Source organism: Pseudomonadota bacterium, from assembly GCA_018817425.1.
Taxonomy (GTDB): Bacteria; Desulfobacterota; Desulfobacteria; order Desulfobacterales; family RPRI01; genus RPRI01.
In genome coordinates this window covers 1-57,671 of sequence record JAHITX010000096.1, presented here as the reverse complement: position 1 = coordinate 57,671, position 57,671 = coordinate 1, and the positions used below count along the sequence as shown (strand labels likewise).

Annotated in this window: 59 protein-coding genes (1 of these 59 running past the window's edge); 26 read left to right on the top strand and 33 right to left on the bottom strand. The window is 38.9% G+C overall.

Annotation, left to right across the window (positions count from 1 at the left end; genetic code table 11):
* The 6 genes from KKC46_16715 to KKC46_16690 all read right to left on the bottom strand — a co-directional run.
* Positions 1–508 carry the 5' portion of a hypothetical protein gene (locus KKC46_16715; protein ID MBU1055443.1) on the bottom strand. 1,277 nt of this gene lie to the left of the window's left edge, so 508 of the gene's 1,785 nt are visible here — the first part of the coding sequence; the start codon lies at positions 506–508; the stop codon falls past the left edge of the window.
* Positions 509–880: 372 nt separating this feature from the next.
* Complete coding sequence (locus tag KKC46_16710; GenBank protein ID MBU1055442.1) at positions 881–1,282, bottom strand: hypothetical protein; 402 nt, start codon at positions 1,280–1,282, stop codon at positions 881–883.
* A 264-nt stretch (positions 1,283–1,546) separates the two neighbouring features.
* Positions 1,547–2,551 carry a hypothetical protein gene (locus KKC46_16705; GenBank protein ID MBU1055441.1) on the bottom strand — a complete coding sequence of 335 codons (1,005 nt, stop codon included), beginning with the start codon at positions 2,549–2,551 and terminating at the stop codon, positions 1,547–1,549.
* 34 nt (positions 2,552–2,585) lie between these two features.
* Positions 2,586–4,997, bottom strand: a complete 2,412-nt coding sequence (locus KKC46_16700; protein ID MBU1055440.1) for an MMPL family transporter — start codon at positions 4,995–4,997, stop codon at positions 2,586–2,588.
* A gap of 1,060 nt (positions 4,998–6,057) precedes the next feature.
* Positions 6,058–7,233, bottom strand: coding sequence for an acetyl-CoA acetyltransferase (locus tag KKC46_16695; protein ID MBU1055439.1), 1,176 nt, complete (start codon positions 7,231–7,233; stop codon positions 6,058–6,060).
* A 25-nt stretch (positions 7,234–7,258) separates the two neighbouring features.
* Positions 7,259–8,668 carry an OB-fold domain-containing protein gene (locus KKC46_16690; protein ID MBU1055438.1) on the bottom strand — a complete coding sequence of 470 codons (1,410 nt, stop codon included), beginning with the start codon at positions 8,666–8,668 and terminating at the stop codon, positions 7,259–7,261.
* A 334-nt stretch (positions 8,669–9,002) separates the two neighbouring features.
* On the opposite strand from KKC46_16690, the gene KKC46_16685 reads away from it, so the two are divergent.
* From KKC46_16685 to mutL, 6 genes are all read left to right on the top strand, one after another.
* Positions 9,003–10,667 (top strand): arginine--tRNA ligase, encoded by a 1,665-nt coding sequence (locus KKC46_16685; GenBank protein MBU1055437.1) that lies wholly within the window; start codon positions 9,003–9,005, stop codon positions 10,665–10,667.
* 62 nt (positions 10,668–10,729) lie between these two features.
* On the top strand, positions 10,730–11,440 hold the full coding sequence (locus KKC46_16680) for an SPOR domain-containing protein (protein MBU1055436.1): 711 nt from the start codon (positions 10,730–10,732) through the stop codon (positions 11,438–11,440).
* A gap of 10 nt (positions 11,441–11,450) precedes the next feature.
* Entirely contained in the window at positions 11,451–11,738 is a 288-nt protein-coding gene (gatC, locus tag KKC46_16675) for an Asp-tRNA(Asn)/Glu-tRNA(Gln) amidotransferase subunit GatC (GenBank protein MBU1055435.1), read from the top strand.
* A 5-nt stretch (positions 11,739–11,743) separates the two neighbouring features.
* Positions 11,744–13,207, top strand: a complete 1,464-nt coding sequence (gatA, locus tag KKC46_16670; protein MBU1055434.1) for an Asp-tRNA(Asn)/Glu-tRNA(Gln) amidotransferase subunit GatA — start codon at positions 11,744–11,746, stop codon at positions 13,205–13,207.
* 24 nt (positions 13,208–13,231) lie between these two features.
* Positions 13,232–13,405, top strand: a complete 174-nt coding sequence (locus KKC46_16665; protein ID MBU1055433.1) for a hypothetical protein — start codon at positions 13,232–13,234, stop codon at positions 13,403–13,405.
* A gap of 68 nt (positions 13,406–13,473) precedes the next feature.
* Positions 13,474–15,264: a DNA mismatch repair endonuclease MutL gene (mutL, locus tag KKC46_16660; protein MBU1055432.1), complete on the top strand. Its 1,791-nt coding sequence runs from the start codon at positions 13,474–13,476 to the stop codon at positions 15,262–15,264.
* A gap of 88 nt (positions 15,265–15,352) precedes the next feature.
* Here the strand turns inward: mutL and KKC46_16655 are convergent, their stop codons facing one another.
* Together KKC46_16655 and KKC46_16650 are read right to left on the bottom strand one after the other, a co-directional pair.
* On the bottom strand, positions 15,353–15,820 hold the full coding sequence (locus KKC46_16655) for a response regulator (protein ID MBU1055431.1): 468 nt from the start codon (positions 15,818–15,820) through the stop codon (positions 15,353–15,355).
* Between the two features lie 271 nt (positions 15,821–16,091).
* On the bottom strand, positions 16,092–16,331 hold the full coding sequence (locus KKC46_16650; protein ID MBU1055430.1) for a hypothetical protein: 240 nt from the start codon (positions 16,329–16,331) through the stop codon (positions 16,092–16,094).
* A gap of 289 nt (positions 16,332–16,620) precedes the next feature.
* Between KKC46_16650 and KKC46_16645 the strand changes: the two genes are divergently transcribed.
* The 4 genes from KKC46_16645 to KKC46_16630 all read left to right on the top strand — a co-directional run bounded on the left by KKC46_16645 (position 16,621) and on the right by KKC46_16630 (position 19,293).
* On the top strand, positions 16,621–17,193 hold the full coding sequence (locus KKC46_16645) for a diheme cytochrome c (GenBank protein MBU1055429.1): 573 nt from the start codon (positions 16,621–16,623) through the stop codon (positions 17,191–17,193).
* Positions 17,194–17,260: 67 nt separating this feature from the next.
* The gene (locus tag KKC46_16640) at positions 17,261–18,328 is read left to right on the top strand and encodes a hypothetical protein (protein ID MBU1055428.1); all 1,068 of its coding nucleotides are present in this window, start codon (positions 17,261–17,263) and stop codon (positions 18,326–18,328) included.
* A gap of 147 nt (positions 18,329–18,475) precedes the next feature.
* Positions 18,476–18,781 carry a hypothetical protein gene (locus tag KKC46_16635; GenBank protein MBU1055427.1) on the top strand — a complete coding sequence of 102 codons (306 nt, stop codon included), beginning with the start codon at positions 18,476–18,478 and terminating at the stop codon, positions 18,779–18,781.
* A 179-nt stretch (positions 18,782–18,960) separates the two neighbouring features.
* Positions 18,961–19,293: a histidine triad nucleotide-binding protein gene (locus KKC46_16630; GenBank protein ID MBU1055426.1), complete on the top strand. Its 333-nt coding sequence runs from the start codon at positions 18,961–18,963 to the stop codon at positions 19,291–19,293.
* Here KKC46_16630 and trpA read toward each other — a convergent pair whose 3' ends face one another.
* The 7 genes from trpA to KKC46_16595 all read right to left on the bottom strand — a co-directional run bounded on the left by trpA (position 19,294) and on the right by KKC46_16595 (position 26,224).
* Complete coding sequence (trpA, locus tag KKC46_16625; protein MBU1055425.1) at positions 19,294–20,097, bottom strand: tryptophan synthase subunit alpha; 804 nt, start codon at positions 20,095–20,097, stop codon at positions 19,294–19,296.
* An 87-nt stretch (positions 20,098–20,184) separates the two neighbouring features.
* Complete coding sequence (gene trpB / locus KKC46_16620) at positions 20,185–21,417, bottom strand: tryptophan synthase subunit beta (protein MBU1055424.1); 1,233 nt, start codon at positions 21,415–21,417, stop codon at positions 20,185–20,187.
* Positions 21,417–22,106, bottom strand: coding sequence for a phosphoribosylanthranilate isomerase (locus KKC46_16615; GenBank protein MBU1055423.1), 690 nt, complete (start codon positions 22,104–22,106; stop codon positions 21,417–21,419). Before KKC46_16615 ends, trpB begins: the two co-directional genes overlap by 1 nt.
* Positions 22,106–22,906 (bottom strand): indole-3-glycerol phosphate synthase TrpC, encoded by an 801-nt coding sequence (gene trpC, locus KKC46_16610; GenBank protein MBU1055422.1) that lies wholly within the window; start codon positions 22,904–22,906, stop codon positions 22,106–22,108. Before trpC ends, KKC46_16615 begins: the two co-directional genes overlap by 1 nt.
* Positions 22,906–23,922, bottom strand: coding sequence for an anthranilate phosphoribosyltransferase (gene trpD, locus KKC46_16605; protein ID MBU1055421.1), 1,017 nt, complete (start codon positions 23,920–23,922; stop codon positions 22,906–22,908). The genes trpC and trpD overlap by 1 nt, the downstream gene beginning before the upstream one ends.
* Positions 23,923–24,029: 107 nt before the next feature.
* On the bottom strand, positions 24,030–24,599 hold the full coding sequence (locus tag KKC46_16600) for an aminodeoxychorismate/anthranilate synthase component II (protein ID MBU1055420.1): 570 nt from the start codon (positions 24,597–24,599) through the stop codon (positions 24,030–24,032).
* Positions 24,600–24,742: 143 nt separating this feature from the next.
* Positions 24,743–26,224, bottom strand: a complete 1,482-nt coding sequence (locus KKC46_16595; GenBank protein MBU1055419.1) for a chorismate-binding protein — start codon at positions 26,222–26,224, stop codon at positions 24,743–24,745.
* A gap of 826 nt (positions 26,225–27,050) precedes the next feature.
* Between KKC46_16595 and KKC46_16590 the strand changes: the two genes are divergently transcribed.
* The 8 genes from KKC46_16590 to KKC46_16555 all read left to right on the top strand — a co-directional run bounded on the left by KKC46_16590 (position 27,051) and on the right by KKC46_16555 (position 34,034).
* A complete protein-coding gene (locus KKC46_16590; GenBank protein MBU1055418.1) occupies positions 27,051–27,257 on the top strand; it encodes a type II toxin-antitoxin system HicB family antitoxin in 207 nt (68 codons plus the stop codon).
* Complete coding sequence (locus tag KKC46_16585) at positions 27,250–27,474, top strand: type II toxin-antitoxin system HicA family toxin (GenBank protein MBU1055417.1); 225 nt, start codon at positions 27,250–27,252, stop codon at positions 27,472–27,474. The genes KKC46_16590 and KKC46_16585 overlap by 8 nt, the downstream gene beginning before the upstream one ends.
* A 532-nt stretch (positions 27,475–28,006) precedes the next feature.
* Positions 28,007–28,759, top strand: coding sequence for an abortive infection family protein (locus KKC46_16580; GenBank protein ID MBU1055416.1), 753 nt, complete (start codon positions 28,007–28,009; stop codon positions 28,757–28,759).
* A gap of 82 nt (positions 28,760–28,841) precedes the next feature.
* Positions 28,842–29,306 carry a hypothetical protein gene (locus tag KKC46_16575; protein ID MBU1055415.1) on the top strand — a complete coding sequence of 155 codons (465 nt, stop codon included), beginning with the start codon at positions 28,842–28,844 and terminating at the stop codon, positions 29,304–29,306.
* 87 nt (positions 29,307–29,393) lie between these two features.
* Complete coding sequence (locus KKC46_16570) at positions 29,394–30,170, top strand: DUF4393 domain-containing protein (GenBank protein ID MBU1055414.1); 777 nt, start codon at positions 29,394–29,396, stop codon at positions 30,168–30,170.
* Between the two features lie 441 nt (positions 30,171–30,611).
* Positions 30,612–30,887, top strand: coding sequence for a transposase (locus KKC46_16565; protein MBU1055413.1), 276 nt, complete (start codon positions 30,612–30,614; stop codon positions 30,885–30,887).
* A 1,138-nt stretch (positions 30,888–32,025) separates the two neighbouring features.
* Positions 32,026–33,210: a YncE family protein gene (locus KKC46_16560; GenBank protein MBU1055412.1), complete on the top strand. Its 1,185-nt coding sequence runs from the start codon at positions 32,026–32,028 to the stop codon at positions 33,208–33,210.
* A gap of 104 nt (positions 33,211–33,314) precedes the next feature.
* Entirely contained in the window at positions 33,315–34,034 is a 720-nt protein-coding gene (locus KKC46_16555) for a hypothetical protein (GenBank protein ID MBU1055411.1), read from the top strand.
* 310 nt (positions 34,035–34,344) lie between these two features.
* Here KKC46_16555 and KKC46_16550 read toward each other — a convergent pair whose 3' ends face one another.
* On the bottom strand, positions 34,345–34,782 hold the full coding sequence (locus KKC46_16550; GenBank protein MBU1055410.1) for a universal stress protein: 438 nt from the start codon (positions 34,780–34,782) through the stop codon (positions 34,345–34,347).
* Between the two features lie 607 nt (positions 34,783–35,389).
* Complete coding sequence (locus tag KKC46_16545; protein ID MBU1055409.1) at positions 35,390–36,346, bottom strand: IS110 family transposase; 957 nt, start codon at positions 36,344–36,346, stop codon at positions 35,390–35,392.
* A gap of 202 nt (positions 36,347–36,548) precedes the next feature.
* On the opposite strand from KKC46_16545, the gene KKC46_16540 reads away from it, so the two are divergent.
* Positions 36,549–36,803: a type II toxin-antitoxin system Phd/YefM family antitoxin gene (locus KKC46_16540; GenBank protein MBU1055408.1), complete on the top strand. Its 255-nt coding sequence runs from the start codon at positions 36,549–36,551 to the stop codon at positions 36,801–36,803.
* The gene (locus KKC46_16535) at positions 36,800–37,087 is read left to right on the top strand and encodes a type II toxin-antitoxin system RelE/ParE family toxin (protein MBU1055407.1); all 288 of its coding nucleotides are present in this window, start codon (positions 36,800–36,802) and stop codon (positions 37,085–37,087) included. Before KKC46_16540 ends, KKC46_16535 begins: the two co-directional genes overlap by 4 nt.
* Before the next feature lie 18 nt (positions 37,088–37,105).
* On the opposite strand, the gene KKC46_16530 is transcribed toward KKC46_16535, so the two are convergent.
* Entirely contained in the window at positions 37,106–37,462 is a 357-nt protein-coding gene (locus tag KKC46_16530; GenBank protein MBU1055406.1) for a hypothetical protein, read from the bottom strand.
* 96 nt (positions 37,463–37,558) lie between these two features.
* Between KKC46_16530 and KKC46_16525 the strand changes: the two genes are divergently transcribed.
* Both KKC46_16525 and KKC46_16520 read left to right on the top strand, forming a co-directional pair.
* Positions 37,559–37,771 (top strand): RNA-binding S4 domain-containing protein, encoded by a 213-nt coding sequence (locus KKC46_16525; protein ID MBU1055405.1) that lies wholly within the window; start codon positions 37,559–37,561, stop codon positions 37,769–37,771.
* 54 nt (positions 37,772–37,825) lie between these two features.
* Entirely contained in the window at positions 37,826–38,125 is a 300-nt protein-coding gene (locus KKC46_16520; protein ID MBU1055404.1) for a YkgJ family cysteine cluster protein, read from the top strand.
* Between the two features lie 25 nt (positions 38,126–38,150).
* Here KKC46_16520 and KKC46_16515 read toward each other — a convergent pair whose 3' ends face one another.
* Entirely contained in the window at positions 38,151–39,770 is a 1,620-nt protein-coding gene (locus KKC46_16515; GenBank protein ID MBU1055403.1) for a B12-binding domain-containing radical SAM protein, read from the bottom strand.
* 144 nt (positions 39,771–39,914) lie between these two features.
* On the opposite strand from KKC46_16515, the gene KKC46_16510 reads away from it, so the two are divergent.
* The 4 genes from KKC46_16510 to dusB are packed head-to-tail and all read left to right on the top strand — an operon-like array spanning position 39,915 to position 41,674.
* Positions 39,915–40,142: an addiction module protein gene (locus tag KKC46_16510; GenBank protein ID MBU1055402.1), complete on the top strand. Its 228-nt coding sequence runs from the start codon at positions 39,915–39,917 to the stop codon at positions 40,140–40,142.
* A complete protein-coding gene (locus KKC46_16505) occupies positions 40,139–40,438 on the top strand; it encodes a type II toxin-antitoxin system RelE/ParE family toxin (GenBank protein ID MBU1055401.1) in 300 nt (99 codons plus the stop codon). The genes KKC46_16510 and KKC46_16505 overlap by 4 nt, the downstream gene beginning before the upstream one ends.
* A gap of 37 nt (positions 40,439–40,475) precedes the next feature.
* Positions 40,476–40,706 carry an AbrB/MazE/SpoVT family DNA-binding domain-containing protein gene (locus KKC46_16500; protein ID MBU1055400.1) on the top strand — a complete coding sequence of 77 codons (231 nt, stop codon included), beginning with the start codon at positions 40,476–40,478 and terminating at the stop codon, positions 40,704–40,706.
* Complete coding sequence (gene dusB / locus KKC46_16495; GenBank protein MBU1055399.1) at positions 40,703–41,674, top strand: tRNA dihydrouridine synthase DusB; 972 nt, start codon at positions 40,703–40,705, stop codon at positions 41,672–41,674. The genes KKC46_16500 and dusB overlap by 4 nt, the downstream gene beginning before the upstream one ends.
* 121 nt (positions 41,675–41,795) lie before the next feature.
* Here the strand turns inward: dusB and queF are convergent, their stop codons facing one another.
* The 14 genes from queF to KKC46_16425 all read right to left on the bottom strand — a co-directional run.
* Positions 41,796–42,200, bottom strand: a complete 405-nt coding sequence (queF, locus tag KKC46_16490; protein ID MBU1055398.1) for a preQ(1) synthase — start codon at positions 42,198–42,200, stop codon at positions 41,796–41,798.
* Positions 42,201–42,205: 5 nt separating this feature from the next.
* Entirely contained in the window at positions 42,206–44,080 is a 1,875-nt protein-coding gene (locus KKC46_16485; protein ID MBU1055397.1) for a DUF4445 domain-containing protein, read from the bottom strand.
* A 216-nt stretch (positions 44,081–44,296) separates the two neighbouring features.
* Positions 44,297–45,268, bottom strand: coding sequence for a rhomboid family intramembrane serine protease (locus tag KKC46_16480; GenBank protein ID MBU1055396.1), 972 nt, complete (start codon positions 45,266–45,268; stop codon positions 44,297–44,299).
* The gene (gene nadC / locus KKC46_16475) at positions 45,268–46,092 is read right to left on the bottom strand and encodes a carboxylating nicotinate-nucleotide diphosphorylase (protein MBU1055395.1); all 825 of its coding nucleotides are present in this window, start codon (positions 46,090–46,092) and stop codon (positions 45,268–45,270) included. Before nadC ends, KKC46_16480 begins: the two co-directional genes overlap by 1 nt.
* Before the next feature lie 21 nt (positions 46,093–46,113).
* Complete coding sequence (locus KKC46_16470; GenBank protein ID MBU1055394.1) at positions 46,114–48,783, bottom strand: valine--tRNA ligase; 2,670 nt, start codon at positions 48,781–48,783, stop codon at positions 46,114–46,116.
* Between the two features lie 406 nt (positions 48,784–49,189).
* Entirely contained in the window at positions 49,190–49,753 is a 564-nt protein-coding gene (locus tag KKC46_16465) for a hypothetical protein (protein ID MBU1055393.1), read from the bottom strand.
* A 224-nt stretch (positions 49,754–49,977) separates the two neighbouring features.
* Positions 49,978–50,769 (bottom strand): DUF2807 domain-containing protein, encoded by a 792-nt coding sequence (locus KKC46_16460; GenBank protein ID MBU1055392.1) that lies wholly within the window; start codon positions 50,767–50,769, stop codon positions 49,978–49,980.
* 117 nt (positions 50,770–50,886) lie between these two features.
* Entirely contained in the window at positions 50,887–51,186 is a 300-nt protein-coding gene (locus KKC46_16455; GenBank protein MBU1055391.1) for a hypothetical protein, read from the bottom strand.
* A 172-nt stretch (positions 51,187–51,358) separates the two neighbouring features.
* Positions 51,359–52,102, bottom strand: a complete 744-nt coding sequence (locus tag KKC46_16450; GenBank protein ID MBU1055390.1) for a hypothetical protein — start codon at positions 52,100–52,102, stop codon at positions 51,359–51,361.
* A gap of 93 nt (positions 52,103–52,195) precedes the next feature.
* Positions 52,196–52,753: a hypothetical protein gene (locus tag KKC46_16445; GenBank protein MBU1055389.1), complete on the bottom strand. Its 558-nt coding sequence runs from the start codon at positions 52,751–52,753 to the stop codon at positions 52,196–52,198.
* A 62-nt stretch (positions 52,754–52,815) separates the two neighbouring features.
* Positions 52,816–54,177: a DUF4384 domain-containing protein gene (locus KKC46_16440; GenBank protein ID MBU1055388.1), complete on the bottom strand. Its 1,362-nt coding sequence runs from the start codon at positions 54,175–54,177 to the stop codon at positions 52,816–52,818.
* A 75-nt stretch (positions 54,178–54,252) separates the two neighbouring features.
* Entirely contained in the window at positions 54,253–54,585 is a 333-nt protein-coding gene (locus tag KKC46_16435; protein MBU1055387.1) for a hypothetical protein, read from the bottom strand.
* Between the two features lie 274 nt (positions 54,586–54,859).
* Positions 54,860–55,678: a hypothetical protein gene (locus tag KKC46_16430; protein MBU1055386.1), complete on the bottom strand. Its 819-nt coding sequence runs from the start codon at positions 55,676–55,678 to the stop codon at positions 54,860–54,862.
* Positions 55,679–55,918: 240 nt separating this feature from the next.
* A partial coding sequence (locus KKC46_16425; protein ID MBU1055385.1) for a hypothetical protein occupies positions 55,919–57,671 on the bottom strand: 1,753 nt, incomplete at its 5' end.

Here is a 57,671-nt window from a genome sequence, read left to right as displayed (position 1 = left end):
CATCATTAAGGGTTTCAAGCTGACCTTCGCCCCAGGAAACTATCTGTCTTCCTGCTCTTATGAAAGCCCTGTTGCCCATCCCGCCTTTATAGGCAACATCAATAAAAGCTTCTCTTAAATCAGACTCAAAGCGGATGTCTTCTTCGCCATAATCGAATCTGGAAGCACCTAAATCTTCTGTAATATTATATCTGTGCGCAGCAAGATCAAAAATTGAATCATAAGCACCCCTGAAGGTTAAATGGACTTTTTCAACTCTAAAAGGGCCCAGATCCATATCAGGATCAACGTCAACATCAAACTTTAATGTATTTCTCTGTTGTACTCCATAGGCTTCGTCAAAAAAACCGTACTGCATACCATTTACATCGCGCACAACAAAATTAGATTCCAGATAACCATGAAAGCTACTAGTTACTTGAGCCACAGCAATTGGAGAGAAAAATGCCAATATTGCCAGTGCGACTAAAAAACATAAGCCTGTTTCACCCCATCTTCTCTTTCTCATACCTTTCCTCCTTAAATTTAAGTTTCTTAAATAAATTTATTATTCAGTTAGTTGAAACTCTTTGCACCTCCTTTCTTTTTTTAAATTCACTGATGTCCGGTTAGGTTTTTGCTTATCACCGAAAGTGTTTTTGTTCTTTGAAAAAATAAGAATCTGCAGAACTTTCGGAATCACAAAGCTCGTATTCGTAATTACCGTACTCTTTTGATGCTGACCCGCTTTCCATGCGTTAGGTAGCAATAAACAGCAAGGAGCAAGATAGGTTCTGAGAATATTCACCATTAGTCCATACTGGCTTCTTGCAATGAGATAGTAAACCCGCAGGTGATGTTTACATCAGGCAAAAACAATGCTGTCGGCATTTATATCATCCTATTTATGAATCAGGGTTTTGATCGTATCAGCCTTAATCCGAATCACAAAACTCTTGCCTTCGGCCTGGAGAGAATCGAATCCGGCATGTTTCTGATAACCACAATCACTTACACCTGTTTGGTCAGGAGAAAGTATCTGACTGAAGGAAGGTCTTTCAGCTCCATTGCCGTTAGTAAAATAAATTTTTGAAGGAATTCTTTTTTTTATGTTAAAGCCGGGAAGGATTTTGTCTTTTTTTGAGTTTTTCCGACAATCCGCCCAGGCCATTGAAGGCACGACATCGATTAGCGAACCATCAAAAACTATATGTTCTCCCAAGTCAGGACGCCGATTTGGGAAAGTATTAGATGCTTCGATACAAAATATTTTATGGATATATTGCAGTTGTTTCAGCCCCATATTATTGATTGCCTCAAAAAAACTGCTTTTCTCTATGCCATCTTTAGGAGTGATATTTTATCGAACAAAGTCATCTTATTTAAAAACTTAAACAAGATGACGGCCCAAAGTATGCTCTTTCTATGTAAAAAAAGATTAATGCTTTTAATGCGTCTTCGAAAGACATTTTCAAAGGTCTATCACCTTGTGATTTGGGCGCTGGCGTTTCAGCGAAAATATTTACAGCCGGGTGCTATAGTTTATGAAATGATAGCGGTCGATATTCTACTTTTTAATAGGAATAATATTGGGCATAAACCCCATTAACTTCATTTGATTATCTTCTATCATGATACATACGGATCGCATTCCCAGCATAATAGCATTTGCGCCATCAAGCAATTCAACATCAGCAAACCAGAAAAGACTTACATCTAGTGGTACAGGCAAGACTTTCCATGTTTTGCCACTATCATTGCTTGTAATAATCCAGCCTCGGTCACCTACTGCAATCCCATTATTATCCCTTAATTTAACACTATACAGTGATCGAGTATTTTCTTGCATACTCAATGCGTCTATTTTAATATTTTGCCACGTACTGCCCCCGTCCTCAGTTCTTAAAATAGTATTACTCAAGCCAACAGCCACACCCTGTTGTTGTGAGGAAAATGAAATATCAAAAAGTGAATTTATTGTACCTGACGTTTGGTTAGTCCAGTTGATACCGCCATCAACCGTATGCAATATCGTACCATACTCACCTGCAATCCATCCGGTATCTTCCCCCTTGAAATCAATACTGTAAAGTATCAAATCTTCAGGCAGTGTTTTATCTTCCCAGGTTTTTCCTCCGTCTTGTGTGTAAAAAATAGCCCCCCAATCGCCAACTGCCCAGCATTTTTGAGGAGTTAGGGCTTTTACAGCAAAAACATGCCTTTTTTTAGGTAAAGATTGTTTTGCCCAGATCTTTCCTCCGTCTTCCGTTTTAAAAATAGCTCCGGATTTGCCGCCTACCCACCCGGTTTTGGAATTACAGAATGATATGGATAAAAGGGGAGTATCTGTGGAAATTTCCTGCTTTTCCCAATTCATGCCACCATTTTCTGTGTGAAAGATAGTTCCTCTGAGTCCGGCAGCAAAACCTTCTTTTGCATCAATAAAACATTCAGAAAGTATGTGTGGGACGCCAACTCCGGCCTTTCTTTCAGCAAAAACACTATCCGGGAAAAGGTATAATAGCGCAGTTAATAGTAATATTGGAGTAATGAAATTTCTTACCTTATTCATGATATTTTCTTCTCCCTTTTTTCGCCTTGTAGATTTAATCGACTTTATATTTTTTTATGGTTCTCTCCGGGCCTATAACTGCAACCATAGCTGGTATAAAGATTAGAGCACCAAGCATGTTGAAAAACATGAGAAAGCATAGCAGCATTCCCATCTCGGATTGAAATTTCATATCCGAAAAAATCCAGAGGACTATTCCTCCGATAAGAGAGGTTGCTGTAAAAATAACAGCTTTTCCGGTGGTATTAATAGCTGTGAAAAGAGCTGCCTCATAGTCTCCCTGCCAGCGGTATTCCTCCGCAAGCCTGCTTAGAATGTAGAGGCCATAATCGACTCCAACACCTACTCCTACAGCGGCTACGGGCAATGAACTGATATTAAGGTCAATATTCATTGCAAGCATAAACCAGTCGCATAAAACCTGGGAACAGGCTAAAGGCAGAATAAGAATCAATGCAGCGGTAAATGATCTGTAAGTCAAACTGCAAAGAATAAAAGTCAGTAAAAAAATAGCAATCATGCTTACCCAATATGAATACTCAACCTCTTCATTCACTGCTGCAAGAATGCCTAAAATGCCGCCGGCTAACCGGAAGTTGACCTGTTCCACCGGATGTTCAGTAATATACTTGTTAAGAATGGAAATTGTATTCTTTATACTTTTGTTGTTATAATCACGAAAGAAGATAATTACTGTGGCGTTGGTATAATCTCTTGATATGTATTTATCCATTTCTCCGCCAGTTGATGAACCGCCCACAAGTCGGAAAACCTGTTCGATATGGTTAGGATCTTCCGGCAAAAGCAACCACTTCGGGTAGCCGTCATGAAACACCTTGAAAACCATTTTAGTCATATCGGCAATCGTAAGAGCCCCACCGGCTGTGGGTACGTTTGAAACGGCATAAACTCCCATATCTTCAAGTGTTTTCATAGCTTTGGCACTTGCAATTGCTCCTTTTTTCTTGCCTTCGGCAACGACTACCATTTGGTTTGCGCCAATAAACTGAGTATTTACTTTCTTTGCCGCAACATTGTACGGATGATCGTCATACAAAATAGCTTTTCCGGCGCTTGTATCTCCTACTTTAATGTGAATAGTTGCTATGATTCCTCCGACAACGATGACCACCAGCATAAAAATTACACTGGCCCATTTTTTCCAGGAAACGGAAAAAGAGGTACAAAACTTACAGGCTACGAGATATGCCGCATCTCCGGATCGGCTTCCACCGGCTTGCCGGACACCATCAGAATTATTACCATTCTCAAGCACGGGCTGTTGAGATTTCACATTTGTTTTCGGAGAGGGAAAGAAAGTAACCAGTATGGGATTAAGAAGGACAACACTTATATAAATACTTATAATCCAAAAACTTCCGATAATACCAAGCTTTTGCATAAGAGGTATGGTGCATACGACAATGGTGAGAACTCCTAAACCGTCAGTAACGATAGATACGATTGCAGGTTTATACAGATAGGCATAAGACTTAATTATAGCTGTTTCCTTGTCGCCATAAAGTAAATAATCCTCATGATAACGTTCCAGGCACTGTACGGAATGGCTTATAGCTCTTGCGGAAAGCAGCATGGGAATAACCAATATAAGCGGATCAATATTATATCCCATCACACCGGCAAAACCCAGCCCCCATATAGCGCTTAACAAACCGGATATAATGGGTATCACTACACCTATTATGGTTCTGAAATAATATATAAGCATTGTCATCAGAATCAAGCCTGTAAAAATGAAGATCAAATATAGCTTGGGAGTAAAGCTTGCTATCCAGGCATAAAGCATGGGATAGCCTGTAATATAAAGCTTGTGGTTGGCATCTTCAGATTCGCTTTTTATTCTTTGCATTTCATTGTAAAGATTCTTAAGATCAAGGCCTTCTTCCCAAAACCCGGCGTTAATCAATGTAGCCTTATCATCCATGGTAACATACACGCCACGGATTCCCTCATTGCTGTAAATCTTTTCTTTAATGGCTCTTAAATCTTCCGGACTTTCAGGCAAAACCTTCACTATAGATCCAATAGAAATAGCATTACTGCCCACACCAAAGTTTTTTAATCTTGGATGGGTCAGAGACATGACCTGCAAGGGATCCACCCCTTTTACTGAAAGAATTTGTTTGGTTATGTGGTCAATTTTTTTAATTGTTTTTGGATTATAAATATCCCCGTCTTTTACCTCTAAAACCATGCTCATTACATTTGCAGTTCCGAACATGCTGCGGTATTCTTTATAAAGTTGAATATAAGGATGTTTTGGCGGGTAAAGCTCAAAAAAGTCTGTTGTTATTGTGACTCTAAAGGCAATCTGATAAATAAAAAAAGCTGTTATAAGCACAACAGCAGCTAAAATCGGAAACTTGTACCTGAGTTGAAATTGAATAAGTTTTTTCCATATATTGTCTTGTTTCTCTTCTACCATTTTTCAACCCCCCAAAACTTTAGTATTATTGAAATCTTCATACTAACCACCATAAAAATCACCGAAATTCCGATAGTAACCCATGTAATAATCACCAGATATTCAGACAATACTTCACAAAAATTACAATACTACTCTTAATAATCGTAGTACTAAAATATGCTGATTTCTCAAAAGTCTGGAAATTTTAAATCGATTATTTTAAGTTTGTTACCAAAAAAACTGAAATTGGTTACTAGTGTCAACTGAACAGCATAGCAAAAGCAGCACAAACATCTAAACATAGAACATTTGGTATTTTGATATAGAGAAGTAAAAAAGGAACCGTATCTAATTAAGGATACAACAAGTAGGTGTTATTTTATATTACCTTAATATAATTACAAAATAACTAGCAAAATACACAATGTTCTTTTGACCCTGGCCAGCCTTAACAAAAGAGCCTATTAAGCAATGCTTTTAAAAGAGCAGTTTTTTTTGTAAGCACACATATTTAGAAGGCTACAGCTTATAGAAATATATTAAGATGGCATAATCGCTGCCATTTGAAACAAAACACTTCTAACGATTTTTTTGTTATCGTAAATTTCGGGTATAAACATTTTCAAGAAGATGTTCTATATATATTTAAGATCCATAAGTATTATGGACTGCTTCTTTTAAGAAATTTTTTGTTTAATATTAAGCAAGGTGATAATGTAAAAATTTTCTGATAAAATAATAGACGTGATTCCATATCCTCATCTTGGAAGCTATGTCAAGTTATTTCTTAGGAATTTATTAAGGAGGATGCACTGAAATTATTATTCAGCAACAGCCAGTAAAGATACGCATCCTGAAACTGCTTTTGTCGAATTTTAAATCTGCCTATCTCCCCCGGGATGACAGTATATCTTCCCCTTTTCGACTATTTATTTTTTTATATAATTATCATCTATAAAAAAAATTTGCAACAAGTAATTATTTAGCTTTAATATTAAAGGAATCTGACTTTTAAGTAATAAAAGGTCAGATTCCTTAATTTTTAAAAACATGTTGTGGCGGCTTTATCAAAAGCTCATCAATTGTTACGACCAAAAATAGCCACAGCGCAATTTGATCCGGGTACGCCCCCCAAATTATGGCTTAATGCTATTCTGGCATTTTTTACCTGACGCGGGCCGGCCTTCTCCAGAAGCTGATTGTATAACTCATAAACCATTCTTATACCGCTTGCCCCAAGAGGATGCCCGAAGCATTTGAGACCGCCATCGGTATTTACAGGCAAAGCCCCATCTAATGCAAAACGGCCTTCCTCAACATCTTTTTTTCCTTCTCCCTTATGGCTTAACCCAAGGTCTTCATAAATAAATAGCTCATGAATAGTAAAACAATCATGTACTTCAGCAATATCTATCTCTTCATGGGGATCTTTTATGCCTGCTTCTTTATATGCGGCCGCAGCTGCTCTGAGATTTTCTTCCATGTGCAAGAAGTCATAATCAGTTGAAAGAAACGGTTGACCGCTGCCGCTGCTTACCCCAAACCCTTTTATTAATATATAATCTTTTTTGAGACTCTTTGCTATCTCAGGTGTTGTAAGGATAGCAGCAGATCCACCATCGCTTATGCCGCAGGCATCATATAGACTCAACGGATATGCTATCATAGGGGACTTTAATACTGTCTCAATGGTTATTTCGTTTCTAAGATGAGCATTTGGACTCATCGTTCCGTTGTGATGATTCTTAACCGCTATTCTGGCGAGCAGTGTTTTACCTTCCTCCAGGCTGAGCCCATGATGATGAAAATATCTTGTGGCTAATTTGGCAAAGAACTGTGCTGGCGCTGTCCTTACATCTACCCTGCTGTAATCAGGAGGCATACGAGCCCAGTTAAAGCCTGAATTATGGTCCTTTAATTTCTCCAAACCGCATGCTAAAACAATATCATATGCTCCTGATGCAACTCCGTAAGCAGCATTTCTTATGGCTTCGGTTCCACTGCAACAAACATTCTCCACGCGGGTAACAGGCACATAGTCCAATTTCAAAGGACGGGTAAGTATAGTCCCTGAATTTCCCGTAGTCACTGTTCCGAGCCAACCTGCCTGTATTTCCTTTTTATCGATTCCGGCATCTTCAATCGCTTCCATACAGGATTCAAGCACCAGGTCGTCCGGGCTCTTGTCCCAAAGCTCCCCAAACTTGGTGCAGCCCATACCTATAATAGCGACTTTATCTTTGATTCCTTCCATATTTATTCCTCCCTAATATATTTTGTTACAAAAACCGCACAGGCATGGCTTTCCAATAATAGTGATAAATCCCCTCATCAAAGAATATCTTCCGGAAGGTCATCTCAACTTCCATCCCCACCTTGACTTCTTTAACATCTTTATCCGTCATATATACTTCCGCTCTGCCGCCGCCTTCAAAATCGACAACTGGCAAAACGCACGGTTGATCAACCATACTCATAAAATCCATCGAATAAGTATATACTGTGGCCTTTTTATCGGATAATTTTACTTCATCATATTGATCCACGGAACCACACTTTACGCAGACCCGCTCGGGAGGAAACTGAACAACCCCACATGGCTTACATTTGCTTCCGCAAAGCCTCATAATCCTGCTGCGTTCACGGTACAATGCAGGAACAGCAGTGTTTTCCTGGTAATTTGAGTAATAAATCTTCTCATGTTCAGGGTTGAGAAGCCCGCGCCATATAAGATAAGTGGTGTATGCAGGAATCATCTTTTTGGATTCAAGATGTGCTTTTACACCATTTTTATTTCTTATTTTATCAATCTGATCGGTTACCTTAAGTGCTATGGCATCAGCCCCGTCTCCATAACCAAGAACAAGTATCCTGTCTCCGGGCTTAGCTTCATCAAGCGCTGCTGCAAGCTGAATAAGAGCAAAAGATGTTCCTGTATTACCAAGAACGTCAAGCATTGGATTCTGAAGCTGGGTAGCAGGGTCAAAACCGAGTTTTTTTGCCAGCTTTGCCGAGCTTTTAGGATCCGGTGTATAAAATACTATTTTTGTAAAATCGGAAGGTTGAAGATTAGTTTTTTTCAGAAGACCAGCAACTGCCTGAGGGGCAATTTTATTATAGCCCTCTGTTAGACCGAAACGAGCTTCCCAGAATCGAACAAATTTATCATCCTGGGTACGCCATATATCAAGTATATCGCATGAAACCGAATAGCTCGCCTCTATTTCGGCAGCCACATCAGTGTCACCTATTACAAACGCTGCCGCTCCATCACCAAATATGCGCTCATGTTGCTCCATAGGAAGCCCTATCCGAGTATCGGCTGCAACAACCAAAGCTTTTTTCACACTTTTTGCAGCAACAGCGTCAAACGCTGACAAAAGTGCTGATGTTCCCCCTTTCAGGGAATTTGCAATATCGACAGTACCAATTCCTTGCGGAAGATCACAGGCAGCAGCTATAACGGTCGCAGCTTGTTTTTCCTTGTAAGGAAAGGTTGTTGAGGCAAAAAAGACTTTTTCAATTGAGGCTCTGTCGGAGCCTTTCAGACAATTTTCCCCGGCCGCTACTGCCATCGTTAAACTGTCCTCGTCGAAACAGGCAATGGCTCTTTCAGTTCTCATGCCCATTGCCTTACCGCCCATTCTCCAAAGGGGGACGTAGCTCCCGTAAGACGTTATCCCTACCATTTCTTTGCTCCTTATACTTAAATGTTTTGAAGCTCTCCGCATCAATACAACGGATAACAGATTACCAATTATTACTCCAGATTAAATCTTTGACTGATAGGCGTATCCCAAATCATCGTATATGTCAAGCCAAAACATGGCATATAAAAATCCATGCAAGTCCCCATTAATGCTATAAAAAATTACTTAACATATGAACGGATAAATAGAATAAAGTTGAAATATTAATTGAATAAATCTATGAATTAAACTATAGCTTAAAAAATAAAACACCTTTGCTTTAGTTTTCATCTGTAAGGGCACTCTCTATTTAAAAAGGCAAAATAAATTATAAATGAAACATATACTTTCTGATCTTATACTTTCTGCTGCAAAAAAAGCTTTCGATAAAAACAAACTAAGTTCGAATAACTTCCCATCCGTTACTATCGAAGAACCGAAAATTTCTGCACATGGCGATTTTTCATCAAATTTTGCAATGGTTATGGCTTCTACACAAAAAATGTCTCCAAGGAAAATCGCTGAAGTTATTTCAGGTGAAATGGAAAACACAAAAAGTGTTATTGAAAAAATTGAAATCGCAGGACCGGGTTTTATAAACTTCTTTATAAATCCCTGCGCGTGGCATTCTGTTTTGCAGATAATTTACGAAAAAGATGAAAAATACGGTTCCTGTGATATAGGAAAAAACAAAAAAGTTCAGGTTGAGTTTGTAAGTGCAAATCCGACCGGACCTCTTCATGTAGGGCACGGAAGAGGGGCCGCTGTGGGAGACAGTATCGCAAATATTCTTTTGTTTTGCGGCTACAATGTCGAGCGGGAATATTATATCAACGATTCCGGGAGACAGATTAACACTCTTGGGCGTTCTGTCTATTTGAGATACAAAGAATTGCATAATGAAAAAGTTGATTTCCCCGATGATTGCTACCAGGGAGATTATATTCGGGATATAGCCCTGAAAATGAAACAGGAACAACCAACCAGCCTGCTTGATGAACCCGAAGATAAAGCAATAATGTTTTGTGCGCATTTTGCGGCTGACGATATACTCGCCGGTATAAAAAATGACCTTGATCTTTTTGGTGTAAAATTTGACAACTGGTATAGCGAACAAAGTCTTTTTGATTCAGGAAAAGTTAATTCCATAATAGAAGATTTTAAAAACAAAAAAATTATCTATGAAAAAGATGGGGCCTTCTGGTTTAAAACATCGGAATACGGGGATGAAAAAGATCGTGTTACTATAAGAAACAATGGCCTTACCACATATTTTGCATCAGACATTGCTTATCATATGGATAAATTTGAACGCGGATTTGAACGCATAATAGATGTATGGGGTGCCGACCACCATGGGTATATTCAGCGTATTTGCGCTTCAATCGAAGCTTCGGGACGACAAAAGGAACAGTTCAATGTAATTTTGATCCAGCTTGTAAATCTTTTACGAAATGGCGAACCAGTTGCTATGTCAACAAGATCCGGCGAGTTTGTTACTCTGGAAGACGTAATCAAAGAGGTAGGATCTGATGCAGCCAGATTTATATTTTTAACTCGCCATTTTGAGAGTCATCTTGATTTTGATTTGGAACTTGCAAAGAAAAAGTCAAACGAAAATCCTGTATATTATGTTCAATATGTGCATGCAAGAATTTCAAGTATATTAAGAAAGGCGGATGAGCTTGGAATAAATGAGCTTAAATGGGATGACAAGCATGTATTTAGTTTAAAGGAATCGGAAGAAATCCAGATTTTAAAAACATTATCCGCCTATCCGGAGGTTGTGAGATCAAGCGCAGAGCTCCTTGAGCCGCACCGCATAACATATTATCTTATGAATCTTGCTGCCTCCTTTCATAGCTATTATAATAAACACAGAGTTCTTTCTGATGATCCGGTTATAGCAAGAAACAGGTTATTCCTTGTGTTTGCAATAAAAAAAGTAATAAGAAACGGTCTTGGTCTGCTTGGGGTAAGCGCTCCTGAAATAATGTAAAAATACTTGGCATGTAAGCATAAAGACATTTGAAAAGTTACTTTTTATGGAGGGATCAATTTATGGAAGAAAAAACAAAAAAGTTTACCGATGAAAAAAGCCCTTATCTTATCCTGACTCGTAAAAAAACAATAAAGTGGTTTGTTATTTTTCTTATTATTTTCGGATGGATGTTTATACTGGGTATTATGGTTGGAAGAGGAACTGCGCCTATACAATTTGATATAAAGAATATGAAAAAAGATATCATAGTAGAGGTTAAAGACACCATTGCCAAGGAAAAAGAAGAAGTAATGACAAAGATCAATGTTTTAATGGACAGACTTACTTCTTCCGGCAAACAGGATCTGGATTTTTATGAGGATCTGAGCAGCACAAAGGAATTGCCGGAAAGCATTAAAATAAAAGCTGTTCCGAAACGGGATGCAATTCCTTCCTCAGGCCAGGAACGTATAGATTCTTCTCCAAAAGAGCCGGAATCTGCAAAGACCGAAAAAAAAGTCATTACTAATGAGCCTTCTGTGCCTTTGAAGGCTGCCGGGCAGGTTTTTACAATTCAGGTTGCTTCAGTTAAAGATCAAGAAAATGCAGAGAAAATGGTTGGAGAGCTCACCCAAAAAGGTTATTCGGCATACAGATCTTCGGCAGAAATTAAAGGAAGAGGGATGTGGCACAGAGTAAGGATCGGCGAGTTTGGCGATAGAGCAAGGGCTGAAACTATCCTTATCAAACTGAAAAAAGATAAATTTAATGGAATAATTGTAACAAAATGAGTTAAATATTATGAAAATAACCAGAGATGATATTATACATGTGGCTAATCTTGCCCGTCTTGATATGGATGAAGAATCCATTCAAAAATTCGTTGCTCAGATTGATGACATATTAAAATATATTGAAACACTTAATAATATAAATACTGAGGGTGTGCCGCCTACTTCTCATGCGATTAATCTGACAAATGCTTTCAGAGATGACGAAATAAAGCAAAACATTGAAAGGGATGCGCTATTGGAAAATGCTCCTGAAAAAGAAAACGGAAATTTTTTAGTTCCGAAAGTAGTGGGATAGCCAAAATGAAACTGCACGAATTAACCATAAAAAAAGCGCATGATCTGTTAAAGAGCAAAGAGATATCTTCTATGGAGCTCACAAAAGCGGTTCTTGGCCGGATTGCTGAAGTTGATGAAAAAGTCGGAGCATATATTACCATAGCCTCGGATTCTGCAATTAAAGAAGCAAAGCTTGCAGATGAAGCTATATCAAAAGGCAATATAGCAAAACTTACCGGCATCCCTATAGCTGTAAAAGATCTTATCTGCACAAAAAAAATACGCACAACATGTGCTTCTAAAATTCTGGATAATTTTATCCCGCCTTATGATGCTACAGTTATATCCATGCTTAAGAAAGCCGGAGCAGTAATAGTAGGAAAATCAAATATGGATGAGTTCGCCATGGGTTCATCGAATGAAAACTCAGGCATCAAGCTTACCCGGAATCCATGGGACTTGAGCAGAATTCCCGGAGGTTCCAGCGGGGGATCAGCCGCTGCTGTTGCTGCTGATATGTGCATAGGTTCTCTTGGCTCGGATACGGGCGGATCTATTCGTCAGCCTGCCTCACACTGCGGTGTTGTGGGGATGAAGCCGACATATGGAAGGGTTTCACGCTTCGGGCTGATTGCTTTTGCGTCTTCACTTGATCAAATTGGCCCTGTTACAAAAGATGTTACTGATTGCGCCATTCTTGCCGGAGTAATTTCAGGTTATGACCCTTCGGATTCAACATCCGTTCCAAAAGATGTTCCGGATTACCCTTCATTTTTAAACGAAGGCTTAAACGGTATAAAAATAGGAATACCGAAAGAATATAACACAGTAAAAGGTCTTGATCCGGAAGTATCAGAAGCAATAACAAACGCAAGAAAGGTACTTGAAAACCTTGGCGCTCAATGTGTTGATGTTTCGCTCCCCAATACCGACTATGCAGTACCGGCTTATTATGTTATTGCCCCTTCAGAGGCAAGCTCCAATCTTGCCCGTTTTGATGGTGTAAAATATGGGTTCAGAGATCAAGATGCAAAAAATCTCATTGAGATGTATAAAAATACACGATCAACAGGTTTCGGGCCGGAGGTAAAGCGTCGTATAATTATCGGAACATATTGTCTGTCGGCAGGATACTATGATGCTTACTATAAAAAAGCATCCCAGGTACGTACTCTGATCACCGAAGATTTTAATAAGGCATTTGAGATTTGCGACGTAATTCTTTCTCCTGTAGCGCCAACTCCCGCATTTAAGATAGGAGAAAAAACGGAAGACCCGCTTACAATGTATCTTTCAGATATTTTTACGCTTTCTGCAAACCTTTCCGGGATACCCGGCATATCCGTTCCTTGTGGATTTTCGTCAGGCGGTCTGCCTATAGGGTTGCAGATATTGGGGAAGCATTTTAACGAAGAAGTACTTTTAAAAACTGCCTATAATTTCGAACAGGCAACTGACTTTCATAAACGAAAACCAAAGATTGAATAGTAAAAGTGTGAAAGGGAATAAATTATGAGCATACAGCCGGAAGGCGAAAATTTAAGAAAAGCAGTAAAGTGGATTTCGGAAACTTTAAAATACGAGACGGGAAAAAGTCGGGCAAAACTTGTTGAAGAAGCATGCCTGAAGTTTGATCTTACTCCCATCGATACGGAATATCTTTCTAATTTTTTACAGAATAAATAGGGATTACCCCCAAATGAGAAGAAAATAAACCCTGGAACCCTCGAATCCTGGTACCCTTTATAATCTATATGCCAATAAGAATACTTCCTGAAAATATTTCAAACAAAATCGCCGCAGGTGAAATAGTTGAACGTCCGGCTTCAGTCGTAAAAGAGCTTGTTGAAAATGCTCTTGATGCCAAAAGTTCACGTATTCTTGTTGAAATTGAAAAAGGAGGGAAATCTCTCATAAGGGTTTCGGATAACGGCACGGGTATGGTAAAAGATGATGCCCTGCTATCAATTGAAAGGTACGCCACCAGCAAAATAGAAAATGATGAGGATCTTTTTTCAATAAATACTTTTGGATTCAGGGGCGAAGCACTTCCAAGCATTGCTTCTATTTCACGTTTTTCACTTGTAACTCAAAATGAAAAATCCGATACCGGCATTGAGATAAAAATAGAAGGCGGCAAACTAATATCTGTAAAGGATAAAGGCTCTCCCGAAGGTACAATGATTTCGGTTAAGGATATTTTTTTTAATACCCCGGTACGACGAAAATTTTTAAAATCAATAGAAACTGAAATGGGGCATATCACAGATGTAATTTCTACTATGGCGCTTGCCCATCCGGATATTCACTTTAAACTTCTTCATAATGGAAAAACTCTTTATAATCTGCTTTCATCAACTGATTCTACAGTAAGAATAGAAGAGATACTAGGGAAAGAAACAAAAAGCAATTTATACAGACTTGGTTTTTCAAATGGGGATATATCTGTTAAAGGCTGGATATCTTCTCCGATGGTAAAAAAACGTACGACCCGCGGGATATACATATATGTTAACGGCCGGCTTGTGCGTGATCGGGTGGTTCAGCATGCCCTCATTGAAGGATATGCATCAAGACTGATCAAAGGAGAGTTTCCTGTTGCGGTTATCTTCTTAAACGTTGCCTATAATGAAGTTGATGTTAACGTTCATCCTGCAAAAAATGAAGTCCGCTTTTCAGACCAAAATAAAATTCATGAAGCTGTTAAAAACGCGGTAAAAGAAACGCTGGATCTGTTGGACCCTTTTAAAAAACACAACACAGATTTTATACTAAAAGATCAAAAAGCTGAACCGGCAAGCGTTTTTGAACCCAAGAATTTTTATCAGCCTGCCGCAAAAGAGGTTTCTGTTCAAAGCAAAGCTGCCCCTGATTTGAAAGTAAAAGATATTACGCCTCATGTAGAAAACAGCAAACAAAAGCTTAGCTCCGATTTCCAGGAAAAGCTTTGGGAAAAGAAGCAATTTAAAGATTTAAGAGTATTAGGGCAGCTTCACGAAACATATATAATCTGTGAATCGGCTGAAGGATTATTTCTTATAGATCAGCATGCCGCCCATGAACGCATCCTTTATGAACAGATTCAAAAAAGTGCTGATTCATTCAGATATTCCGTACAGATTCTTCTTGTTCCGGAAGTTATAGAATTTGGGTATAGAGAAACAACGGTTTTTGAAAAATTGTTGCCGGATTTCCAAAAGGCCGGATTCGAGGTGGAACCATTCGGAGGTAATGCTTTTGCCGTAAAGTCCGTACCGGCTTTTATTGCAGATAAAGATGTTAAAACCATTATCATTGAAACAGTAGAAAAATTAATTGAAACAGGTTTTGCCCCCGGAGTTGAAAAAACATCGGATGAGCTTATAAAACTTATAGCATGCCATGGTGCAATAAGAGCCAGCCAAAATCTTTCCGATAAGGAAATAAGCGCGTTATTAGATCAGTTAGATGATTGCAAAATGCCGTCTTACTGCCCACATGGTCGCCCCACATGGATAAAATTCTCAATAAAGGAACTTGAGAAATTTTTTAAAAGAACAGTATAAATTATAAAAAGCTTTGAGTAACTCATATTTTATTCATCTTCCAGGTCACCTCATAACTCGTGTCAGATTCGAATAATTTCAGCATTTGTTATCGCAGGAAGGATGCTAAAAGTATCCCCAAGATTAACCATATGGGTATTGAAAGAAGCAAAGCCCAAGTGATACCTTTGGAATTTTTTAAACGGTCGCTCAATACTTTTTTTTCAAATGCTCTATTGATTCTAAGCTGAACATCATCAAACCGGAAAGGTTTAGTAATATAATCGTAAGCCCCAGCTTTTATAGCTTCTACAGCTGTTTTAACGGTAGGATGCCCGGTAATCATGACAAAAACTATTTTATCATCAATGTCTAAAACTTTTTTCAGAAGTTCTAATCCATCCATATTCGGCATAACAAGATCTGATATTACCAAATCAAAATTGCTTTTCTGAAGGTTGTATAAAGCATCATGCCCATCAATAGCAGTAACTACCTCAAAGTTCATAGTGGTTAAAAACTCAGCAAGAATACTACGTATTTCTTCTTCATCATCAACAATCAGAACTCTTCCCATAGTTTTTTCCTTTTTATATATTTTAACAAATAATATAGCGATTATTATTACTATATAGATTAAAGCCGGTTTATGGTCAATGGGAATTTTGTTTTAACATATTACAGTTACAGCAATTGCCATAAGACTCCAGCAAACACAAAATATTTTTATTGCAACATAACTGCCGGTTGAGGTAATGTTTTTTAAACATAATAAAAGTTATGGGCATGATGGTATAGTCATTATGGAAAATCTCAAATTAAATAGGATATTAACAACCTTATTCCTGCTACTGATTTTTTGCACAAGCAGCGTATATGCAGATGCCTGTTTCTGCGGGAATACCTGCTTTAATGGTTTTTCCCCTGTATCGAAGAAAAAGACAAATATTCTGTTTCACATGCGATGCATGGGCAACCTGTGCAAGAGTTGTAATCTGGAAAATGGGCAAATGCTCAAAGCACCCAACACAAAAACCCAGATGTTTAATATAAAAATCTTTTATGCTGAGTTCATCCTGTTTTCTCATTTAGATTATACTTCAATTTATCATGCCATTGAGGACTTTGACTCATTTTATACCTTTAAAACTATCGTATCACCACCCATTTATTTGCAAAACCTTTCCATTCTCTGTTGATCTAAAAAATATCTACTTAATTTTATACACAACTAGTTTGTATGCTGATTCTGCTTTTATTAAAATCTTAATAATACCTGTGTTAACCATAGATGTTAACTGTTAAATGTATATATTAGGATGCCGGTATGTTAATTAATTTATTTGAATAACACACATCTTAGAAAGGAGCTAATTTATGAACAGAATGCATAAATGGATTATTTTTTTATTGGCATTTTTACTTATGGCAAACGGGGTCTTTTCTACCGCCTTTGCTGATGACGACGATCATAGAGGAAAGAGGCAACACCGAAAAAGGGAGCGAAATCATTCTGAGCATGCCGGTAAAGACAATCTGGTGGCAGTTAATAACCCAACATACAAAGAAAGTTGCGGAGCCTGCCATTTCGCGTATCAGCCGGAACTATTACCATCCGGTTCATGGGATAAAATTCTAAACAGCTCTGAAGACCATTTTGGGGAGGCTATCGATCTTGATCCTGACGCAAAAGATGCAATTGCAAAATATCTTAAAGCCAATGCAGCAGATCATTCATCTTCAAAAATATCTGCAAAGATTATGAAATGCATAGGCAACCAAACACCACAAAGGATCACAGATATTTTATATATTCAGAGAAAACACCATGAAATCAGTATGGATGTGTTTAAGCGAAAATCTATCGGCTCAATATCCGACTGTATAGCCTGCCATACAACTGCTGAAAAAGGAATCTATGATGATGATAATGTAAATATTCCAAAATAAATCCTGTTGCTTGGCAAGATATAATGATGATTATAAATTTGTTTATGCACTTTGTCGTTGGGAAAAAATGAATGTAAGTATTTATAAATTGGGTAATTACAAAATCATTGAATCCAGAAGTGGTGAGTTGAGATGGGAAGCCCATTTCGGCTTAGGTGCGCTACAGGAAGGAATATGCTTTAAGAAGGGTATTATCCTGTTTATTGGTCCACCTGAAAACCAGCGCGACGGCTTTTTGAAATTAGAGTTTATGGATCAACTCAAACGATTTCCTGATTGGCTTAAGACGAAATATTATTGTGATAACGTTGAAGTATGCAAATGTGATACCGGCAAGAAAGTTGCTAAAGAAGAAATGATATTATGGACGTTCGATCGGGGTATCAATAAAAAAGGTGAACTATATTCTGAAAATTCCGATCAGAGTTTGAATAATATTTCTGCCGATAGTATGAAAGAAAATCTTACTTTCAGGCTTGAGCGATATCAAATAACTAAGAAAACAGATGGTAAAATTTTTTGGAAAACATATGCAGGCCCAAATACCGCACAAAGTGGTGATTGTATTGTTTTAGAAGATATTTTATTCATAGGATCATGGCAAACCGATCAATCCAGCTTGGATAAACGACAATTTATTGCTAATTTAAAGCAACTTCCGAAATGGGACCAGACGAGATATTACTGCCCCACACTTTCACTTCATGATTGTAAAGCCGGAAAAAACGTAAATGAAGAAAAGATAAAGTTATCAAGCGATAAAATTACAACGGAAAAACATGATATTTATGATAGACGCGAAACCAGTACCAAGCTTAAAATCTCCAACGACATGAAGCGGAAAATCTTGCCCGAAAAGATAATGCCGGTTTTGGATTCGCTTGCTAAGGCTACAGAAAGCTATTGGAATTATAATCATTATTTCCGGTTTAAATTCAAAAAATCTTATATTCCAAAGAGTACCTCTGTTTTTAGCACCTCTGGTCTCAGGAAAAGGGCAATTTATATTGTGGCTCTCATTTTTTTGATAATCTCACTATGTTTTGTTTTCCTGATAGGCTATCGTAAAGAGCATCATGAAAGGCGGCATTACGAAAGAGACGATCACCATTCAAGCCATCATAGGGATCACTAAATCTGGGCCTGACTCTGTAATATAATCACAGATTTAATCCAATTAGTAACGGCCTAAAATGAAAAAAAATACCGAAAATTTATTTTTATTTTGATTATTCTGGTGCTGGCTGTGGGGCACTTGATTGTTGACTAAGTGGAATCTGATATGAAAAAGATAATATTTATTTTGGTAATCGGATTCCTGCTGTTCGAGTTTATAGAGCATGTGATTTTTCCTATGATCTGGTTTATTAAAGACCGAAAGAAAAAATCCGTTTGCGGAGCAGAGGCAATGTTGGGAAAAACAGGTGTAATTAAATACTGGCGGGAATCTGAAGGACAGCTTTTTGTAAATGGAGAGTTGTGGCGAGCTGAAAGCGATTTTCTCCTGTCGGCAGGGGATAGAGTGGTTATCCAGGATGTGGATGGACTCACTGTAAATGTGATTCCCTTCAAGGAAAAAGATAGCTGATAGCATCACAGGTCGCTTGTGTAAAATATATCGTAAACTTTGTTTTATAGCGTTTAACCTTGACCCCTGCACAAAAATTTAATACTGAAAGAGGTAGTAAAAAGTTTGAAATAATTTTAGGATGCCAAATCTGATCGGATTTTATGCAAAGTCTCGATTAGTCTATGGAGGATAACCGTATGGAACCTGATTGTATTTTCTGTAAAATTGTAAAAGGAGAAATTCCGAGCACCTTTCTTTTTGAAAACGACAACCTTGTTGTCTTCAGAGACATTAACCCGCATGCGCCTGTACATATTCTTATTGTACCTAAAAGGCATATAAGAAGTATAAACGATTTAACTGAAAATGACGCAAAAATCGTATCCGAAATGATTATGACCGCAAAAATGATGGCCGAAAAAGAATCAGTTTCGAAATCAGGTTACAAACTCCTTTTCAACGTGGAAAAAGGCGGCGGTCAGGTTATATTCCATCTTCATCTGCATCTTATAGGCGGATGGAAGAAGTAGCTATAACCTTGTTGCCGCTTTCAGCCTACTGACTTTTTCACCTAGTATTGCGTCAAGATTCGGGTTATCCAAATTTTCTTCAATTATACGCTCAAAAGCACTTCCTACGACTATTCCGTCTACATCCGGTGCAATTTTTCTTACATCTTCCGGCTCGCTTATTCCGAATCCGACACATATGGGAAGATTAGTTACAGAACCAAGGCTTTTGGAATTAGAAGTAACTTCTCCCGTATCAAGCCCGTCGCTTCCTGTAACACCTGTTTTTGAAACAAGATATAAAAATCCGGAAGCTGATTCGGCAATTTTCTTCATTCTTTCAAGTGGAGTAGTAGGTGCTACAAGACGAATAAGGGCAAGTTCATTTCCTGGCCATTTTGAAGTCATTTCATCTGATTCTTCAGGAGGAAGATCAACAACAAGAACTCCGTCTGCACCGGCAGAAATAGAATCGTTATAAAATGCTTCTGCGCCATATGAAAGTATAGGATTATAATAGCTGAAAAGAATTATGGGAATATCTGAAAATGTTCTGATTTTTTTTGTCATTTCCATAACTTTTTTGATAGTTATGCCTTGCTTAAGAGCACGAGCAGAAGATCTCTGGATCACCGGCCCATCAGCCGTAGGATCGGAAAAAGCAATGCCGAGTTCTAAAATATCAAGCCCTGCTTTACACATCGATTCAATTATTTTAAGTGAAGTATCAAGATCCGGATCTCCTGCCGAAAGAAATCCGACAAGGGCTTTTTCTTTTTTTTGTTTCAAGGCATCAAATGCTTTATCAATTCTATTTGTCTTCATTTGTTCTTAATTCTCCTTCAATACAGGTGGTTTTTTAACCCGCACCTACAAATCCCGTAGAGACGCAAAATCTTGCGTCTCTACAGCCTAAATTATCGTTGAAACAATCCCAAGATCCTTATCACCTCTGCCTGAAAGATTAACGATTATAATTTCTTCTTTTTTCATACGCGGTGCCTGCTCCATTACAAAAGCAAGCGCATGGGAACTTTCAAGAGCAGGTATTATTCCCTCAAGCCTGCAAAGGGTTTTAAAAGCATTAAGTGCCTGATCATCATCTATAGAAACGTAGCTTGCTCTTTTTACATCTTTAAACAAAGAATGTTCAGGACCGACCCCCGGATAATCAAGACCGGCGGATATTGAATGAGCCTCAACGATCTGCCCGTTTTCATCCTGAAGTACATATGATTTCGACCCGTGCAGTACTCCTACAGAACCTTCGCCAAGGGTTGCAGCATGTTTTCCGGTAGAAATACCTTTACCGGCAGCTTCGACACCTATCATTTCAACCGGATCATCTATAAACGGAAAGAAAAGGCCCATAGCATTGCTTCCTCCTCCGACACAGGCAATCAGCAGATCCGGAAGGCGGCCGGTTTGCTCCATGATCTGTTGTCTTGCTTCTATTCCAATTATTATCTGAAAATCACGTACCATCGCGGGATACGGATGAGGGCCGGCAACAGAACCTATTATATAAAAAGTATCAACAACTGCTCCAACCCAATATCTCATAGCTTCATTCATAGCATCCTTGAGTGTGCCTGTTCCTGATTCTACAGGTACAACCTCTGCCCCAAGAAGCTTCATACGTAAAACATTAGGAGCCTGTCTTTTTATATCTTCGGTTCCCATGAAGATCTTGCATTCCATTCCGAAAAGAGCTGCTACTGTTGCAGTTGCAACACCATGCTGCCCTGCTCCGGTTTCGGCAATTACCTTCTTTTTCCCCATCCATTTGGCTAAAAGCGCCTGGCCGAGCGTATTGTTAATCTTGTGGGCTCCCGTATGCGCAAGGTCTTCGCGCTTTAAATATATGGATGCGCCTTTTAAATGTTCGCTCAATCTTTTTGCATAAAAAAGAGGCGTGGGGCGGCCTGCATAAAGGGCAAGAAGATCGTCCAATTCTTTTTTGAATTTTTCATTCGGCGTGATTTTGTTATATGCTTCTTCAAGCTCAAGGAGAGCAGGCATCAGAGTCTCACCGACATAACGCCCTCCGTAAATCCCGAAATGTCCGTTTGTATCAGGACATGGTACGGTTTTTAAAGGAGCAAAACCGCCTGCAAGAGATTCTTTGTTTGTTAAAGAGTTCATCAAAATATTCTCCTTGTTGTTTTTGTAAGCATGCATCCTGATACAATGCTTATAAAAGATTTTACTTTTTCGATATCCTTTATCCCGTAAGAAGATTCAACACCCGAGCTGATATCAACCGCATCAGGGCTGCAAAGAGATATTGCTGTTTGTATATTATCCGGCGAAAGACCACCTGCCAAAATAAGTGGATAATTTTCACCTACTATTTTAGCTTTTTCCCATTCCCACGAAAGTGCATTTCCGCCCGGAAGAGCACCTTTGCCATATTCCACGATAAATGCCGAAGCCTTGTAATCATTTACTTCTTCAATTAAAGGACTTTTTTCAATAAAAAGAGCTTTTATCACAATCAGGTTTTCTTTGCAAAGATCAGCCACAAGCTGAGGTGTTTCATTACCATGAAGCTGAACGGCACAAAGACCACTTTTTTTGGCAGTATTCATTATTGAAGAAAAACTTTCATTAACAAAAACCCCGACCTTCTTAATTTCTTTAGGCAAAGCCTGTGATATTTCACGCGCTGCGTCCGGAGCAATATATCTTGGGCTTTTTTGATAAAAAACAAATCCCAATGCATCTGCTCCAAGCTTTGCACATGAAACTGCATCACTTACTCTTGTGATGCCACAGATTTTTATCTGGGGTTTATTGCTAAGATTGTTTGTGCTGTTAATTTGTTCTATCATTATATTAATTCATCTTTTCCCGGCTTCATTAGAGACTTTAAAAATACAGCCGGATCATCAGCTTTTACAATGCTTTCACCAATTAGAAAATTAAATACTCCAAAAGAAAGATTTTTTTCAATGTCTTTACGGTTCGTTATTCCGCTTGCCGCAACTGCGATCTGATCTGCGTTTAAAAGAGAAGACAAACTCATTGCGGTTTTTATATCGGTATCAAAGGAGCTTAAATTCCTGTTGTTAATTCCGATAAGTTTTGCTCCCGCCTCTGATGCTGCTTCAAGATCTTTTTCAGAATTAACTTCAACAAGCGCATCGAGATTCAATTCAGTACAAAGCGCAATATAATCTTTAAGCTGTGTTAAAGAAAGAATCCTTACGATAAGAAGTGCCGCATCAGCTCCCATAGCCGCTGCTTCATATATCTGATAAGATGATATCAAAAAATCTTTCCTTAAAACCGGAAGAGACGATGCTTTTCTTGCTGCAATAAGATCATCCGGATTTCCCATGAAAAATTTTTTATCGGTTAAAACCGATATTGCCGCCGCACCGCCATCTTCATATCCTTTGGCATATTTTGCCGGATCAAGATCGGGGCATAATACTCCTTTTGAGGGTGAAGCTCTTTTAATCTCGGCTATTATATTAACACCGGAAGGCCCTGGCTTTATAAATTTTTGTAAAAAAGGGCGTCTTTTAATATTTTGTGCCTGATCGCGAAGTCTTTCTTCTGAAACATTTTTTTTGCAGGCTTTAACTTCACTTTTTTTATGCTCAACTATCTTTGTTAAAAAATCCATTATCCGTTTTCCTGGGTAAAGCGAACCAGAGATTCGAGTTTTGATTTGGCAGCACCTGAATCAATAGATATTTCGGCAAGCTTTATGCCTTCTTTTAGGTTTGCAGCTTTCCCCGCCGCAACCAGAGCAGCAGAAGCATTTATAAGAATAATATCTCTTTTAGGCCCTTTTTCTCCGTTTAAAATGTTTTTCGTAATCTGGGCATTATCGGAAGCTGTACCACCAATAAGATCACCGGCATTAGCCGTTTTACCGAAAAAATCTTCAGGATCAATATCATAAGTTCGAATCAAGCCATCATTTAACTCGGATATTCTTGTAGGGGCACAAATTGAAATCTCATCAAGACCATCATGCCCGTGAACCACAAATGCTCTTTTTACACCGAGAATACGAAGTGCCTGGGCGAACATTTCCGTAAGCTCAGGAGCATAAACACCCAGGATCTGATAATTTGCAGATGCCGGATTGGTAAGAGGGCCAAGCATGTTAAATATGCTTCTTAAGCCGATCTCTTTTCTTGCTTTCGCCGCATATTTCATGGCTTCATGATAAAGAGGGGCAAAAAGAAAGCCGATCCCGATTTCCTGTATGGCTTCTTCTACTATTTCAGGCGCAGTATCCAGCTTGATGCCAAGTTCCTCAAGGAGATCGGCGCTTCCACACTTGCTTGAAACGGAACGGTTTCCGTGTTTTGCGACAGTTACACCGGAACCTGCTACAACAAAAGCGCTTGTTGTCGAAATGTTAAAAGTACTGGCGCCGTCTCCTCCTGTGCCGCATGTATCAACAACGGTTTTTGCAGTTGCCTGGATACGCCGCGCTTTTTTACGCATAGCAGAAGCTGCTCCGGCAAGTTCTTCAAAAGTTTCACCCTTTGTGGCAAGTGCAGCCATAAAGGCTCCTATTTGTGCATCCGTTATGTTTCCTGAAAAAATTTCACTTAACATCTGAAACATTTCTTCTTCACCAAGATCCGTTCTTTCTATTATCTTTTTCAAGCTTTCTTTAAACATTGTTTTTCCTCTTAATGAGCTATCGGGCGAGTTACGAACCCGCCCCTACAAAAAGATTCCCCCTTAACAAAGGGGGCCAGGGGGTTGTATCTTGCCCCCGCTCCCTGTTAGTCTACGCTGTTTAGGAAATTTCTTAATAAACGTTTTCCAACAGAAGTCATAATAGATTCCGGGTGAAACTGAACCCCTTCAGTCTTATGGCTTTTATGCCTTATCCCCATAATCTCTCCTTCTTCCGATTCGGCGGTTATATCAAAACATGAAGGCAGAGTTTCTTTTGATACGGCCAGAGAATGATAGCGCATAGCTTTAAAAGGGTTGGCAATTCCCTTGTATATTGATTTCCCGTCGGATGTGACAGAAGAAACTTTTCCGTGCATAAGCTTTTTTGCCGAAACGATATCACCGCCAAAAACCGCAGCTATAGCCTGATGGCCTAAACATACGCCAAGAACAGGTATTTTACCCGTAAAATGCTTGATCACGTCCATCGAAATCCCTGCCGATTCGGGCCTTCCCGGTCCCGGAGATATAACAATACCGGATGGATTCCATACTATAATTTCATCCAATGTCGCCGCATTATTTCTTATAACTTTAACATCAGCCCCAAGTTGTCTTAAGTATTGAACAAGATTATATGTGAATGAATCAAAATTATCTATCATTAAAATCATTTCCGATCCTCCGGTATATTAATAGACTTTCATATAATGTTTTTGGCAAGGCCAGAAGAAGCCACCCTGAGTAAAGCGTACAGTTGGTACGCTGTCGAAGGGGGGCGACTGATAACGCAGTCCAAAAATTTTATATGAAAGTCTCATTTACTTTTTTGGATAAGCTGTAATGCATTTTGTATAGCCATAGCCTTGTTTTCAGTTTCCTTCAGCTCACTTTCCGGGATTGAATCAGCTACTATTCCGGCTCCAGCTCTTACCACAAGCTTTCCTTTTTCCACACAAGCGGTTCTTATCGTAATAGCCAGATCCATATTGCCGTTAAAAGAGATATATCCAACAGCTCCGCCGTATGGCCCCCTCGGCTCTTTTTCAAGTTCCGCTATGATTTCCATGGCTCTTACCTTCGGCGCACCCGATAAAGTGCCTGCAGGAAAAGTTGCAGCAAGAAGATCCCATGCATCGTATTCTTTTTCAAGATCGCAGTTTATGCTCGAAACCAGATGCATTACATGAGAATATCGCTCGATTACCATAAGATCGGTTACCTGTACGCTGCCTGTTTCCGCTACCCGGCCAAGATCATTACGCCCTAAATCGACAAGCATGAGGTGTTCTGCCCTTTCTTTTTCATCGGAAAGAAGTTCATCTGCAAGAGCCCTGTCTTTTTGCTCTGTGTTTCCTCTTTTGCGTGTTCCGGCAATAGGGCGAAGTGTAGCCACCCTGTTTTCAAGTCTTACCATAGTTTCCGGTGATGACCCAACAAGAGCAACATCTCCAAGGTGCATAAAGAAAAGATAAGGTGAAGGGTTAATATATCTTTGCACCCTGTATAATGTCCAGAAATCCGGAGCATCGTCACATATAAAAGGCTGGGATATAACCGCCTGGATTATATCTCCTGCTCTTATGTATTCTTTTGTTTTTTCAACATGATTTAAAAATATTTCCGGTTTTTGCTTTGGATAAAGAGAAAAATTTCCTTTTACCGAATCCTCATCATTAAAAGAAATCTGCTTTTTGATATTTTCCGTCATCGCCTCTATACGTGCTTTTGCTTTATTATAAGAGATCTCAGGCTCTTTATCATCATCTGTAAAGCAGATGCTTATTCCAAGAAGCGTATTTCGGATATTATCAAAAACAATTATCTCATCCGGTATTATAAAATGAGAAAGTGGCTTATCATCAGGTACCACGCAGGGAACAGGCTCAAAAAACGAAACCATCTCATATGAAAGATAGCCGACCATTCCTCCCCAGAAACGCGGCAGCCCGGCAAGCGATGCAGGACGGTAATCCTTCATGATATCTCTTAAAACATCAAGCGGTTTATTTCCATGAGGTATCTTTTTAACCGTACCGTTTTCTTTTACTTCAACATGATCTTTAAATACGCATATATGGCTGCGTGCCGAAGTTCCCAGAAAACTGTATCTTCCCCATCTTTCTCCGCCTTCAACACTTTCAAGCAAAAAGACCGGGCCTTTGCCATCGTAAAATTTACGCAGCAAAGAAACCGGCGTTTCGGTATCGGCAAGTATTTCCACGCAAAGCGGGATAACATTGCTCTTTTCAGAAAGAGCACAAAATTCTTTTTTGTCCGGAAATTGATTTAATAACATTGGTATTCCTTACATATTATAATTTATGGAGCCAGTTTCAAAACGTCCCATTTTGGCCGATCTCTGCGTTGGGCTCAAATTTCAATCCTCGAAATACTAAATGTATTCCTGTGGTTGAAATTTTCTCCCGCCTTGAGCTTGACCAAACTGAAACGTTTTGAAAGTGGCTCTATTGACTTTTTTATATCTATATCGCGTATGCCCTTTGTATATATTATATAAAACAGACTTTCAAATAAACTCTACAAAAAAAGGGCCGTAAACTTTATTTACGACCCTTTAAAATTAAAAAAGGATCGCAAAACCATTCAAGTTGTCCGCGATCCTTTGTTTTATTATTTTATATCAGATAATTAGATTAATAGGGCTTCGCAGGCAACTTTCTTTCATAGGCCCGCCAACACCAATTTTTATTTCCCGATTCCACAATTATTTTATTAAAATATTTTTTCATAAGTTTTTCTTCAAATAATTTTTTAGTATATTTACATACGGTTTGAATTGTTGTCAAGAAAATTTACCGAGGTTGTAATTTTATGCTATTATCAATATAATTTCAAAAGGATAGGGATTTGGAAACAAAAGTTAGAAAAAATCCCAACAGCCAAAAGCTGAGTAGACCCTTTTCCCCTCCTATAAATACCTTCCATGCACACAAAAAACGCCCCCCCTAAAATTTCCATTGTCTCAAGGCTGGATGTAGCCAATTACATCACCTCCTTTCCGGTTGATTTTTAGCGGGAGATACGATAGAAAAGGAGAGAAGGTTCATTAGAAAATTTGGAGAACTTGCACAGGGATAAAAAATCATTTATGGGGTGAACAAATGAATACATTTACCGCTATCGTGCATAAAGAAGAAAATCTTTATGTGGCTTTGTGTCCCGAGGTGGGAACAGCAAGTCAGGGGGAAACTATAGAAGAAGCAGTGAAAAATCTTCAGGAAGCTACAGAACTTTATCTGGAAGAATTCCCCATGAAGCATACTTACCGACCGATAATGACAACATTTGAGGTTGCCGTTCATGCCTGAACTTCCGAGAATCTCAGGCAAGGAAGCCGTTAACATATTTAAAAAACTTGGATTTTATGAAGCACGCCAGAAAGGCAGCCATGTCATCATGCGCAAGGACGACAGAGGATGCGCAATTCCATTACATAAAAATCTTGCCATCGGAACACTCAGAAGTGCTATCCGTCAGGCCGGTATTACTGTTGACGAATTTGTTACCGCCTATAAAGAAAGATAATCTTGTTAAATAGCGGCAGTGTCTGCCACCTTAAATTTTAGCCAGCTTATACTGCTTAGCGATTCTTCCGCACTCTGTAGGGGCAGCCGGTCTGTTTTTACCATTTTTCCATCCACCCTCCCTAAAACAAGCGGTTAAAGAAAAAAATTACCACCTGCCGTTTCTGTCGAATAGTAAATATTTAAGATCGACCCTCATGGTTCCTTTTTCTTAAGATCGACTGCTACTGTACATTTGTGCATAACATGTTTGATAATGACAGCTTCCTGAAAGCAGCAACACGGCAGATGTCTTAGATCTACAAAGTTTCATTCAGTAATCAATGAAAATGAAATCAATTGGACAAAATCCTGTGTTATACGTAATACGTGTTAAGAAATAATAAATAGAAATTACAGAATATCACACAGAAAATTTGACAAAAACTATAAATTTCTTTATAAATTAACTACTTTTCATACAGATTTTGTTACCGGCATCAAATAAGGCATATTACGTATATTAATTGTTAGGTTTTTGAGGATAAATTTCTATGCTTGACGAATTTTCAAATGATATTGAACGCATTCAAGCCCTGCAAAATATGCTTATTGCTATCTCAACAGGTGAACAAGCTAAAAGTAGTGATTATACGGAACTAAGAGGTTACTTATTAGAGAATTCTGCATACAAGCAACTTCTACCATCGTTTGTAAGAACAAATAGAGAGTTAAATCAATTTTGGCCATTTATAAAAAATAAATACGGCACCTATGCGGAGCGCCGTGCGTATATTTGGCAAGAATTTACCCCCATCCTCGATTTTTTGGAAGGTAAAAATCGAGCCCCACTAGATCAATCCACATCCGAAATTCTAAAGCAGTTCGATTCAGATGGGGTACATGTAGTATGGCAACGCGCGTTGGAACGACGTACAACTGACCCAGAGGGCGCAATAACGGCAGCGCGAACATTACTTGAAACAGTCTGCAAACATATACTTGACGAACAGCAAATCTCATATGATAACAATAAGATCGAATTACATGAACTATACAAGCTAACAGCTGGTGAACTTTCGCTATCACCAAGTCAGCACACAGAAGACGTTTTTAAACAAATATTGTGGGGGTGTTCTGCTATCGTTAATGGGCTGGGGACTTTGCGAAACAGGCTAGGTGATGCACATGGTAAAGGCAAAGCACCTGTTCGTCCAGCATCACGGCATGCTGAGCTTGCAGTTAATTTGTCCGGTGCTCTCTCTCTATTCTTAATAGCAACATTCAATGACCGATACAAAACCTAACCTGGCGCTTTACTCGGAATTGTGTTCCGCCTTGCTCCACACAATCCGGTAAGCTTTTCGTTATGTGCAAATGAGTAAGTTTATGACTGAACTGGATAAAATACTTATAACATCGTCATTAACTATCGGCGGTGGAGTTATTGTCTATGTACTAGGCCAAGTTATCTCTAAATTTATAATAGAGCCAACACATGAAATGTACAAGGTGATTGGGTCAGTGAGATACAATTTGGCTTACCACGCCGCTACAATCAGTACGTCAATATCCCGGACGCCAGAAAAATCAGATCGTGCATTTGAAGATATATTGAAAAACTCATGTGAATTGATAGAAAAAGTTAATTCAATACCCTTTTACAAAGCAATTTCGTTTATTTCTATTGGTAAGTTACCATGTAAAGAAAATGTGAAACTCGCAGCAAAGCGATTGCGGGGCCTATCTACCTATGTACACGAAATTGGTGAGGAAGCAGCATCAAACGTAAAGGAAATATCGCAACGGATAGTGGCCATCGAAAAACTTTTAAACTTGGAACGCTTAGACTAATGTGAACACATAACATGCTTCTTCACCAGAATCGGGCCAAACGGCGGCCCGCTCTGGTGAGAAGCGGCGTTGGGCTACGAGATAAAGATGAACCAAGAAAAAGAAATAATTGATGCGGCAAAGGCGCTGGGACTTGGCGATCTGATACCCGAGGTATATCGTGATATGCTCCAACCAGCCGTCAGGCAGGTTGGTGAAGGCCTTGCTGTAATAGCAAAAGCCGTAAAAATATCCCTTGCTCCATTAGAGGCAGGAGTATGGGGTTACCAGCAAATCAAGGAATGGCTTTCATTCCGTGTTACGAGTATACTTGCAAAAAAGCAGGTAAAGAAAATTCAAGCAGCTCCCTTCAACATTGCTGGACCTCTTGTGCTTCAATTAATATTCGCTAAAGATGAACCAGATCTAAAAAATTTATATGCATCATTATTGGCAACGGCAATGGATGCAGATGATAACTCAGCCCATCCCTCATTTGTATCAATCATTCAACAACTGACGCCGGATGAAGCAAAGATACTACAATACGTTGCTAAAATCGATGAGAAATGGCCATCTTTATCTGAAGACACATCTGTTGAAGGATATGCAAAAGATTCAGTCGATTCAAAGTTCAAAAAATGGTGTGAAGAAGCAGGTGTCAAAAAATTAGATGGGTCTGAAACTTATATGGACAACCTTATTCGCCTTCGCATTTTTAGACATGTGGTTGGAAATGATGCCAAATATGAGCCACCTGGATACAATCGACATGGTGATTACGGAGCCTCTGTCTCTAATACCGAATATGAGTTGTTAGAATTAACATCGTTTGGGCGACATTTCATTAACGCTTGCATCGAAAGTGGAAAGCCCAACAAATAACTGGTGCGGACGCTAAGGGCGACGCCGCACAGTTCGGCGTTACTCTCTTTCCATCCGTATTCCTCAATTCATACAACTGTTTCCTACTTAACAGTTGTAGGTGAATTGCAGTTTTTTCCGGGGAAAAAATTTGTTACATCGACAACTTCTTTGCTGTTTCTCAATTTAAGATATTTTTATATATCACAGTTTGATTGAATAAGTAAAGGTAAAGGGGTCAAATCTCCGCTTAGCTCTTATTGATGAAAAAAACAGTGCTGTATAGGGCATAGTGGTCAGGAATAACAATTCCACAATTAAGCTCAAAGCACAAAAATAGAGAAAAAATAAAGAAGAGCTAATAGGAGATTTGACCCTTTATTATTCCTCAGTTAATGCTCCCAAAATTTGTGAATTTTTGAAGCGTCTTATGCATGGTCATGATAAGAAAGTATTTTTGATTTGGGATGGTCATCCAACTCACAAGTCAAAACTTGTATAGATTCATTTGATGGGCGTTTAGAGATATTTTTACTACCTTCATATTCTCCTGACTTGAACCCTATTGAACAGTTATGGAACCACACTAAAAACAATGGCGTTGGAATACAACCTGTAAATGGTCCTGATCAGCTAAAAAGGGCGGTAATTAATAAACTACGCCGTCTTCAAAAGTTGCCAAAAATAATTTCTTCATTCTTTCGACATCCAGAATGTGTCTATATTTTGAGCGAGTGATGTATATAGACTTAAGAACTCATTAGTAATACGGAAAACCCAGGTCTTATATATAAAAAAATATGAAATCCAAACGTAAATATCAGAAGTATAAACCATTGGTTTCAGATTTTGTAACATCCCGGGCCGCTTAACCGGCTGTGGCCACCTGCTTCCGTAATTACTTCTATTTGAGTGCCGATTTCCCCTTTATTTTATTTTTCTATTGATTTAATTTATCCAAAATGTTAGCCAAATCTTTATATTGTTGTTCATTATACAATTTGTGCCGTTTTGGCATTTTCTGGAATAAATAATCCATTATCATATTTCAAATTATACTATTTTTATAATTTTAAAAGGATTGAGTATGACCGGATACAACTAAGCCCCAATCTTCAGATAGATGAAGCATGGGGCTTTTGTGTTTTTAGATAAGTTGATTATCATCGGACTGGTTCGTCATATATTTCATAAGTATCTTCTTAATAAATTCTGAAAAAACATGAAATCTATGTGGATACTGTAAAGGTGTAAGGATTTAAAACTAAATAATTTATCGTTCTATATGATCTAATAAATAGAATGTTGGGCTGACTCATGGCTATTTTGGTATAAATCTCAGAAGAGTGCGAGGCAGGAGGGGTATAGGTGGCTTCTATCATACTATAAAAGCGAGGTGATGCCTTGTGATGATTTGAAGAACTTCCGCGATGGACAACAACGGAGCTAATGGCAGTACTTCGGTACAGATACTGGCATAAGTTTCTCGACAGGCTGGTACAGAATGCTGATTTTCCTCATTTAAGAGCTTGTATCTTATTGGTTTTATTGATTCTCAATTTTGAAAAAAAGTAGTTCTGTAACAGCTTGTCGATTCCTCAACCTGATTTGAGATTCTCATTGCCAGAAAAGGTGAGCAGGATAAGGTGGGAAGAGACCATAAAGATTACATTTTGGGGGTCGGCCCAACAAAGGAAGGACTCAGGACAAATCTACGGATTCTGATCCTGTATGAAGATAGCTGATCATGGGTAAATAATTCGTGAGATGGCAGGAATGGTTTAATATACTCTTATCCCTCTGGGAGATATTATTCGGCCATTTCTTGGTTTGTCCCGAAGTCGTTAAATATCATTAATAATTATGGAGGTAACAAATGATGAATAGATTGGTGTACTTTTCATGTCTTGTCGCAGTGTTAACATGTTTTATCGGAATAGCTGTATCAGCCCAGGCTGCGTCCTATGCTTATATGGGCAATTTTGGCATGAATACTGTTTCGGTAGTGGATACTGCTACCAATATGGTAACCGCAACCATACCCGTTGACAATTGGCCAACAGGTGTCGCAGTCAACCAGGCAGGAACACGAGTTTTTGTAGCCGAAGGTTCCGAGATCAAAGTGATTGACACAGGCGCTAATTCTATAATAGGTACAATATCAACAACTTCTGCAACCCATGGCATCGCGATAAACTCAGCGACCACGAAGCTTTATGCTTCTACTTTCGGGGACGTAATTGTTGTGGATACGCTCACACGTTCAATCGTGGCAACAATTCCCATAACTGCACAGCCTTGGCATACTGTAATGGGTATCGCAATTAACAGGGCAGGTACTCGCCTTTACGCGATGATTCCTGAAGAAAACTTAGTAGCAGTGATTGATACGTCCACAAACACAATAATTGGAACTGTTTCTGTAGGTATCTCGCCTATTGGCGTTGCTATGAGCCCGTCCGGCACTCGTGCCTATGTGGTGAACTACGGTGAGCCAATTTCGTCGGCGACAGACAAACCCGGTACTGTTTCCGTCATAGACACGTCTGCCGGAGCAGTCGTAGCAACTATCCCCGTAGGCAACAATCCCGAGAATGTAGCCGTTAATCCGGCAGGTACAAGGGTATATGTCACAAACTGGTTATCAGATACTGTATCAGTTATCGACACGGCCACCAATACAGTGGTTTCCACTATTCCCGTGACGGACGGTATGCCGCGCAGCGTAGCAATAGATGAATCAGGCGCCCATATTTATGTGGGAACGACAGCGTCTCAGACTGTTTCGGTTATTGACGCAGCCAGCAATACGGTAGTTGCACGTATATCTGGCCTTATTGGTGTCAATAGTATTGCCATCGGTCCTGATGAGAGTCTGGGCGGCATAAGTAAGCGAACGAGTATACAGAAGGTCGTATGTACAAACCTATCCACAAGACAGTCCGTAATCATCCAAGGAGAGTCTGTGGCATTGACCGGTTCCTGGAACTGTGAGGACGCGGGCTTGGCTGTCCGCCAAGGTGATAGCATCAATATGACCGTGAAAGGACTTTCCTTCTGAGGGCCAAAGTTTCTTGATTAATTGAACTATCTATTTGGAGTTAGACCGTGGATGCTACGGTTTGATATTCCAGAGGAAAATAAATAAATTTATAAGGGGGCTTTATGAAAATGTTCAAATCGGTTTTTATTGTTGTGGTTGTAATTTTACTTTGTTCTCAAGTTGTCTCTGCCAATTTAATCCAAAATGGTGGTTTTGAGACGGGTGGCTTTACCGGATGGAACTCGGCTGGTGATATATCTGTGGTAGGAAGTATATACGGTAGTGGGCCGATAGAAGGTGCGTATCAAGCTGTTCTATCAACTTCAAGAGCATCATCAGCCGAAAACCTGGAGACATTCCTTGGCTTGTCAACGGGGACGTTAAATACACTAACAAATCCCGCCCAGCCTGTTTTTGGCGGATCAGCAATCAAGCAAACCTTTGTTACAACTACCGGGGGCACAGTTTCATTTGCATGGAATTTTCTTACTGATGAACCGGGCAAATCAATTGGAAATGATTTTGCTTTTGTCACGCTGGATAATCAACTCCTCTGTCTCGCCAACACCTATTCCACCCTTACAGGTTCAAGTACCCTTTTTGTAAGCGAAACTGGATTTAATTCAATGTCACTAAGCCTTGGTTCACCGGGTTTACATACAGTTGCCTTTGGCGTTGTAAACGTTCTTGATGATTATGGTGATTCCGGACTGCTGATTGATGGCGTATCTGCCCATGTCGTTCCGCTGCCCAGCTCATTATTGTTAATTCTGACCGGATTAATCGGTACTGGATTTGCAAGGAAACAATTCAATAGGTTTTCGCGTTATTCCGCCAACTGAACATCCCATCGTCTGGAAGACAAGGGGTCCAAGAGGAGCTGATTTAAAATTGATTTTCTAACTCTTATTGATGGGAATGCAACGGAATAATAAAGGGGTCAAATCTCCGCTTAGCTCTTATTGATGAAAAAAACAGTGCTGTATAGGGCATAGTGGTCAAGAATAACAATTACACAGTTAAGCTCAAAGCACAAAAATAAAGAAGAGCTAATAGGAGATTTGACCCCTTTTTTCTTTCTATTAATATGGAAAATAAGAGCCAAAAGCGGACTTGACCCCTGGCTTTCTGTTTGAGTCGGGGTTAGAGATATCAGGGACGAACCACCAGCACGGAACAGGGGGCCCTTCTGACGACACTTTCCGTTACACTGCCCATAAATACTCTTTTGGGACCTGTGACCCCCCGGGTGGCCATTACGATCATGTCCACCTTATCGGCTTCTACACACTCAATAATCCCGCCATAAATATTTTCATGGTATTTTACATTCATGGTAACTGGTATATCCGATATATGTTTTTCTGTAAATTTTTTCAACATTCCTTCCGCATTAGTCACGATGTCACTCAGTTTTCTTAGGCTCTCTGACCCTTCGTGATACATGCTTGAAAAAGGGTTGCTGATAATGTGTGCGACAATTAGTTTTGCCCCAAAAAGTGAAGCCAATCCGGTAGCTTTTATGAGGGCCTGGGCGGAGTAATCTGAAAAATCCGTTGGACAGAGTATTCTTTTAAATCCTTTATCCATAACGACCTCCTTTATATAAGTGGAAATGACGTACGGTTCATTATTTTTAAGTATTATTTTTATAAAATAAGCGTTATGTATGATTTGTATATAGGTCGATGGCATCATTTTATTAGGTAAAAATCCCAATAGTTGGGACTTCAACCCCCATCTGCACGTGATGGTCTTTTTCCGGGGGATAGTGCGCGCCCTTTAGTTATTCATTTTTTTTTAATTCAAGCCATAATACGCTTACTTTTTTTAAATTTTCGGTTAAGATATTTTTACATATCACAGTTTCACCCAAACCTTTGATAAGAAGAATGTATGAAGGAGTTGCTTTAATCTTGGAGTACTATTTCTTGTGTGAAATTCTTTCTTCCTTGTTTATTCCAATCAAGAAATATTTTTTATTTCGTATTCCATAAAAGGTTTTTCCATAGGCGGTTTTCCCCATCATTATGAGAACATCCTATCCAACCCTTGTAATTTGAAAGTCGCATGAAACGCTTTTACCTTGCTCAATTGGGATTAGGATGTTGACGGGGAGTTATGTATTCTGAAAGAGGAGGTCGCTATGCGCCTCAATGGAAGAAAACGATAATCTCCCCGCCTATGTAATAATATCTTATGCAGCCTTTTTTATCACCTGCTTTTTCTTAAAGTTGATTGAATACTCACTGTCATCCCTTACAATCGCATAGATGATTCCCAATAGCTTTCTGGAAACTGCAACAAGGGCCACCATCCTTTTCATGCCTCTACTAGTCAGCCTTGTGTAGTAATCATACATGATACCATTCTTTCTTATGGTCTGGATCGCTGTATAATAAAGGATCTTCCGGAGCAGACTCCTCCCTCTTTTTGAGATCCTCCGCTGTCCTTTCATTTTACCGGAGCTTATCTCGTAGAGATCAAGACCGGCCAATTTCATGATCTCTGAGCGTGTCTTGAATTTTTTAAAATCTCCTATTTCTCCGATGATACCTGCCACAGATACAACACCAAGCCCTTTTATGAAAAGCAGCTTTGAGCTATAGGTTATCCTCCCGAGAGTTATCTCCATTTCACTCTCTATCTCGGAAATAAGGTTTTTTAGCATCTCCAATTGAACGAGAATGTGTTGTATATCCATGGAGAGACCCAAAATACCTTCTCTGATCCCTATGGTGTTTTTGGCAAGGCTGATAAGCATATCCGCATGCTGCTCTTTAAACTTGCCCCTGCTCCGCTTCCTCATCTCTTCGCCAAGAAGTTTTTTATCCAAAACACTTATGGCGTCCGGCGTAGGATATTTCTTGAGGAGATAGAGCGGTGTCCGGCATTTTATGTCTTTCATCACTTTCTTAAACTCGGGGAACAACAGAAAGACCAATTGCTGTAACTGGTTTACAAGAGCAGTCCGTTCCCTTACATGCCTCTCCCTCGAGTTGTTCAACCTCCGTAAATACGCAGCATCACCCTCAGGAATGACTATGCTCAACGCGTGACCCCATCGTATAATATCTGCAATTACCCGCGGATCTTTATCATCGGTTTTTAAAGGAGAATTATCGCTTAATTCCTTTACCTTCTTTGTGTGCATGGGATTGACCTGAACCACTTTCACCGAGTAGTAATAGGGACGTCTATGTTTTTATGCTTTACGTCCGATTGTTTATAAATTGAGAGCCGTGGTTTGCCGTTAAACTTACATGATAATCCCCCTGCGAATCATTTCTTGACAGACTCACAGATTTAGGCTTAAATTGACCAGAATTTTGGTTAATCTTAATTGGAGTCATATTATGAAAATAATGTCATTATCTGAAGCAAAAATGAAGTTCAGCGCCCTTGTGGATATTGTAAATACAAATGACGAGGAGATCATCGTGACAAAAAATGGTCGTCCTGCGGCGGTTATTATCAGTTCCGATGAGTATGAAAGCATAAAAGAAACATCCCGAATTATCTCGGATGCGGATTTGATGTCTGAGATCAGACAAGGTTTGAAAGATTTGAAGGCTAAACGGGCGAAGGTTTACACTCTTGAGGAATTATGAAGCCCAAACTTTATTCACTGAGGATTCCGGATGAAACAGCAACCTTGATTCGTGGAATGCACCCGGAACTAAAGAGCAAAATCAAGTCGGGCCTTAAAGCAATCCTGGAAGATCCCCATACCGGCAAGCTGCTGCGTAACGAATTGGTCGGATTGCGAAGTTTTCGCGTCAGCAGATTCAGGATTATTTACCGCATTATGAAAAAAGAAGTGGAAATAGTCACCGTCGGTCCTCGTATACAGATTTACGAGGAAACGTACAAACTGCTTCAAAAGAAAATATAGAAATGCGTTTGTTATAACTTAACATCCTTTCAAATCGACTTTTCTTATTTTCTCAACAAACAAACCGGCAGTCTTATCGCATATGCTGTGCTCATAAATAGAGCCTTCTTTATTAACTCCTCTTATCTTTGTATCAAAAAAAAACCACTTTAAAAGCTTTATACCTGTGTCGGTTCGGTTACTGTCTTGAATTTCTTCTTCAGTGAATGGTGCCGGTTCAGGTATTTCATATCCGCTGTCGATTAACGATTTCATGAAATTCAATATTCTTCCAAGCCTTAACATAGTAACTGCCTGATTTCTTTTAATAAGCAGGGCAATCTTATAAGAATCGATCTTATCTATTTTTATTTTGCCACCATGGATGAATTTCATGTATAATGCGTAAGAATAAAGGGGATGTTGTGTTCCTTGCAGAAATTAGTTTTAACATTATACGTATACAAATTATATCAAGACTGAGTGTGTAAAATGAGAGAAATTAAAATTTCAGAAGAGCCAATTGAGCTCTATAAAATCTTGAAGTTTGAAAATATGGTCGACAGTGGCGGTCAAGCTAAATATGTGATTTCTGAAGGTCAAGTTATAGTAAATGGGAAAATCGAAACCAGAAAAAGAAAAAAGATTTTTTCAGGTGATGTCGTAGAATTTGGAGAAAACAAAATCCGTGTACAAGTCAAATGAGAACGTGAGTTAGGTGGTTATAAGGAGACCTATATCAAAAATGAAAAGTAATTTATGACAATCGATTTTACAACACTGCCTGATTCCGAGGTGTCCTGTGTAAACTGCGAGGCCTGCTGTTGCCGTTTAGAAGTAATGCTCATTACCGATACCGGAGTTCCCGATAATTTTATTGAGATAGATAAGTGGGGAGGTATGACCATGAAGCGGATGGAAGATGGCTGGTGTTCTGCCTTGGACCGAAACACCATGCTTTGTAATATTTACGAGAATCGGCCATGGGTTTGCCGTGAATTTGAGATGGGAGAATACGAATGTATTTACGAGCGAGCCGCCAATCTGAAGATTGAATAAGAGAAAAGAAAGGGGTTATTATATCTCAGCATCCTTTCAAATCGACTTTTATTATCTGTTCAGCAAACAAACCGGCAGTCTTGGCGCATATGCTGTGCTCATAAATAGAGCCTTCTTTGTCAACTCCTCTTATCTTTGCATCAAAAAGGAAACAACTTAAAAGCTTTATACCTGCGTCGGTTCGGTTATTATCTTTAATTTCTTCTTCTATAAATGGCGCTGGTTCAGGTATTTTATATCCGCTGTCGATTAACGATTTCATGAAATTTAATATTCTTCCAAGCCTTAACATAGTAACTGCCTGTTTTCTGACTGTTGTGTGCGAAACGGGAAGAGCGCTTGAACGCATTAAAGAATATTTTTCGGGAAGTATTTCAAGCTTATTGCACAGGTCAAAATCGCTGCTTCCCGGAGAGGGATAAAAAATTGAAACACCTGCAAGTACTCTTCTTTCGGCAAGATATAAAAGATCCGAAACCGAGTTTTCCGGTGCCTGGAAAGGTGCTCCGGCAATTATATACCCGACTGCGTTAAGGTCATATTTTTCAGCAAATAAAAGTACTTTGTCAAAAGCTTCTCTTACATCCGGCCTTTTAAATCTTTTGAGTTGTTCTGATGAAGATGAACCAAGGGAAAGATTAAGGGTTTTAAAGCCCGACTCTTTCATAAGACATATCATTTCTTCATCAAGCGATGTGGGCAACAGCCCGTTCATTGCTCTTAGTTCAAGCCCTGATTTGCTATATCGAACCTTTATTTCACAAAGAAGTTCTGTGAACCATTTTTTATCAAGGCTGAGATTTTCATCTTCGAAATCTATAAAAGCTGCTTCATTTTTGTTTATATTATTATCAAGCTCTCTTAAAACTGATTCAATACTTCTTTTCCTGTATTTCAGATATGACAAAGCGCTTACGGAACAATAAGAGCATTTCATAGGACAACCCCTGCTTGCAGAAATAACTATGCTTGCACTTTTTCCTCTTTTGTAAAAACTATTTTTTAAAAGAGCGATTGCAGGCAAAGGTTGATTGTCAAGATTGCCAATTAAAGCAGGTTTATTTACATGTAAGCTTCCGTCTGTTTTGCGATAAACAATGCCTGAAATCAAATCAAGGCTTTTCTTTTCTTTAATAGCCGCAGCAAGAAGAGTCATTGATTCTTCTCCTTCACCACGAATAACAAAATCAACCGCACTGTTTCCCATTACACTATTATAAAGAGCTGTAGGGTGATGACCGCCAAGTACTATTTTACAATCAGGGTTAGACGCTTTAACAGCTTCTGCTGTCATCAGCGCATATTCTGCATAAGGCGTAAACAAAGATGAAATTCCAATAAGAAAGGCTCCGGTTTTAGCCGCTTCTTTTGCTATATGTTCAAAACTGTATCCAAAGTGCTTGAAGCTGTTAAAAAGTGCAAAAGGAGATATATCTTCTTTGCCGTAATATTCATCAAGGTAACTCATCTCATCCGGAACTTGAATTCTGTGAGATTTTGAAGTAGCAAGACCGTCAAATATCTCAACTGAGAAACCAGATTTATCAAGTGCTGATGCTATACATGCCAGCCCATAAGGAATAGTCCTTTTTGCTGTAAGATAAAAATCCCTGATGGGTGGTTGAATAAGCAAAATATCAGTCATGACCATTTTCCCTAAGTTTATGCATTGTAGAAGCGATTGATTGATGACACAGTATAAAAACTTTATTCAAAAGTCTATAGAAGATACTTGATTCTACAAATAAGCTATTGTAAAATAAACAAGATTTTTAAGGGGGTGTATATTATGGACATATCTGTGGAAGAATTAGCTACAAAAGCTATGTCTTTATCTGGCGAAGCAAGAGCTTTGCTGGCTGAAAAACTTGTTGAGAGCCTTGATCAAGAGTCAATTCATGAGATTTGGCTAATCGAGGCAAAAAAGCGACGCGATGAAGTACGAGGCGGTCGAGTTAAAGCAATACCAGGTGATGTGGCAATGCAAAGCATCCAAAAACTTTTTGATTGTAAATGACCTATTCATTCCATCCAGCTGCAAGAGCTGAATTTGAGCAAGCTATACTTTATTATTTTGAGAACAGCTCATCGCTTGCATCAGCATTTTATTCTGAAATAGAATGTGCAATTGAAAAAATAGTTGAGAATACATCCCTGTATCGTGTGATTGATGAAGATGTGCGCCGCTGCCTAACAAAACGTTTCCCCTATGCTATTCTTTACACAATTGAAGATAATTATATTCTAATATTAGCCGTTATGCATTGCAGTAGAAAACCATCTTATTGGAAAAATAGGGTCGTTGAGAAATAGTATAAACAATTGAGGTCGGATTAGCCGAAGAAAAAAGATGCAATTTGTTAAATTAGGAAAGAAAGGACAGGTTTTGTTACCCAAGGCTATTTTGCATAAGGCAGGGATAAGTGGCGAAACGTCGCTTCTGGTTGATACCTCATATGACGGAGCCATTGTATTGAGGCCGACTGGAGTATGCCCAATTGAGATTTGTAATGATGAGCGTATTGCTTATAGGATAACCCCGGAGCAGGCTGACAAGCTATATAGTGCCCTGAAAAAATGAAAATTGGCTCAATAATTATAGATAACAACACAGTTCTGGCTCCTCTGGCTGGCATAACGAACCTTCCATTCAGGCTTATCGCAAAAAAAGCCGGATGCGGCCTTGTATGTTCTGAAATGGTAAGTGCAAACGGCATTACCTATGGTTCCCAAAAAACCCTTAATATGCTTGATTCTTTGCCTGAAGAACGACCTGTTTCATTTCAGATTTTCGGCTCCGATCCTTTTATTATGGCAGAAGCTGCAATAATTGTTGAATCTGCCGGTGCTGATATAATCGATATAAATTTCGGCTGTTCCGTTAAAAAAGTCGTAAAAACAGGCGCTGGTGTTGCTCTTATGAAAGAGCCCGGCAAAACCGAAGCTATATTAAAAGCTATAAAACAAAGCGTTAAAATTCCTGTTACAATAAAGATAAGAACCGGATGGGACAAATCCGGTGATCAAGCGCTGGCAACAGCTAAGATTGCAGAGTATTGCGGTATTGATGCTATTGCAGTTCATCCCAGAACGGCGAGTCAGGGCTTTAGAGGTGTGGCCGACTGGTCTTTAATATCAAGAGTAAAAGAAAATATATCCATTCCGGTTATTGGAAACGGGGATATTATTACTGCAAATGATGCTGTTTCGATGCTGAATCAAACCGGTTGCGATGCGGTTATGGTAGGCAGGGCAGCTATTGGCAATCCTATGATATTTCAGCAGATAAATGCTCTTATTGCAAAAGAGCCGTTACCTCCTGCAAGCTTGGCTCAACGTTTTAATTGCATGAAAGAATATCTAAAAGCAAATGCGGAGTATTTCGGGGAAAAACAGGCATGCTTTATGATGCGAAGCCGCCTTGGCTGGTTTGTTAAGGGGCTTGATTCAAATGCAAAGTTTCGTGAATCCATAAAACATATCACTTCGGAGCAAGAAGCGATTGATATCATAAATTCATATTATGATTTCCTATATACTTCCGGATAAAGTTTTTGGACTGCGTTATCAGTCGCCACCCTTCGACGACATACGGTCTGTATGTCTTACTCAGGGTGGTTCCTTATGGCCTTGCCAAAAAAATTATCTGAAAGTCTATATAAGTTACACATCAACCCATCTTATATTCTGCAACGGCTTTTGTTAATATACCACCTCTTGCACTAAATTCTCCTGTAATTTCCATTTGTTTTGGTTTCAGCACTTCTACAAGATCATCTAAAATTTGATTTACTACATGCTCGTAAAAAATACCTACGTTTCTGTATTGGAGCAGATAGTATTTCAAGGATTTGAGTTCTATAATTTTTTTATCGGGTGTGTATCGGATAATTATAGTGCCGAAATCCGGAAGGCCTGTCATTGGACATACTGAAGTAAACTCGGGCTGTTTTATTTCGATATCTATATCTCTTTTCTGCCTGTATTTATAATCCATAGAAATTAATATATCTGATTTAATACTATCAGGATTTTGTGCTACATAATTTGGTTTCATTTTTTTTGCTTTAGCCATATTTATTACTCCTTGTTAATTTCAAGTCTCTTTCCACAAGACAATCTGTATGTTCCTAAATAACCCGCCTGGATAAAAGTCTGCATAAAAGCAGGTACTGTGCTTAATTCGACATAATGTGCTCTTTGAGCAAGAGTCTGAGCTTCCAGTCGTTTGCGTGAAGATATTAAAGCCATCTTTGCCCCTATCCCGGCGGCATTTCCCACCTGTTTGAAACGCTCATAAGGCAATAACGGCAGCAATCCAACTGCCACAGCGCTCTCAATATTAATATAACTCCCAAAAGCTCCGGCAATGATTACCTGGGTAATATCTTCCTCACCACAGCCCTTAGCTTCCAGTAATAGCTGAATCCCTGTGCGGATAGCAGCTTTTGCAAGCTGCAATTCTCTTATATCACTCTGAGTAATAACAATTGCTTCCTGCCCGTTTCTTTTTTCTTCGCTTACCAGAACAAATTCAAGATATTTACCGTTTGACCTCACTCCAGGATATGCTTCAGACATCCTGCCGCCTTTATCTATAATACCTGCCGAATAAAGTTGCGCCAATGCATCCAGAATACCTGAACCGCAGATCCCTGCAGGTGGAGCCCCGTCAATTGTCTGATACTGCACATTTCCGTCTAATATCAGAATATCTTCGATGGCTCCTGCTGAAGCGCGCATGCCGTATTGGATGTGCCCTCCTTCAAATGCTGGACCGGATGCACATGAAGCGCTGACAATTTCTCCGTTTGCAACCAAAGAAATTTCGGTATTTGTTCCGATATCGATAATCAACACAACTTCTTCGATATTTCCGGCATCAGTTGAAAGCAATACCGAAGTATGATCAGCACCAACAAAACCGGCTATATTGGGTAAAAGATGTAAAAAAGCACCTTTGGCAATTTGCAAACCGGCATCACGGGCTTTTATATCCAAAGCTTTTTTTACTGCCGGGATAAAAGGTGATTCAGCCAGTTGTTTTACCGGTAAATTAAGAAGTAAGTGGTGTATCGCGGTATTTCCTACAATCACTGCATCGATGATTTCATCACATTTTGCATCTATCTTTGAACATAAATCTTTTGCCATCTCGTTTATGGAATTTACTACAAGATTCTTTAAATCGAATGCTTTGGCAGGTGACTGAATTGCATGGTTGATCCGGCTAATAATATCTTCACCATAACCTATCTGAGGATTCATTACACCTTGGGCTGCAAGTGTTTTACCGTTTTCTAAATCAACCAGATATCCTGCAATTTTAGTTGTTCCCAAATCCACAGCAAGACCAAGTTTACGCTCCGATAAAGTCAGACCGATTACTTCGTCTTCCCGTACACAAACATTGCACATCCAGTTTAATTCCCGCAGTTTCGGGGAAATACTCCGCATAACATCTATATCAATCTTGTTACAATTTAAATTATATGTTGAATTAAGCAGTTCCAAAAGCCTGTCAGCATCAGCTCTTAGATCCGACATTGCGGGTGGACTAAGACTAACCTTATAAGAATTTACGACAGGTTCCGGCAAAATATTAATTTCCAGCCCTTCTGTCTGAGTCCGCTGAGGAGCTGTAATTGATTCAGGAGGAAGGTATATTTTACAATTGCTTAACGGATATGCTTTACAGGCCAGACGCCAACCATCATCACACTCTTTTTTCGAAAATATTTCTTTTTCGCTTTGAGTCGGTTTTGACACTGTCCCGTCAATAACTTTGACTTTACAGGAACGGCATTTTCCCTGGCTTCCGCATACGCTCTTAATATTGATTCCAAGCTGATGAGAACATTCCAAAAGAGACTTGTCGGAATCGCATTGCCCTCTGCGGCCTACAGGTTCAAAATCAATTTTATAGAGCCCAACGGCTTGCTCGGTCTTATGCATTTGTTATTCACATGAGTAGTGATTTTTTTTAAATCAATCTGATTCCGGGATGTTGTCAATTTATTTCAAACTGCTTCCATTAACAGGTGCAACCAAAATATATATGTTTTTTAGTCTCTTATATCGCATTAACAAACTTATATGTCAAGTTACACTCTGGGTTTGCACCGGATAACCGCATTTCTTTTATGGGACAGTAATAATGATTATTGGATGTTATTCTTCTATAACCATCTTAAGAAACAAATCACTTTTTAAGCCATTTTCTGCTTGATACTTAAATCCTTTTAATCTAAGTATACTCCCATCAGAAACTCTCGCCGGCACAACAACTTTATAGAGCTTTTTATTAAATCCCTGTGATATGCTGACAATTTTTTGTGTCCCCATTGCAGCTTCATGCGGAGTAATTTTAAGAATGCCGTAAAGATTGTTATCATTTCCCGTGCTGACCGGCCTTATAACTTGCAGCCTATGACTTCTTTTCTTCCCTGTCAGATTTTTGATCATTCCGGTTAAACCGATTTGCGGCATTTTTGACATTATTTTTATCCAGATCATTCCGCATAAAAACCCTCCGATATGAGCCCACCATGCAATCCCTCCGGCTTGTCCACTGCTTCCGGCAGCATTTAAGACCTGGAGGAAAAACCAGAAAATCAGAAAGAAAAAGGCCGGTATTTCAATAATCCATGGGATAATAATTATAGGAATCAGCGTTAATATTTTTGCATTAGGATAAAGAATAAAATAAGCGCCCATCACACCTGCAATAGCCCCGCTTGCCCCTATTGTAGGAAAATTGGAATAATAATTAAAGAAAAGATGTGTCAATCCTGATAACAGCCCGCATGCAATGTAAAATACAAAATAGCGAAAAGGCCCCATACTGTCTTCTACATTGTCGCCAAATATATAAAGTGTCCACATATTGCCCAGAATATGCCAAAAACTTCCGTGTAAAAACATGAAGGATATAAAAGGAAACAACTGCTCTATAGCTGTAAAATTAGTGGAAATATGGGGTACGGAATAACGTGCCGGCACAAGGCCGTATAAGTAATCAAAATTATATAGATTTTGTCCCTGGGAAAGTTGTACAAGAAAAACAACTATATTAATGCCTATGATGGTGTTATTTACTACCGGATAGTTTTTGGAAGTTATTGTGTCACGAAGTGGTATCATTAGATAATACGCATACTTAAATCCATGCTTCTTGCTGAATGGGTAAGAGCACCAATTGAGATAATATCAACCCCGGTATCGGAATACAAATTCAGGTTTTCTTTTGTAATATTGCCGGAAACTTCAACCATTGCTTTTTTGCCAATTAATGACACTGCCTCTTTAATCTGGCTGATATTCATATTGTCTAACATAATAACATCGGCTTTTGCGGCAAGAGCTTCTTTTAGGGAAATAAGATCCGAAACTTCTACTTCTATTTTTATCAGATGTGATATTTTATTGCGAACACGCTCAATCGCTTTTTTTATTCCGCCACATGCGGCGATATGATTATCTTTTATTAAAACACCGTCATATAATCCGATTCTATGATTATATGCACCCCCTACCCTGACAGCATATTTTTCCAGAACTCTCCAGCCAGGTATGGTTTTCCGTGTATCAACAAGGCGGATTTTTTTATTATCAAAAAGTTCGACATATGACCGAACGTTTGTTGAAATTCCGGATAAACGCTGCAGAAAATTTAAAGCAATGCGCTCACCTTTTAAAAGAACACAAAGCTTTCCTTCAATCTCCATTACTGTTTCGCCGTTTTTGACCAAATTCCCATCTTTAAAAAAAGGTCTGCAAATAACTTCTGAATCGATAAAAGTAAAAACATCCCTGGCTACATCAAGACCTGCTATGACAAGAGGTTCTTTGGCAACAATTATGCCTTTGCCTTTTATTTCCGGATCAACAGTATAATCCGTGGTAATATCACCGGAGCCTATATCTTCTTCAAGTGCGATTTGAATCAGATGCTTTAATGAGTGCATATTATAACATCCCAAAAAAAGTTATTGTTCTTCTTCAATACTTTTCATTTTTTCAAGATTTGAAATAATTTTCTGTTGTTTTGCCAGTACTAAACTGTGTTTATCCTTTACTTTTTCCACTACATCATCGGGGGCTTTTTTGAGAAAATCCTCATTGTTAAGCTTTTTGATTAATCCGGATATCTCATTTTTCAGTTTTGTAAGTTCTTTTTCAAGGCGTTCTTTTTCCTTGGAAAAGTCTATTATATCTTCCAGTAAAACATAAATTACTGCATCGCCAATTACAGTTGTAGCTGCCTTCTTTGGTCTTACACCTGACTTTTCAGATACAAAAGTTTTAAGACCTGCAAGATTAATAATAATATCTTCGTTATCTGAAACTATACTTCTAAAAGAGTCATTCTCCGAATGCAAAATCACATCCAATGATGCTGAAGGCGCAATATTCATTTCGCCTTTAATATTTCTTATGCCGGTAATAACCTCCATAACAATATTCATGCTATGCTCTGCCATTGAATCGCATAACAGAGATTTGAAATCATTTGCATCAGCAGGAAATACTGCTTTCATTATCGAGCCTTGTGTTCCGGGGAATTTATGCCAGATTTCTTCCGTTACAAAGGGTGTGAAAGGATGAAGCAAAATAAGCACATCATGAAACACCCTTTGTAAAACACTTAAGGTAGCAGTTTTATTCTCTTCTCCTTTATGGCCGTATAGACAAGGTTTAATGGCTTCAAGATACCAGTCGCATAGCTCATGCCATACGAAATTGTAAAGAGTACTTGCCGCATCATTAAACCTGTAATTGTCTATAGCGTCTGCAACAATATCAGTTACATTCTTAAGCCTTGCAAGTATCCATTTATCGGGAAGAGACATGCTCACAAATTTTAACTCAGACTGATTTTGGGTTAAATGCATAAGAGCAAAACGGGCAGCATTCCAGAATTTATTTATAAAATGCCGGTAACCTTCAACTCTTTTTTCCGACATTTTAATATCCCTGCCCTGAGCGGCAAAAACAGCAAGTGTCATACGAAAAGAATCGGTTCCGTATTGATCAATAATGTTTAAAGGATCAATTACGTTTCCTTTTGATTTGCTCATCTTTTTGCCGTCTTCATCTCTTACCAGCGCATGAACATATACATCCTTAAACGGGACATCATTCATAAAATGTAGTCCCATCATCATCATACGCGCTACCCAGAAAAAAAGTATATCAAAGCCTGTAACAAGAACGGATGTAGGGTAAAAGGTTTTAAGCAGCTTGGTCTCTTCCGGCCATCCCATAGTAGAAAAGGGCCATAGAGCCGAGCTGAACCATGTATCAAGAACATCAGTCTCCTGTACAAGATTGCCGGATCCGCACTTAGGGCATGTTGCCGGCGCTTCCATTGCAACAACAAGATCAAGACATTTTTCACATGTCCATGCAGGTATCTGATGCCCCCACCAGATCTGGCGGGAAATGCACCAGTCTCGTATATTATTCATCCAGTCATAGTAGGTATTTGTCCACATTTCCGGCACAATTCTTGTTCTTTTATTTTCGACAGCTTCAATTGCTTTTTTTGCAAGAGGCTTTACCTTTACAAACCACTGCTTTGATAAATTCGGCTCTATAATTGTTTTGCACCTGTAGCAGTGCCCCACATTGTGTTTTATAGGCTCAATTTTTTCTAATAACCCATCTTCTTCTAAAGCTTTGACAACAGCTTTTCTGCATTCAAAGCGGTCAAGCCCTTCAAATTTTCCGGCATCTGCTGTCATTTTTCCGTTATCATCAATTACTTTAATTTCAGGAAGGCTGTGGCGTTTTCCTATTTCAAAGTCATTGGGATCATGGGCAGGAGTAACTTTTAAGGCTCCGGTTCCAAAAGTCATGTCAACATAAGTATCTCTGATTATTGGAATCTGCCTGTTTATAACAGGTAGTATAACCGAAGATGATTTTATGTTCTGGTATCTCTTATCATCAGGATTAACAGCAACCGCGGTATCACCAAGCATAGTCTCAGGACGTGTTGTGGCAACCACAATACTGCCTGATCCGTCCGGGAAAGGATATCTTATATGATAAAGATGGCCGTCGATTTCCTCATGTTCTACTTCAAGGTCCGCAAGAGCGGTATGACAGCGGTGGCACCAGTTTATTATGTAATTGCCACGGTAAATAAGGTCTTCGTTATAAAGCTGAACAAAAACTTTGCGAACTGCAATTGAAAGGCCTTCGTCCATGGTAAAGCGTTCAAGTTTCCAATCACAGGAAGCACCCAATCGTTTCAATTGATTGATGATCGCACTTCCGTATTGATTTCGCCATTCCCAAACCGCCTCGATAAATTTTTCCCGTCCGAGTTTATGCCTGTCAGTATTTTCGGCGGCAAGTTTCTTTTCGACAACGTTTTGTGTAGCAATCCCGGCATGGTCAGTACCCGGCATCCAAAGCACATTATCTCCACGCAATCTTCTGTAGCGGCACAGGATATCCTGCATAGTGATATTAAGGGCATGCCCCATATGAAGTACACCCGTTACATTAGGAGGAGGAATAACTATTGAATAACTTTTTTTATCACTTTGCTCACTGGCTGCAAAAAGTTCTTCTTTTTCCCAGAATTCATACCAGTATTTTTCAACACCTTTAGGATCATAACTCTTTTCAAGTAAATCTGAACTCATAAACAATACTCCAAATAATATATAAAATCCTGACGGATTCATAGTAATTTTCAAATCAGACGGATTTATAAAAGTTTAATACGCAAAAAGCAAGAAAATGAACTGTTCTTACCTGTAAACTGCAATGATGAAAAAAGCAGAAATCAAGCAAATAGGCTAACAAACCGATAAGCCTTTATTTACAATAATATAACTTCGTAACGCAATAGTTAACTTTATATTAAAACGAAATATAAGCCCCTAAATAAAACTACCCTGCAGCAAGAGCTACAGGGTATCTAAAAAATCTATAATAATCAATTCTGTCTGCCTATCTGAACCCGGAAGACATTTACAAAATGTAATGGATACAAGCTAAGATCAATAATTGATATAAAAAAATGTCCGCGAAAATATAAAATTATGTTCAATCAAAATCATTTTCATCAACACGAAGAACATTTTTCAATCTTATAATTTCCTGTTTAACAGCCCTTTCTATTACCTCAATCAGTATGCTATCAATTTTATCTCCCAATATTTTTTGGACCACCCGCTCAATCGCGGCTTCAACCTGTTGGGGCGATACATTGATTGTTCCTGAGCCTATTGGGGATTCTTCTTCCAAATCAAATGTTTTATTTTCAGCAAATTCCTCCGCTAAATCTATTTCACTCTCAATTTCCATTCCTAAGGAAGCAGCAAAATCATCTTTTATATACTCATCAGAATCTACTATATCTTCCTCAAGATCTTTCATTACAATTTCCTGTTCATTTCCAACAGGATTAACTGTACCAGCGGCTTCGACAATATCTGTAAGTTCAATCACTTCATCTTCCAAAGATACTATCATATCTTCAGTAAGTTCAATGATTTCATCATCGCTATCTATGGAATTTTTTAAGTCATTAATAAGGCTCATCAATTCCGAGTCTTTAAAAGGTTCATTTTCAGAAGGTTCTTGCCCCGATTTATCCTTTTCGTCCATTGCACCCCCAATTTTTAGGTTTTTCAAAATACGGGAATTAAACAAGTCCTCACAATGACTTGAAATCTAACATACTCCACCTACAGGTGTCAAGCCGTTTACGTTTTTACTGAATCAACAACCTTAAAATAAAAGTATGAAAGCGAAAAGCATGCAATATGCGGTTATTTATTGATATTGTTATTAAAACATGTAAATTGAATTACAACTTACAAAATATAATATTATTTTTTGATAATATCGCCTACCCCTGAAACATCTTTAACGACTTCTTTTGGATTACCATAGTAAGTAATATCACCGGCACCGTTTATCTCAGCATTAAGTTTTTTAGAAACATTTATAATCGCATTGCCGGCTCCGTTAACTATTACATCTACATTTTCAGCTTTAAGTTCCTTTGCTTTAATATCGCCTGAACCGGATATATCAAGCTTTAAATTCTTTGTTTTTCCAGATGCTTTTACATCTACTGCCCCATCAACTTCAACATCAAGGCCATTATTATTTACTCCGGAAATTAAAAGATCAACAGCACCCGAAACCAATATTTTTTCAACATTGTCTACAGATACCCTAACTTCAAGCAATTTTTTCGGGCATATAGTTTTATTTGAAGTAATTTGAAGAGTATTTCCCACGACTCTTGTTATGATATGGGGTAATATATTGCTGTCACCCCTTACCTCTATACTTTTTTTCTTTTGACATTCGATATAAACATTAAAGGCACCGTCTATCTCTACAGATTTAAATTCAGATACAACTCTTTTTTCCTTCTTATCAATTCCATTCCCCTCAATACCACTTCCGCAGCCTCCACTACCAGAGCTTACGACACCTCCATCAATTGAAATATTTCCTGACTGCGCCACACCTCCATCAATTGATATATCACTAGCGCTGCCATCACCTAAATTTATAGATATTCCGCTCGCATCAGCTTTATTTGCACTCAATAACATTACGGAAAGAATAATAAACAATATTATTAAATAATAGTGAGTTGCCTTCATATGTTCTCCTTTCCTTATATCAGGTATTTATAAATTGTAGTGATTCAGCTGACTCTTTCCAGTCAGCTCTTACAATGTTTTAAATTCTTTTAAAAATTTTATTAGCCTATATTGGGTTTATTCTATAGCAATAAAGGGTTTTCGCAACTCATTTTTTATGAGTTTGCCATCACCGGGGTTACCATAAATTCTACCATAAACTGTTTTTGTTTCACCTGTAATAGTATCAACAACAAATGCTCCTACAGCTCCTGAATTGTCACCAAGAGAAGTTGCCCATGAAGATATTTGAAATCTGCCATAATTAGGCGGAGGTGGATTCAAAGAATCTGCACCGGCTAAAAACATTATTCCTGTAACAACAAGTATACCCAAAAGAAAATATTTTATTCTTTCTTTCCATAACTTATCTTTCATTTTAAGATCTCCTTTAATCATAGAAGTAATATTTAGTTAAAAAAAATCCTCTTCCCAATGCCCCCGTATATCGAAGGACTAAGAAGAGGAATTTTTTAATTAATGTTCATAGTGTTATGGTAATAATCGCCGGATATAAGACCTTTTATAACTTTTTCAGATCAATCCCATTTTATTTTTTCGCAGCTTTGGATTTTCTGAAATCATCTACAAGAGCACCCTGGCCTTCAACCTCGAATTTATCTCCTGCACCTACAACAGCTTCTCCAAGCATCGCAGATACATCATCTATGCTGATAACCATCTTTACAAAAGCATCACCGGCTTCATCCCATCCAAAATCAACGATCTCGGCAAAAGCAAGAGACGCCTGAACTTTTGTTTTAATAAAATCTGATTTAAGCATATAATTTTCAACTGATGTCTGGCTTTCAAGTGTAAATCCTGCAATCTGCTGCGCCAATTGTTTATAGGCATCTATCTGTGCTGCCCTTAATGCCTTTAATGGGCCTGCATTAGCCGGAGAGCTTGTCCCAAAGCCTACATGCTTGAAAACTTTTCCGCTTAAAGCAACGTCTGCCCCCTCAATATTTACAATCTGGTTGGCCGTCATTGTAGCTGTGGCTCTTGCAATATCTTGTTTTGAATCATAGGCTATGTCTGAAATCTTAATTCCGGACATGACTGCCGATGTTTTTGAATCGGTTTTTCCGACATAACTGTCCGCAGCCATATCTCTAACTTCTTCGCTGGCACGGATTTTCAGGCCATATACCTGTTCTGTAAGCCCCCTCATCGCATCGTTTTTTGCTGCCATGATAGCCATCATTTTTTTATTGCCGGCTAATACGTTAGGCGCTGAAAATATCACACAAATCAATAAAATTAAAATACTTTTAAAACATCTGGTTACCATAGAACTTCCCTCCTCCTTTTGGAGTAATTCAAACTCATTGCCATCTTTATCTATCTTTTTAACAATATACTTGATCGAACAAATAATACTTATTTAATTATTCTGTTGAGTCTCTTCCGGCTGCTCAATCTTTAAATTTATCTCATTTTTAACATCACCATCAGGATTGGGCACTGACTCATCTTGACTTGTGACTTCTTGCTGAGCTTCACTTAAGTCTGAAACTTCTATGTCTGTCTCAGAAGTTAACTCTGTATTTATCTCTTCTTTATTTTGTTCAGAGGCAACATTTAAGTCATCATTGTTTTCCTGCATACCAGAACTTGATATATCGTTACTTCCCGTTTCTTGCTGCCTGTCATCTGAGCCTGAATTTCCTGCATTTGTTTCAGGCTCAGAAATTATTTCTTCTTTTGTTTCTTTATTTTTCTGTTTTCCGCTAAAATCTATACTTTCTTCCTTAACAGAGGTTTTGACATGATATATATCGAAAACCAGACTTCCTCCTTCATTAACAACTCTCGCTTTCGCATCAACTGTTCCATTTTTCGGCAGATTTGGAATTTGTCTGACCATTTGTTTATTCTGGCCATCCATTTCCACGGTTCTTTTATCAACCAGTTTCTTATTGCCGGCAAAAGCTGATGTCAAAAGGCATACTACAAAGAATAAAATTATGGCAAGTCCCACTCTGCAGCATAAGCCCATATTTATCACCATTCTTCATCTGTAAGGATTCTGCCGATAGAATTTGGTTTTCTCCTGGAAACGCTTGCAGCAGCTGGAGCTGGAGCCGCCTGTTGCTGTTTTGAGACGGCAGGAGCGGGTTGTTGTGCTGGTTCAGCGGCAACTTCCTGTTGAGGTTCCACATAAGCTTGTGCCTGAGCTTGTTGCTGTTGTACAGGCTGTTGAACAGGCGCACTGGCCTCAACCACTTCTGCGGGCTGGTTCATAATCCTATCTAACTGGTTTCTTCTGCCTAATGTACTTTCTTTTATAGGAATTGATGCATATATTCTAAGGAATAAATCCGCATCTATTTTATTAAAACTGCTGTCAAACTGTTTTAATGCTGCAACAGTTGCATTATCAAGCTGCCCGGTAAGTGCGACATCATATCCATGGAGATACAGCCATTCCTGAATTTTAAATAATCGGTCTGAATCAGTTAATTTGTAATAAAACTTCTTTACAGCACTTTCTACATCTTTATCAGGCATGGCATCGTCGCCCAATAATCTCCAGTAAGGAAGTCCATTATATTTTCCAACAATCTGGATCATACTCAATTCAACAAGAAGTCTTACCGCATGGTGCCTTCCCTGAACTTTCTTTATAGAGCCCTTTCTTCCGAATGTCTGACCAAAAAGGCTTACTCCTAATTCCCTTTCATTCATGGCTTTTGATACCCTCATGGTGTTCACGGCACTCATTCTGGGTACACCTGCCATAGTTCTGAAATCAAGAAGGTTAAAATCAAGTGTTATGCTGGCCAAGCCTGTTTTTCCTGCATCACCATATCTAAGCTTTACTTCTTTTGATGGAAGGTAATCAGGCAATCCGGTAAACTCAGCACCGGCGCTGACATCAGTGCCGTCACCCCTTGTTTCCAATCCCCTGTCAAATTCTGTAATACCGCCGCTTACTACTATATCAGGTATAAGTTTTTCATCAAAATTCGAATAACCGGTTACCATCTGGTTTTGAATAAATGACGGATCATAAGGAATAAAGGTAACTCTTCCACCGATTGAATTAAGAGAACTCTTTAGCATTTCGGTTATATCTCTTGGTATTTCTCCGCCGGTAGAACCCGATGTGCCGGTATTATCACCTATAGGATTGCTCTGTATTTTAACAACATCAACATTATAGATTTCAGTCATTAATCCAAGGTCTGCCAGGGCCTGCGTAAATGAGGTGATTTTAGCTGCCGGCGGCTCTGTTTTAAGTTGAACATCTGTATCGGCCGGATCAATTGACGCACAAGAAGCAAGAAGCAAGGAAAATGACATAATAGTCAAAACGATTAGCATTTTCTTGCAGGCTTTATTATTCCGGAATATGTATCTCATCTTCCCCTCTTTCAAATTATATATTTACATTTTATCGGCTGCGGCTATTTTATCTTAAATAAAATCTGCCACGGCTTATTTCATAACCTGAATATTATAAATATTTCCAGTCTGAGTGCCAGGCCCTACCACGACGCTGTTCTCATTCTTATCACCCGTTATATCTCCGCTGCTATCCTTCTCTCCAGCCTGTTGTCCTTTACTGGCTTTCCTCGAAGCAGCTGCCATAGCATCAAGAACAATGAAGTTGATATTATTATCTTTTTTACCCAATTCATCGTCTGCACTGACAGAATCATCAGTGTATTTTGAAATATCATCATCCAGATCACCGCCCCGGCAATATTGTGCAAATGAAACAGGAACGATCATTATACAGCAAAACATTATAAAATATTTTTTGATCATATGCCCCCCTATATCTGATATGTTATTCAGATTACCCCTAAAAATGTTACGATGTTGTTTGTCATAATTTGTTGTAATTTAACAGTTTAGTAAAACCTATTTATTTGTTATAATAAAACATCCGTTATAAATAATAAAGATAAAAATATGGAGGGCCTGAAACAATTGTTGTTTTAACTGATCTTGTTATTAATAATTTTGCGAGTTTACGGTTTACAAGGCTGCGGATATTTCCCGCAGCCTTGTAACATTTTTTATTACAGCATCATAACAACTACTCAAGCACTACAGAACCCATATTGGATTCAGCGCCCTGACCCATAGCGATATTTGCTGCACCCTTTACATCAGACTGATTGATTATAGCACCCTTTACACTGGATTTGCTCATATCAACTGTGCCCATTCTGGCTGTTGCGCCTTTGCCCATAGCAATATTAGCTGCACCCTTTACACTGGACTTATTGATGATAGCACCTTTAAGATCAGATTGATCCATGCTAACAGTACCCATCTGAGCTTTTGCTCCCTGGCCCATAGCGATATTGGCTGCGCCCTTTACATCAGACTGATTGATTATGGCACCCTTTACATTGGATTTATTCATGCTTACAGTACCCATCTGAGCTGTTGCGCCTTTGCCCATAGCGATATTAGCTGCACCCTTTACACTGGATTTGTTGATGATAGCACCTTTAAGATCAGATTTATCCATACTTACTGTTCCCATCTGAGCGGTTGCGCCTTTGCCCATAGCGATATTGGCTGCACCCTTTACATCGGACTGATTAATTATAGCACCCTTTACACTGGATTTGTTCATATCAACGGTACCCATCTGAGCTTTTGCACCCTGGCCCATAGCGATATTTGCTGCACCCTTTACACTGGATTGGTTGATGATAGCACCTTTTAAGCTGGAATCTTTCATCTTTACTGTACCCATGTCAGCTGTTGCGCCTTTGCCCATAGCGATATTGGCTGCGCCCTTTACATCAGATTTGTTAATAATTGCGCCTTTAACATCTGAACCTGCAAAAGCCAATGAACCACTGATTAAAACAATACCTACTACTAATAAAGCTTTTTTCATTTTACATTCCTCCTTGGTTTGGTTGTTGTTAATTTTTTTCTCTCGGTTTTAAGTTTATTTATACTTCATAAAATTTTTGTTGTCAGTGAATGATTTCTCATATTTATTGTGAAATAGTTACATTTATAAAATTTTTGTTTGTCGTGATTTTCTCCTTCCTATGCATATACTGGGCATAAACCATATAATTAGTTATTTGTAAAGAAAGACCCACCATTTTTTTGTTTTTTGCCAATTACGCTATTTGTAAACAACTGAATTTTTATTTGAAGTTCCTCCAATAGCAACATTGGTGTTATGTACACCCATACCACCGAAAGGAACCCTGGTATCATTGATCACAAGACCTGTTCCTGAGCTGGTGCCGGCGCCTCCTATGTTACGATTCTTAACAACAACAGACCCCGAATTCGCTTCGCTTCCTGATCCAACGGCAATATTTGTTACAACACCTCCGCTCACTCTGTTTGAAATATTGCCATGCACAGTACTGTTTTCAAGAACAACCGAACCAAGGTTTGCCCTTGAATTACTTCCAACAGCAACATTAGTCATAACTCCGCCTGCCGCTCTGTTTGAAATATTTCCCTGCATGCTGCTGTTTTTCATATCCACAGAACCTAAATTCGCCTTAGTATTGCTGCCTAAAGCAACATTAGTAACCACCCCGCCAACAGTTGTGTTTGTGATATTTCCCTTCATAGTACTGTTTTCCATGTTGACTGATGAAAGGTTTGCTTCGGATCTGCTGCCTAAAGCAACATTAGTAACGACCCCGCCTGCTGCCGTATTTACTATATTTCCTTTCATAGTACTGTTTTTCATGTTTACTGACGAAAGGTTTGCTTCGGATCTGCTGCCCAAAGCAACATTAGTAACTGCTCCACCTGCTGCCGTATTTACAATGTTTCCTTTCATCGTACTGTTTTCCATGTTGACTGATGAAAGGTTTGCTTTGGTATTGCTGCCAAGTGCAACGTTTGTCACTGCTCCACCTGCTGCCGTATTTACTATGTTTCCTTTCATAGTACTGTTTTTCATATCAACAGAAGATAAACTTGCTTTAGAATTACTGCCCAAAGCAACATTAGTAACGGCTCCGCCTGCTGCCGTATTTACTATGTTTCCTTTCATAGTGCTGTTTTTCATATCAACAGAAGACAAACTTGCTTTAGAATTACTGCCCAAAGCAACATTAGTAACGGCTCCACCTGCTGCCGTATTTACTATGTTTCCTTTCATAGTGCTGTTTTTCATATCAACAGAAGATAAACTTGCTTTGGTATTGCTGCCAAGTGCGACGTTTGTTACCGCTCCGCCCGCTGCCGTATTGATTATATTACCCTTTACATTACTGCCTTCCAAATTTACAGAAGCAAGCCCGGCTTTATTATTTTTACCTAAAGCAACGTTCGTTATGGCGGCTCCAATCGAAGTATTTACTATTGCACCCTTCACATCACTATTTTTAAGATCGGCAGATCCGAGGCTGGCTTTGTTCCCGGCCCCAAGAGCAACATTTGTGACTGCTTGACCTATTGTAGTATTTACAATAGCACCCTTCATGCTGCTTGATTCCATATTTACAGCACCGAGACTGGCTTTATTATCTTTTCCCAAGGCAACATTTGTTACAGCTTGACCCATTGTAGTGTTTACAATAGCCCCTTTCATACTGCTCGACTTCATAGTGACAGCGCCTAATTCAGCTTTATTTCCAGCTCCCAAAGCTACGTTAGTTACGACTTGTCCGGCTGTAGTATTAACTATAGCTCCTTTAAGGTCACTGTTTTTCATTTCAACAGAGCCAAGTTTAGCAGTGTTATCTTTCCCTAAAGCGACATTTGTCAGCACCTGACCCGCTGCCGTATTTATCACAGCACCTTTTACATCGCTTCCCTTCATGTCAACTGCACCAAGACTTGTTTTATTCCCGGCTCCAAGTGCTACGTTTGTCAATACCTGACCAGCCGCCGTATTTACTACCGCACCC

Coding starts and splice junctions, on each gene's coding strand:
- KKC46_16450 (MBU1055390.1), bottom strand. CDS start 52,102: ATGGTAACCAGATGTTTTAAAAGTATTTTAATTTTATTGATTTGTGTG.
- KKC46_16655 (MBU1055431.1), bottom strand. CDS start 15,820: ATGGGAAGAGTTCTGATTGTTGATGATGAAGAAGAAATACGTAGTATT.
- KKC46_16640 (MBU1055428.1), top strand. CDS start 17,261: ATGAATGTAAGTATTTATAAATTGGGTAATTACAAAATCATTGAATCC.
- KKC46_16430 (MBU1055386.1), bottom strand. CDS start 55,678: ATGAAAAAAGCTTTATTAGTAGTAGGTATTGTTTTAATCAGTGGTTCA.
- KKC46_16540 (MBU1055408.1), top strand. CDS start 36,549: ATGAAAATAATGTCATTATCTGAAGCAAAAATGAAGTTCAGCGCCCTT.
- KKC46_16710 (MBU1055442.1), bottom strand. CDS start 1,282: ATGGGGCTGAAACAACTGCAATATATCCATAAAATATTTTGTATCGAA.
- trpC (MBU1055422.1), bottom strand. CDS start 22,906: ATGGATTTTTTAACAAAGATAGTTGAGCATAAAAAAAGTGAAGTTAAA.
- KKC46_16705 (MBU1055441.1), bottom strand. CDS start 2,551: ATGAATAAGGTAAGAAATTTCATTACTCCAATATTACTATTAACTGCG.
- KKC46_16530 (MBU1055406.1), bottom strand. CDS start 37,462: ATGAAATTCATCCATGGTGGCAAAATAAAAATAGATAAGATCGATTCT.
- KKC46_16500 (MBU1055400.1), top strand. CDS start 40,476: ATGCAATTTGTTAAATTAGGAAAGAAAGGACAGGTTTTGTTACCCAAG.
- KKC46_16505 (MBU1055401.1), top strand. CDS start 40,139: ATGACCTATTCATTCCATCCAGCTGCAAGAGCTGAATTTGAGCAAGCT.
- KKC46_16580 (MBU1055416.1), top strand. CDS start 28,007: ATGCTTGACGAATTTTCAAATGATATTGAACGCATTCAAGCCCTGCAA.
- KKC46_16695 (MBU1055439.1), bottom strand. CDS start 7,233: ATGGAAGGAATCAAAGATAAAGTCGCTATTATAGGTATGGGCTGCACC.
- KKC46_16510 (MBU1055402.1), top strand. CDS start 39,915: ATGGACATATCTGTGGAAGAATTAGCTACAAAAGCTATGTCTTTATCT.
- KKC46_16465 (MBU1055393.1), bottom strand. CDS start 49,753: ATGGACGAAAAGGATAAATCGGGGCAAGAACCTTCTGAAAATGAACCT.
- mutL (MBU1055432.1), top strand. CDS start 13,474: ATGCCAATAAGAATACTTCCTGAAAATATTTCAAACAAAATCGCCGCA.
- trpD (MBU1055421.1), bottom strand. CDS start 23,922: ATGTTTAAAGAAAGCTTGAAAAAGATAATAGAAAGAACGGATCTTGGT.
- KKC46_16700 (MBU1055440.1), bottom strand. CDS start 4,997: ATGGTAGAAGAGAAACAAGACAATATATGGAAAAAACTTATTCAATTT.
- KKC46_16685 (MBU1055437.1), top strand. CDS start 9,003: ATGAAACATATACTTTCTGATCTTATACTTTCTGCTGCAAAAAAAGCT.
- KKC46_16595 (MBU1055419.1), bottom strand. CDS start 26,224: ATGTTATTAAATCAATTTCCGGACAAAAAAGAATTTTGTGCTCTTTCT.
- gatA (MBU1055434.1), top strand. CDS start 11,744: ATGAAACTGCACGAATTAACCATAAAAAAAGCGCATGATCTGTTAAAG.
- gatC (MBU1055435.1), top strand. CDS start 11,451: ATGAAAATAACCAGAGATGATATTATACATGTGGCTAATCTTGCCCGT.
- KKC46_16480 (MBU1055396.1), bottom strand. CDS start 45,268: ATGATACCACTTCGTGACACAATAACTTCCAAAAACTATCCGGTAGTA.
- KKC46_16440 (MBU1055388.1), bottom strand. CDS start 54,177: ATGAGATACATATTCCGGAATAATAAAGCCTGCAAGAAAATGCTAATC.
- queF (MBU1055398.1), bottom strand. CDS start 42,200: ATGGCTAAAGCAAAAAAAATGAAACCAAATTATGTAGCACAAAATCCT.
- KKC46_16690 (MBU1055438.1), bottom strand. CDS start 8,668: ATGGTAGGGATAACGTCTTACGGGAGCTACGTCCCCCTTTGGAGAATG.
- KKC46_16630 (MBU1055426.1), top strand. CDS start 18,961: ATGGAACCTGATTGTATTTTCTGTAAAATTGTAAAAGGAGAAATTCCG.
- KKC46_16615 (MBU1055423.1), bottom strand. CDS start 22,106: ATGATAGAACAAATTAACAGCACAAACAATCTTAGCAATAAACCCCAG.
- KKC46_16470 (MBU1055394.1), bottom strand. CDS start 48,783: ATGAGTTCAGATTTACTTGAAAAGAGTTATGATCCTAAAGGTGTTGAA.
- KKC46_16525 (MBU1055405.1), top strand. CDS start 37,559: ATGAGAGAAATTAAAATTTCAGAAGAGCCAATTGAGCTCTATAAAATC.
- KKC46_16460 (MBU1055392.1), bottom strand. CDS start 50,769: ATGAAGGCAACTCACTATTATTTAATAATATTGTTTATTATTCTTTCC.
- KKC46_16545 (MBU1055409.1), bottom strand. CDS start 36,346: ATGCACACAAAGAAGGTAAAGGAATTAAGCGATAATTCTCCTTTAAAA.
- KKC46_16550 (MBU1055410.1), bottom strand. CDS start 34,782: ATGGATAAAGGATTTAAAAGAATACTCTGTCCAACGGATTTTTCAGAT.
- KKC46_16455 (MBU1055391.1), bottom strand. CDS start 51,186: ATGAAAGATAAGTTATGGAAAGAAAGAATAAAATATTTTCTTTTGGGT.
- KKC46_16570 (MBU1055414.1), top strand. CDS start 29,394: ATGAACCAAGAAAAAGAAATAATTGATGCGGCAAAGGCGCTGGGACTT.
- KKC46_16435 (MBU1055387.1), bottom strand. CDS start 54,585: ATGATCAAAAAATATTTTATAATGTTTTGCTGTATAATGATCGTTCCT.
- nadC (MBU1055395.1), bottom strand. CDS start 46,092: ATGCACTCATTAAAGCATCTGATTCAAATCGCACTTGAAGAAGATATA.
- KKC46_16600 (MBU1055420.1), bottom strand. CDS start 24,599: ATGATTTTAATGATAGATAATTTTGATTCATTCACATATAATCTTGTT.
- KKC46_16590 (MBU1055418.1), top strand. CDS start 27,051: ATGAATACATTTACCGCTATCGTGCATAAAGAAGAAAATCTTTATGTG.
- KKC46_16535 (MBU1055407.1), top strand. CDS start 36,800: ATGAAGCCCAAACTTTATTCACTGAGGATTCCGGATGAAACAGCAACC.
- KKC46_16555 (MBU1055411.1), top strand. CDS start 33,315: ATGAAAATGTTCAAATCGGTTTTTATTGTTGTGGTTGTAATTTTACTT.
- KKC46_16635 (MBU1055427.1), top strand. CDS start 18,476: ATGAAAAAGATAATATTTATTTTGGTAATCGGATTCCTGCTGTTCGAG.
- KKC46_16575 (MBU1055415.1), top strand. CDS start 28,842: ATGACTGAACTGGATAAAATACTTATAACATCGTCATTAACTATCGGC.
- KKC46_16560 (MBU1055412.1), top strand. CDS start 32,026: ATGATGAATAGATTGGTGTACTTTTCATGTCTTGTCGCAGTGTTAACA.
- trpB (MBU1055424.1), bottom strand. CDS start 21,417: ATGAACTCTTTAACAAACAAAGAATCTCTTGCAGGCGGTTTTGCTCCT.
- KKC46_16650 (MBU1055430.1), bottom strand. CDS start 16,331: ATGAGAAAACAGGATGAACTCAGCATAAAAGATTTTTATATTAAACAT.
- KKC46_16665 (MBU1055433.1), top strand. CDS start 13,232: ATGAGCATACAGCCGGAAGGCGAAAATTTAAGAAAAGCAGTAAAGTGG.
- KKC46_16645 (MBU1055429.1), top strand. CDS start 16,621: ATGAACAGAATGCATAAATGGATTATTTTTTTATTGGCATTTTTACTT.
- KKC46_16485 (MBU1055397.1), bottom strand. CDS start 44,080: ATGCATAAGACCGAGCAAGCCGTTGGGCTCTATAAAATTGATTTTGAA.
- KKC46_16680 (MBU1055436.1), top strand. CDS start 10,730: ATGGAAGAAAAAACAAAAAAGTTTACCGATGAAAAAAGCCCTTATCTT.
- KKC46_16520 (MBU1055404.1), top strand. CDS start 37,826: ATGACAATCGATTTTACAACACTGCCTGATTCCGAGGTGTCCTGTGTA.
- KKC46_16585 (MBU1055417.1), top strand. CDS start 27,250: ATGCCTGAACTTCCGAGAATCTCAGGCAAGGAAGCCGTTAACATATTT.
- KKC46_16515 (MBU1055403.1), bottom strand. CDS start 39,770: ATGACTGATATTTTGCTTATTCAACCACCCATCAGGGATTTTTATCTT.
- dusB (MBU1055399.1), top strand. CDS start 40,703: ATGAAAATTGGCTCAATAATTATAGATAACAACACAGTTCTGGCTCCT.
- trpA (MBU1055425.1), bottom strand. CDS start 20,097: ATGAAGACAAATAGAATTGATAAAGCATTTGATGCCTTGAAACAAAAA.